The sequence below is a fragment of the Hydrotalea sp. AMD genome (assembly GCF_004100315.1).
Classification (GTDB): domain Bacteria; phylum Bacteroidota; class Bacteroidia; order Chitinophagales; family Chitinophagaceae; genus Hydrotalea; species Hydrotalea flava.
Genome location: NZ_SCKY01000001.1, coordinates 173,014 through 230,684, shown reverse-complemented (window position 1 = coordinate 230,684; position 57,671 = coordinate 173,014). Strand labels below are relative to the sequence as shown.

Below are 57,671 nucleotides of genomic sequence, written 5' to 3'. Positions count from 1 at the left end.
CCTGCTTGATTTTGCCGAACAATTTCCGCTGCCTTTACAAAATACCATCATTATGGAAACAGGGGGAATGAAGGGTCGAAGAAAGGAAATAACCCGTGAAGCACTGCATCAGCAATTAAAAAAAGCTTTTGGTATATCCCATGTGCATGCTGAGTATGGTATGACAGAGTTACTATCACAGGCCTATTCATCCGGGAATGGCAGGTTTTACTGCCCATCTTGGATGCAGGTTTTGGTGCGAAATGAGGATGATCCGTTGGATGTACAGTTACAAGGGGAAGGTATTTTGAATATTATTGATTTAGCAAATCTGTATAGCTGCAGTTTTATTGCTACGGATGATGTGGGAAAAGTTTATGCAGATGGTAGTTTTGAGGTGTGGGGTCGGTTAGATAATAGTGATATTCGGGGTTGCAGTTTGTTGGTTACATAAATGCAATTATATTTGCAGCCCAGAAACAGATGCCCAGGTGGCGAAATTGGTAGACGCACTGTGTTCAGGTCGCAGCGTTCGCAAGGATGTGCTGGTTCGAATCCAGTCCTGGGCACTATATTATCTTGGCGGTTAGAATAACTGCCTTTTTCATCAATAATTTAATGTTCGTATATATATACGAATTATTTAAAAATTCGTTTTTTTAAACGAATTATTGAAAAGTTTGTATATTTATGAAAACGAACTTTTTATGGCAATGCACGCTGTACTTACTTGCGATATTGTAAACTCTACCCGGCTTCCTGCCTTGAAAGCTAAAAAATTAATGCAGGCAATACAGCAAATTTTTTCCGGTTGTATAATGGAATTTTATCGTGGAGATAGTTTTCAGGTATATCTCTCGCATCCTAAAGATGCATTAAAACTGGCCTTACAGGCACGATTGGCTGCCATTCAACTATCTTTTGGCGATAAAAATAAGGTAGCATCAGATATTAAAATCAGTATCGGCTTAGGAACAGTAGAAATACCGGTGAAAAATTTAAAAACAGCACGTGGAGAAGCTTTTTTACTTTCAGGCCGGCTGTTTGATACAATGGCAGCATTGAATCAAAGACTTGTATTCGGAATACAGCATGCTTTGGCACAAGAGGCTTTGCAAATTTTATCTGCTTATGTGGATGCTATTTTTAATGAACTGACTGCAAAACAAGCTGCTGTTTTAATAGAGTTAATGAGGGGTGAAATGCAACAAACAATTGCCCTTAAAATGAAAAAAAGTAAAAGTACCATTCATCAGCATGTGGTATCGGCCCGCTGGCAGGAAATTGAAGCTTTGTTGCAGCATTACGAAAATATGATTCAATTGATTATGGTATGAATACAGCACTGATTTGGTTCATCAAATTGATTTTATCACACCTGTTAACCGATTTTATTCTTCAGCCCACAAGCTGGATAAAAGCGCGTTACAGCCGTCATTTTCTATCGTTGTATTTATACCTTCATGTTTTTATTACTGCATTGGTGGTTTGGTGTATGCTGGGTTTTCAATACCATTGGGTGGTTATAGTAATTTTTATTACGCATTTGTGCATTGATGGGTGGAAATCTTACCAAAAGCCAACAGTACAATATTTTATTATCGACCAGGTATTGCACTTTCTGGTAATTGTTGCTTGTTGGTATTTTACTTTTTTTAACCTGGGTTCTTTGTTGGCTATCCTTCAGCCATATTATGAAAATGTTGAGGTTTGGAAAATAGTAACAGGATTTGTATTCATTACAACCCCGGCAGCAATTTTTATAGGCAAGTTTACCTGCCAGTGGCGCGATAAAATTGAATTTGCAGAAAACCTTGCCAATGCCGGAAAATGGATCGGTATTGCAGAACGGATCATTGTACTGATATTTATTTTATATGCACAATATGCAGCTATTGGTTTATTGGTAGCTGCAAAAGCACTGATTCGTTTTAATGAAAAAGATCGTCAGGAAATAAAAACAGAATATCTGGTAGTGGGTACATTATTGAGCTTAGCCATTGCAGTAGTGGTAGGTGTGCTGATTAAATTATAATAAACAGCGTTAAAGCAACAATATTAAAATGAACCCTAATAAATGCGCTTTCATCATTAAGAGGAGTAATGAATGCCCGATATACTTTGATGAATTTCAAAACAATAAATATCTGCCATTTTAATATTACTCCATTGTTGTGCATCATAATGAAAAGGATTGCATTGGTCCAAATGTGTTTGGATTTCCAATAAAATTCGCTTCATTTTTTCTTCATCTGTTCCCATTTGCTGCAATAAATCCATAAATTCATCAATTTGATTCTTTACTTCATCCTGATTGCCGGCAACAAGAATTTTTTCAAGAAGTTCCTGATAATGGGGTTGAATAGCGGGTAGCATAAATGATTTATTTAGTAGGAGGAATTTAAAGGTATCACTTTTCCGTTGTTTAATTGATAAATACCTCCAATTACTTGTACACCTTTATCTTTTACTGCTTGTTGAATGTAAGTAGATTGTGTTAATAACTGATGTATGCCATGCATAACATTCGCTTTGATGAGTGGAAGGGTGTGCAGTTGATCCATCTCACCGACCTTTGCTATTTCCGGTTCTTTGGCAAGGCTGTCAATAATTACCTGCAAAAATCCCTCATTTTTAGAATGATCGGCCAAGGCCTGAATAGCCCCACAATGTTCATGGCCAACAATCATAATAAGGTGTACATTCAAATGTTCCACCGCATATTCAATACTACCTATTTCAAAATTACCTAAAACATTTCCGGCAGTTCTAATTACAAATAAATCGCCAATACCCTGATCGAAGAATAGTTCCGGCGCTACTCTGCTGTCTGAGCAGCAAACCACTACTGCAATAGGGTGTTGGTTAACTGCCGTTTCCTCGAAGCGATGCCTGTTTTGGTCGGGGTGTAATGGGTGCATGTGAACATATCGGTTATTACCGGCCATTAATTGCTGAAAAGCAGTACTGCCATTTAAAGGCTGTAATGATTTTTTGGGCGGCTGAGCAGGCAGAACGCCTGCTGAAAAAAATAGTAAAATAAGAATTAATTTTATATAACCGGAATAGGGCTGCATGAAGCTATATTTGTGATGATTGTATGCAAATGATGAAAACCATTTTTGTATCAACTTATATTTTTATCCAGCACTTTAACAAATTATCCATTCGGGCATCTACCAGCGTATAATTACGGGGTACCTCATTTTCTAAACTATGAAAAGTAACCAGCTTTGTGCCGGCAGGTTTTGTTTCTAATTGCTTATAGAGGTAGCGGTTGTAATAATTATAGAGTTCTAATGAATAGTCAATACTCTCATCTATTTTATCTGTTCCGGCAATATTTTCAAAAAATGCATTGTAAAAATAAAAGTGATGATAGTCGTTAAAATTCAATTGTGTAAAATTGCCTTCTATAAAAAACGCATTGGTGATGCCTAATTTTAATTTAGCGGCCTCCGCTACTTCAATTAAACTTTTTCTTTGTTCTACACCATAAAAAAAAGCATCAGGTTTATAGTAACCTGCAACTATACAAAATTTACCTGCACCGCTGCCAATGTCTAATATTTTTTCATTTTTCTGGCTCACTAAAAAATCGGCTGCAATTCGGGCAACTTCAATGGGTGTCCAATGTTTTTTGGCCAGTAATTGTATTTCTTTTGGATAAAGCTGATGAAATGCGGCATCATTTTCCATCCATTTTTCTCTGGCATTTTTAATATATATCTTATCCATAGCGGCTCTTTTGGTGCATTCATTTCTTCAAAATGCAGGTTAACACATTTATTAGGTCAAAGTTAGGAACAGATTCAGGTCATAAACGTGAAAGTTCTCATTCAGAAAAGTAATATTTCTCAACTTTAAACAAATAACTTTGAAGCAGTATGAGCATTCATCAAAAATTTCCGATAGATCAATGGGATTTTAAAAGTGAATCTATTCTGGCCGATTTGCCAGATGAGGATAAGGCCATTTTGCTTGCAAACCAAACAGAACAGGAATATGATAAAGGAGAAATTATTTTTCGCGAAAACAGTTATCCATCGGGTATTTTTTATATTGTGAAGGGCAAAGTAAAAAAATATAAAATTGATAAAAACCGGAAAGAGCACATTATTTATGTAGCTAATACCGGTGAATTGATTGGATACCATGCCATTATTTCCGGTGATCGGTTCCCCGATTCTGCTGCTGCATTAGAAAAAAGTATTATTGCTTTTATTCCTAAAGAAGATTTTTTGCAAACCCTTGCTGTTTCTGCTTTTTTGGGTACACGTTTATTAAAAACACTCAGCCATGAATTTGCCGTACTGGCCAACAGTTTAAACATTATTGCCCAAAAATCAGTTCGGGAACGCCTGGCTTTGCAATTAGTAGTATTGCGTGAAAAATATAAAGACCATTTTATGGAGGGCAATGCAGTTGAAATAAACATGAGCAGGGATGATTTGGCCAGTCTGGTAGGCACTGCCAGAGAAAATGTAGTAAGAATTTTATCTGAATTTAAAGACGAAGGATGGTTAATGACCAAAGGCAGAAAAATTATTATTTTAGATGTAGATGCTTTGATAAAAGTTGCCAATATGTAATGCACTGAATAGAAATTTTACAGTCCATATTCCATTTTTTATTCCAATATTATTAATTTTGCAGTAATATTTTTCTAAATATTGTTTTGAGTTTTCACCATTTCCCAACAGCTATTGTAAAACTCAAAATTTTGTTAGCATGGAAATGTTTGTAAAGCCTGCCAAACCCGTTTTTAGAAAATTAAAAGATGAAGTTTTATTTCAATCTTTAAGAACCAGGGTAAATGCCACCATTTCAACATTGCAACCCTCTGTAAAAAATCAGGCTACTTTAAAAGCATGGTTGTTTCCGTTCATTTATTTTGCGGCCTGGATATTTGCTTTAGTTTTTGGGGAGAATCATACTATTTTATGGTTAATGTATGCTGCAATGGGCTTTATGTTGGTAGTAAATTATCTTACTTTAATTCATGAAGCCGTACATGGTACTATTTTTAAATCAAAGCGATTGAACCGATTGTATGTATACCTGTTTGATTTAATGGGTGCTAACAGTTTTATTTTCCGTATCAGACATGTTCGATTGCACCATAATTATCCCAATGTTATGGGTTGGGATAGTGATTTTGAACAAAGTCCAATGGCTCGTGTGCTTCCGCATGGGCGGTACGAAAAATGGCATCAATACCAACATATTTATTTGCCGTTCTTATATCCATTGTATTTATTAAACTGGTTGCTGGTGCGTGACTTTAAAGATTATTTCAACAAAAAAAAGTTAGTATGGAAAGTAGCTAATATTCCTGCTATTGAATATATAAAACTATTCTTATTTAAATTGTTTTTTTTTGGCTATATCATCATCATTCCAAAATACATATTGGGTTTTAAATGGCTAACCATACTTGCTGCTTTTTTAATCATGATGTTTACTGCCAGTATTATTTCGCTGATTGTATTATTGCCACCACATGCCAATTTGGATAATGCATTTCCATTACCTGACGAGAAAGGTGACATGCCTGATAGTTGGTTAATGCATCAATTATCCTGCACGAATGATATTGTGGAAGATAATTGGTTTACCAGATTTTTTATGGGATGTTTTAACTATCACATCGCCCATCACTTATTTCCGTGTGTACACCATGTGTATTATCCAGCAATAACAAAGGTAATTGAGCAATTTGCAGCGAAGCATGGGTTACCCTATCGAAAAGTTAGTTTATGGCAGGCATTATACCGGCATTACCAACTTTTAAAAAGCAATGCATATCATGATAATATTTTTGAAGAAACCATGTAAAGCAATGGTGTTCAATAAAAATTGGATGGGTAACAATTTTCCCTGAAAAAATTAGCTCCTTTATGCAGTCAAATGGGGCTGTAGCTGCTGCATGATTACATTTTTAGGCACTACACCACTTTGGCGCCACAATATTTTTCCTGCTTTGAATAAAATTAAAGTGGGCACGCCCTGAATTTGGTATTTAGCAGCCAGCGCAGGGTTTTTATCAACGTCAATTTTAATGACTCTTGCTGCATTTCCTGTAGTTCTTGCCACTTCCTGAAGGGTTGGGACCATCATTTTGCAGGGGCCGCACCATTCTGCAAAAAAATCTACCAAAACGGGTTTGGTATCAGCTATAATTTGATTGAAATTTCCTGTCATAAAATTATATTTTATTTTTATTGTATTTTATTTAAGCAGCATTTTTAGCCTCATTCAGTAAACTTTTTTGTTTTGCTGAAAGTTTTGTTGGTATTAATGCATGCAGGGTTACATATAAATCTCCAAATGTGCCGGGCTGGTTATATAACGGCATTCCTTTACCTTTTAAACGCATGGTTTTACCATTGGCACAGCATTCTGGTAATGTTAAGTTTATTTTTCCACCCAATGTAATTACTTCCTGTTTACCACCTAAAAGCATGGTAAATACATCTACCTGCAAATCCATATACAAATCATTTTCCTTGCGTGTAAAAACAGTATTTGGTTGTACATGAACATTAATGTATAAATCGCCGGCTTTTCCGGAACTGTTTTTTATTCCTTTTCCCTTTGCCTTTAACTGAAGTCCTTCATAGGCGCCGGGTTTGATATTCAGTTTTATTTTTTCAGTGCCTGTGCTGATCAATCTTTCAGTACCGGTATAGGCTTCCTGAAGTGATATGGTAACCTCTCCGGTAAGATCCGATGGCCTCGATTCAAATTGGCTGCTACTACCAAACGGGGTGCGTGATTTTGTTTTAGTGTTACTTCTCATTCCGCCAAAAAAAGCCTCAAAGAAGTCAGAAAATCCACTTCCGGCGCCGCCAAAAAATTCAGAGGGATCACCCTGGAACTGGTAATATTGTCCGCCACCATTATTACCACCTTGCCCGCCAAACGGATTACCTGAAAATCCGCTTTGTTCATATTGCTTCCAGTTGGCGCCAAGTGTATCGTATTTTTTTCTTTTTTCCGGGTCGCCTAATACTTCATAGGCTTCATTTATCTGCTTAAATTTATCTTCTGCCTCTTTGTTATTGGGGTTTTTATCGGGATGATATTTTACAGCCAGCTTCCGATACGCTTTTTTAATTTCATCGGCTGTGGCAGATTTAGCAATGCCCAATAAGCTATAATAATCCTGATATTGCATAAATTGTTGTTTACAGATAAAGTTATACTTGTTTTGATATTTTACAACTGATCAACATCACATTTACCTGTTTGCAGTTGCGCATTTTAACAAGCCAAATGCATACAAATGAAATGGGTTGTGCTTATACTGTTGCAGCCGCACAACCCATTGCGTTTCTTTCTTCAACTTCGGTTTAATTAATAGCAATGGTTTTAGCTGGTTTGGGTTTTGCTTCTTCTTTTTTGGGGATGCAAATGTTTAAGATGCCATCCTTGTACTGAGCAGAAATTTTTTCATCATCAGTAGTTTCAGGCAAACTAAAACTGCGTTGAAAACTTTGATAATTGAATTCCTTCCTGCTGTAATTGGCCTTTTTCTCTTCTTTTTCCTCTTTTGCTTCAGCACTAATGGTCAGCACTTGTTTGTTTAGCTTTACATTAAAATCCTCTTTTTTCATGCCCGGAGCTGCCATTTCAACGGTATAGCCGTTGTCATCCTCTTTAATGTTTACCTTGGGTAAGGTGCTGCCTTCCCCTGAAAAATTCCGAAGGCCCCAATCAGCCCAATCATTGTTAAAGAAATCATCAAATAACCTGTTGAAAACAGGTGTCATGTTGTTACTTTTTACGAGTGTCATAGTTGTATCATTTTAGTAGTTAACAATCCATTTTTTTTGCTGAAGGTTATTTTATTTTTTTCAGCATTTTGCAAACTCAATCCTCAAATCCTGTGCAACTGTATTTGTTGCATACTTTTTGGCAGACAAGGTGTATAAATTAAGAAAAAATGACATTTTAATTGTGGGGTTGCTGTATTTCTGTCAGAATTGAATTGGGAATATGGGGAGGAATACTGCCTGAATACATCTTCGTAACTTGCGGCATAACTTTTATGTCAAAAAAAATTTCATATTGCTTAGTTAGTGTCCGGGCAAATGTTTGCAATTGCTGCACTCATTGCACTCACGCCATATTTTGAATGGAATTTTTTGGGAATTGTGCTTGTGTTGCTTTCATTGCAGTTATTGGGTTGGGCAATAGTGTTTATGCGCCAATCAAAATTGTGTATTGTACCATAGCTGCCGGCAACAAAAGCAAAATTGGTTGAAGTGAGTCATTATTGTTTTATCCGGCATCCCATGTACCAGCCGTATTGCTTTTTACAGTAGCCATGTTTTTGTTTTGTTTTACATGGAGGCGATTAGCAATTTTACTGGTATTGCTAAAAAAGCTTTTACTAAAAATGCAAATAGTAGAAAGGCAATGGATATTAAAAAATCCGGCTTATCAGCAATACATGCTATGACCCTAATAATTAATTCCTTTTTGATATTAGGTTAATGAGGGTTTCCATCCTATTAAGAGAATACCTGCAATAACCAAAGCAGTTCCGGCTAATTGTAAAAAAAAGATGGGCTCATCTAAAAAGAAATGGGCTTGTATAATGGTGGAAACAGGGCCAATACTAGTAGTGATTGCCACATTGTTACTGCCAATTTTATTCATACTAATATTCATTAAAAAAGAAGGTAGCACTGTTGCAATGATTGCCAGTGCAATGCCATAGATGAGCAAATTGGGTTGTAGTAGTTGGCCAAAATTTTGATGGTTGGTTATTAAAAAATGCGTAAAAACACCCATAGTTGCAAATAGCATTACATAGGCGGTATATCTTGTTGAGCCTGTGATAGGCACTAATTTTCCGGTACCTGCTAAATATATTGAATAAGTTACGGCACATAAAAAAATCATGAATGTGCCCAAAAAGAAATGGATATTTCCGGCATCTAATTTTACTTCTCCTAAAAAGGCAATGCCAATACCAATGTAGGTTAAGAGCAGAGCGGCAACTTGAGTACGTTTCAGTTTTGTTTTAAAATAAAAAGTATTGATCAGTACGGTAAACGTTGGATACAAGAACAGTATCAGTCTTTCTAAACCTGCAGAAACAAATTGCAAACCCATAAAATCGAACAAGCTGCTCAGGTAGTATCCTAAAATACCCATCAAGGCTAATAAAACCCATTGTTTGCGGGTTAGCTTTTTGGTACTGGTTTTACGGGCATAAGTTGCTGCAATCAGGTAAAATGGCAATGAAAACAACATACGCAATACCAGCAAATGGATGGCTGATACCTGCGTATGTTGAAATGCCAGCTTCACAAAAATGGCTTTGGTTGAAAAAAGCAAGGCGCTTAAAATGGCAATGATAAACCCTCCTGCCATTCCCGTTCTTATTTTTGTAGGCATTATTCAACAATTCAGGCAAAAAAACTTACTGCCTTAGGCAGTATTTTAAATTTCAATTATACTGATACATTAAAATCGCGCAGTGCATCATTCAAACTGGTTTTTAAATCAGTACTTGGTTTTCTTTGCCCAATAATTAAAGCACAGCTAACCTGGTATTCACCGGCAGGAAATTGTTTAGGATAGGTACCCGGAATTACTACACTTCTTGCCGGTACATAGCCTCTGTATTCTTTTGGCGTGCTGCCACTCACATCAATTATTTTTGTGGATTGTGTTAATACCACATTGGCTCCTAAAACTGCTTCTTTTTCAACACGAACGCCTTCTACAACAATACTGCGGCTGCCCAGAAAGCAACCATCTTCAATAATAACAGGACTGGCCTGTAACGGTTCCAGTACACCACCAATACCCACACCGCCACTCAGGTGAACGTGTTTGCCAATTTGTGCACAACTGCCAACTGTGGCCCAGGTATCTACCATGGTGCCTTCATCTACATAAGCACCAATATTCACATAACTTGGCATTAATACCACATTTTTGGCTAAATAGGCACCATAACGTGCTACTGCATGGGGTACTGCACGTACGCCTAATGCTGCATAATTTTTCTTTAGCAACATTTTGTCGTAAAATTCAAATGGGGGCAGTTGGTAGGTTTCCATGGGTTGTATGGCAAAATACAATAGAATGGCTTGTTTTACCCATTCATTTACCTGCCACCCTTGCGCTGTGGGGGCAGCAGTTCTTAGTTGGCCTTTATCAATGGCTTCTATCACTTCGCGAACGGCGTCACTGTATTGTTTGTCCTGTAATAAATTTCTGTCATTCCAGGCGGCGATGATGCGTGTTTGTAATTCCATTAAAAAAAATTTTTGCAAACATAATTATAAACGGTTACAGAAAGTTGGCTGATGGTTATAAAAAAAAGGATATTACATTCATTTAAATAAATTAAATGCAATTCTGTTAGTTTTGAAAAATGAAATTGTTTGAACCAGATATTATTCATGCATTAAAGGTTTTGGAGGCAGGTGGTACCTTGCTGTATCCTACCGATACCATTTGGGGTATTGGCTGCGATGCTACGAATGCGGCAGCGGTTGATAAAGTTTTTCAAATCAAAAATCGTCCGCCTCAAAAAAGTTTAGTTGTATTGGTAGCAGATGAAAAGCAAGTATTACAGCATGTGGCTGCCATAGACTTGTGTGTATTTGATTTTTTAGCAAAGCAACAAAAGCCCACTACCGTTATTTATCCTGCAGCCATTGGATTTGCAAATAATGTAATTGCCGAAAATGGCTCCATTGCTATTCGTATTTGCCAAGACCCATTTTGTAAACAACTCATTAAAAGATTTAAAAAGCCCATCGTTAGCACTTCGGCTAATCTGAGTGGAGAACCATCTCCGGCTAATTTTGCATCTATTTCAGAAACAATTCGCTCTTCGGTAGATTATGTGGTTCAATACCGGCAAGATGATAAACAGCCCTCAGTGCCTTCTACCATTATAGAATGGCGACAGGATGGCTCCATCCATGTTTTACGCCCGTAATTTCTGTTTTGGATCATGTGTCAAAAATATTTTGACAGTGTTTCAAAGTAAATCGTACTGAAATAGCTTGGTTTTACTTAAAAAATAATTGGTAAAAAATTTAATATTTTTTTGCGCAGGTTCTGATTGTCAGCTTCTTATCGTCATAAAATTTTTATTTTCATAAATTCTCTGTTAAAAGCTTCATTTTATAACAAAAATTATTTAGTTTAGAAGAAGCAATTAAAATGGTATGGCAAGAGTTATTGTAGATGTTCCTTCCGAAAAAGTGCAGCCTTTCATTGAATTAATTCTTCAAATGGGGCTGGATAAGCATACCATTGCTTCTGATTTAACCGAAATACAAAACGATACCGAAGCTACACTGGTTCCTAAACCCCTTTGTCTTTTTAAAGAAAAATATCTGTTGTTCGATTGGGAATTTTTCAGCAATGAACTGGAATTTGAATAATGCTGCCTATTATGCATTTATTTTGCAGATATGGAAAAAGTGCTGCTCATACAAACCGCATTTATTGGTGATGTTGTTCTGGCAACCGGATTGTTGGAAAAAATACATGCTCAATACCCTGAAACTTTACTACATGTTTTGGTTCGTAAAGGGAATGAGTTGCTGTTTGAAGCACATCCTTATATAAAAAATGTACTAATCTGGGATAAGAAAAAGCAGAAATATCGGCATCTTATTCAATTATTATTTCAAATTCGAAAAGAAAAGTATACCAGGGTAATCAATGTGCAGCGTTATGCTGCAACCGGTTTATTAACTGCTTTTTCAGGTGCTGCTGAAACAATTGGTTTTCGAACCAATCCATTCAGTTGTTTTTTCACAAAATCTATTACGCATCATTTCGGCGAAAATGGTACACCGTTGCATGAAATTGAACGCAATCAACAACTGATTGCACATTTTACAAATGGAAAGGCAGCTTTGCCTAAATTGTATTATAATGCATCCATCGCAGCTTCAGTACAATATTTGCAGAATAAAAAATATATCTGTATTGCTCCGGCTTCTGTATGGTTTACCAAGCAATACCCGGTTGAAAAATGGATAGAATTGATTCATCAAATACTAGATTCATTAACAATTTATTTGTTGGGTGCAGCTTCAGATTATGCTTTGTGTGCAAATATAGCCGCTGCCTGTTCCGGTAAACAAGTGGAAAATTTAGCAGGTAAATTAAGTTTTTTACAGTCGGCCGCTTTAATGGAGGCTGCATTCATGAACTATGTGAACGATTCGGCCCCTATGCATTTTGCCTCAGCAGTCAATGCACCGGTTACTGTTGTGTACTGTTCCACCATTCCTGCTTTTGGATATGGGCCGCTTAGCCATGAACAATATATTGTAGAGGTACAGGAGCTATTAAATTGCAGGCCCTGTGGTATACATGGCAGGGCTGCTTGTCCCCAAGGGCATTTTCATTGTGCCTTGCATATACAAGCCCATCAATTGCTGCAACCCTTGCAAATTAAAATGCAGCAACCGGGTTACGTTATTTGACAGCATATCGTTAAATACAGGATATATGCAATAAAAAATTCGGTTGTTAAATGCCTTTTTCAATTTGTACCTTTGCCGCAATGCAGATTACTTTATCAAATACAGAAGAAAAAATTATTGCAACCATTGCCAAAGCAGCGCAGCAAATGCAAATGCCTGCATTTTTAATTGGTGGATTTGTTCGGGATAAAATTCTGGGCAGGCCAACTAAAGATGCAGATATTGTATGTTTAGGGGATGGTATAAAACTGGCACATGCCGTTGCAGAATTGTTTCAGCCCAAACCCAACGTTGCTTACTTTAAAAATTTTGGAACTGCTCAAATTAAATTACCATTGCCCGATGGCAGTTTTTTTGAAGTAGAATTTGTGGGTGCAAGAAAAGAAAGTTATACCGAGCAAAGCAGAAAACCAAAAGTAATGGCAGGAACACTGGCAGAAGATCAGTTACGGCGCGATTTTACCATTAATGCCATGGGTATCAGTTTAAATGCGGATGATTATGGTATGCTGTTAGATCCGTTTACTGGCATACACGATCTGAAAGCAAAAATCATTCAAACCCCATTAGATCCCCTACAAACCTTTAGTGATGATCCTTTACGTATGATGCGGGCCATTCGTTTTGCTACCCAATTAAATTTCTCTATTGCACCAAAAACTTTTGATGCCATACAACAAGATGCACATCGTATTAAAATTGTTTCACAGGAAAGAATTACAGATGAGTTTAATAAAATTTTACTGGCAACTAAACCCGGCATTGGGTTAGAAATGTTAAGTAAATCAGGACTTCTTTCTATTATTTTTCCACAAATGATGGCCTTGCATGGTGTTGAAAATATTGATGGGATGGGACATAAAGATAATTTTTACCATACCCTTCAGGTAATAGATAATATTGCTGAAGTTACGGATGATTTATGGTTACGATGGGCGGCTTTATTGCATGATATTGGAAAACCTGCAACAAAACGTTTTGAGCCGGGCCATGGCTTTACATTTCATGGTCATGAAGTGGTGGGCGCCCGTATGGTACCAAAAATATTTGCGCAGTTTAAACTACCCCTTAATGAAAAAATGCGCCAGATAAAAAAATTAGTTGAGCTGCATTTAAGACCTATTTCGCTTACCAAAGAAAATATAACCGATAGCGCCATTCGCAGATTGTTGTTTGATGCAGGAAATGATATTGACGCACTTATGTTATTATGCAATGCAGATATTACCAGCAAAAACAAACAAAAAGTGCAGCGGTATCTGCAAAATTTTGAAATGGTAAAAGAACGGATGAAAGAAGTTGAGGAAAAAGATCATTTACGCAACTGGCAACCGCCACTTTCAGGCGAAGACATTATGCGCATTTTCGGCTTGCCACCCGGCAGAAAAGTAGGGATGATTAAAGATGCCATTCGGGAAGCGATTCTTGACGGGGTTATTCCCAATACCTACCAGGCTGCCTATGCATTTATGCTGCAAAAAGCAGCTTCATTAAACCTGCAGCCCATTTAAAATGTTTTTCGTTTCTTTGAAGCATTAACAAAAGCTAAATATTGAAAGGCAGCAAAATATAAACAAAAGCAGTTATTTTTATTGAATAGCTGTTTGTCTGGATATATACATAAAATTATACACCATGGCCATTTTAAAATTCAGGGTTTATTTAGAAGAAGATGATGCAGTTTACAGAGATATCGCCATCAAACATACCCAGCATTTTCTCGATTTGCATTTAACTATATTGAAAGCTTATGAATTCGATAATAAGCATCAGGCTACTTTTTACAGAAGTAATGATGCCTGGCAACGGGGTCGTGAAATTTCGCTGGCGGTATATGAAAAACCTTATGTGGTTGCCCCTTTATTAATGGCCGAAACCACCATTGGTAGTGAAATTAAAGATCCCAATCAGAAATTCATTTATGTGTATGATTTTGATAAAAATTGGGTTTTTCTGGTAGCATTGATTCAGGTAAGTAAGGATGAAAATACCAAATTAAATTATCCTGTAATTACCCGTATTGAAGGAATAGGGACTCAACAATATGGCACCAAATCATTATTGGGTGAAAAATTTGCTGATATAGAAGAGAAATACGATTTAACTGAAGCCGGTGATGGTTTTGGTGAAGAAAGCGACGCAGCGGAAAACACAGACGAGGAAGAGGAAAATGCAGAAGATGCTGAAGGTCAGGGGCTGGATGATTTTTAAAAAATAGCCTGAGTTATTCTTAATCGGCATTCATAAAAAATATTACTTGTGTATTCATTGAATCCTTTGATGATTTTAGTGATAGGGCCTACTGCTGTAGGTAAAACGGCACTGGCTTTGCGTATTGCACAATTGTTGAATACCGAAATTATTTCTGCCGATTCACGACAATGTTATCGGGAACTCAATATTGGCGTTGCCAAGCCTACGCTTGCAGAACTGGAGTTGGTACCACATTATTTTATTAATTCTCATTCTGTATATGATGATGTAAATGCAGCTGTTTTTGAACAATATGCCTTGCAGGCAGCAGCAAACATTTTTTCCAAACATTCTGTTGCAGTAATGGTTGGTGGCAGTGGTTTATATGTAGATGCATTTTGCAATGGGTTAGATAACATTCCGCCGGTACCACCTGATTTAAGAAACAGCATTATTCAAAATTATCATCAAAAAGGATTGGTATGGCTGCAGGAACAGATTAAAAAATCAGACCCCGTTTTTTGGGAACAGGCCGAACAACAAAATCCGCAACGCTTAATGCGGGCTTTAGAGGTGATGGAAGCAACCGGGAAATCGGTTATACATTTTCGTTCCAAAAAAAATGTGCCACGCCCCTTCAGAATACTAAAAATAGGTTTAGAATTACCACGCCAGGAATTATACCAAAGAATTAATGAACGGGTATGTACAATGATAGAAGCAGGATTAGTAGAAGAAGTAAAATCGCTGCAACCATTACAACAACTCAATGCATTGCAAACAGTAGGTTATAAAGAAGTGTTTGATTATTTAAATGGCTTTGTTTCATTAAACAGGGCTATTGAGTTAATTCAGTTAAACACAAGGCATTATGCCAAGCGGCAAATTACCTGGTTTAAAAAAGATTCCAGCATTCAATGGACGCATCCTGATACAATATCCAATCAGTTTTTATTGGAATGGATAAAACAATAAAATATTTTTTTTGGATATATTTTTTTCTATAAATTGCTAAAAATTTCTATTAATGCAATTACACGTATTGTTGTAATTCATTCAATGTAACCCGTGCTGCTCCAGATATTTTTTTCAATTATTCATCTGCAGTATGCTAAAATGTTTACATTTTAAAAAATAAATTCCTTGCAAATGAAAAAAGTTTTTTTTGTTGCGGCAACCTTTTGCTTGCTAAGTCAACTAGTGCAGGCACAAGCCCGAAAAATTGAATTTGATGAGTACACACTACCTAACGGATTAACCGTTATTTTACACCGCGATAAAACAGCGCCGGTGGTAGCAGTAGGTGTGTTGTATCACGTAGGTTCTAAAAACGAACTACCCGGCCGTACCGGTTTTGCACATTTTTTTGAGCACCTGATGTTTGAGGGTAGCAACAATATTAAGCGGGGCGAATTTATGAAATATGTTAGTAATGCCGGTGGCACCAACAACGCCAATACCACTCAGGATAGAACTTACTACTATGAAGTATTACCAGCTAATCAATTACAATTGGGCTTATGGTTAGAAAGCGAACGAATGATGCATGCTAAAATAGAGCAGGTGGGTGTAAATACCCAACGTGAAGTAGTTAAGGAAGAAAAGCGCACCAGAATAGATAACCAGCCTTATGGCAGCATTATTGGCGAAATATTTAAACGTGCTTTTAAAGTACATCCCTATAAATACCAACCCATTGGTAGTATGGAAGATTTAAATTCTGCCAAATTAGATGAGTTTATACAGTTTTATAAAACATTTTATGTACCCAATAATGCCGTACTTTCTATTGCCGGAGATATTGATATTCCGGAAACAAAAAAACTAATTGCAACTTATTTTGGCCCCATACCCAAAGGAACTTTGCCCATACCACGCCCCAACGTAACGGAACCCCCTTTGGGTGGCGAAGTGAGGGATGTGATTGAAGATAATATTCAATTGCCCGCTGTAATAGAAGCTTACCGGGCACCCAAACAGGGAACGAATGAATACTATGCATTTAATGTTTTAAGTACCATTTTATCGGGCGGTAATTCTGCACAACTCAATAAAGTAATGGTTGACCAAAAACAATTAGCGGTTGCCACTGGAGCTTTTAACTATGCATTGGAAGATGCAAGCCTCTTTATTATATACAGTATTGCCAACTCAGGCGTGCAACCACAGGTGTTGGAAAAAAATATGGACTCGGTAGTTAATACACTAAAAAACGGATTGGTAAGTGAACATGAATTTCAAAAAGTGAAAAATCAAATAAATACACAATTTGTTACCCGAAATTCCACAATGCAAGGTATAGCTGAATCTCTTGCTAATTACCAGGTTTACTTTGGTGATGCTGATTTAATTAATACAGAAATAAAAAAATTAGATGCAGTTACACGGGAAGATGTTTGGGATGTTGCAAAAAAATATTTCAAAAAAGATAACCGTGTAATTCTTTATTATGTTCCCAAAGGAACAAAGGATCAATACAAAAAATAAACAGCGCTTTTAAAAATGGATTGCTATTCTTAAAAAGTTAAACGATCATCATAATTCTGAAAAGCTATGCACCAGCTTCTATTCAAGCGCTTGGGCAATTTTCAGTACAATACAATTATAAAAAATAAACTTATGAAACGTTTCATTCTAACATTATTATTACTGGCTCCCATAGCAATTTGGGCACAGGAAAACATAAACAGGGCAGTACCACCACCGCCGGGTCCGGCCAAAGCCGTAGAATTAGGCAAAACTGAAAAATTTACTTTGCCCAACGGATTAGAAGTAATTGTAGTTCGTAATACCAAATTACCCAGAGTTTCGGTTTCTTTAACCGTAAATAGAGATCCGGTACTGGAAGGAAATAAAGCGGGATTAACCAGTATGGCTGGGCAATTGTTGCGCAGTGGTACTGCCACTATGAATAAAGTAGCATTGGATGATGCCATCGATTTTTTAGGAGGTAATATTTATGCCAGTGCTACCAGTATTAGCGGTTCAGCCCTTTCCACAAACTTCAAAAAGTTGTTTGCAATTATGGCCGATATTACTTTCCATCCTTCATTCCCTGCTGATCAGTTAGAAAAAATTCGTAGGCAGGAGCTTTCAGGACTGGCACAAAGTAAAGATGATCCCAATTCTATTGCAGGAAATGTAGTGAGTAAATTGTTGTATGGCTCTAATCATCCTTATGGTGAAATTGAAACCGACAGTACCGTTAAAAGTGTAACTGTTGCCGATATCAAAAACTATTTTGCAACCTATTGGAAACCCAATATCAGTTATCTGGTTTTTGTGGGCGATATTACCAAAGAAGAAGCGAAAGAATTAGCTGAAACCTATTATGGAAAATGGGAGCGTGGTGATGTTCCAAAGCCACAATATCCTGTGCCTGCTAATCCTTTAAAACCAATCATCGCTATTGTTGACAGACCGGTATCTGTGCAAAGTGTTATTAATTTTGTGCAAACTGAACCTTTAAAACCCGGCGATGCAGATGTAATCCCTGTCAGGGTAATGAATAATATTTTGGGTGGTGGGGCATCTTCCCGTTTATTCATGAATCTTCGCGAAAAACATGGGTTTACTTATGGAGCTTACAGTGCTGTTAATCCCGATAAATTAATTGGCAGCTTCAATGCTGAAGCATCCGTACGGAATGAAAAAACCGATAGTGCTGTAGGCGAGTTCTTGAAAGAGTTTGAATTAATCAGAACTACACCGGTAAGTGATACAGAGGTAGAACTTTCTAAAAATACACTCAGTGGTGCGTTTGCCAGAAGTTTAGAAAACCCTGCCACTGTTGCAAATTTTGCTTTAAATGAAGCCATTTACCACTTGCCATCCGATTATTATCAAAACTATTTAAAAAATATTGCTGCTGTTAGTGCCGATACCGTTATGGAGATGGCAAAAAAATACATTCAGCCCGAACATATGTATACCGTTATTGTAGGCAATGCCAAACAAGTAGTATCCGGGCTTGATAAGTATGGAACCATTCAATACTACAATGTAGAAGGAAATCCTGTTGTTGCTCCTGTTGCTAAAAAAGCAGATGCCGGTGTTTCCGGTAAAAGCATTATTGAAAAAGCCGCAGCCGCAATGGGTAATGCGGCTTTAAAAGATATTAAAGATTTAGAAATAAGCGGAACCGCCGGTGCAATGGGGCAAACTTTAGTATTCGATCAAAAATATTTGTTGCCCGGTTATTTTGAACAAACTTTAACCATTCAAGGCATGCTGTTGCAAAAGCAACTGACTAAAGAAGGTACTTATTCTTTTTCTGTGCAAGGGCAGGAACAGCCATTGAAAGATGATGACAAAGAAGCATTGGCAGAAAGTGCTTCCATGCTGCCTGAAGCGTATTATTTATCAAAAGATGGTTATACTTATACAGTAAAAGATATTGAATCCATTGAAGGCAATGATGCTTATGCTGTTGAAATTAAATCGCCCAAGGGCAGAACTTTTACCAATTACTATGATGTAAAAACCGGATTAAAATTAAAATCTGTAACTGAAAAAGATGGTAGCCCTGCAGGAAAAATGGTTATTCAAACTTTTTATCATGATTATAAATCATACAACGGTTTGCAGGTGCCTATGAAAACAATTGTTGATCAGGGCAGACTGAAAATTGAATTAGATGTGAAAGATGTAAAAGTAAATAAAGGACTAAAATCGACAGATTTCAAATAATACCAATTCGGACTTTCTTATCTCCACTATACAGATGGGTAGTATGGAAAAAACAGTACTACCCATTTCCTGTTTTCCGTACTTTTTTAAAACGTCCTCTCAAAGTATTTGTATACTTCAATTGAATGATAGAGCTATTGCGGCATTTCAATTCCAATATGGTACGATTAAAAGAGTTTATTTGCCTGCGAAAGCATTATTAATTAAAAAATTTCAATTCCAATATGGTACGATTAAAAGCGCCTTTGCGTGAAATGATTTGTTTGAGGCGGCGATATTTCAATTCCAATATGGTACGATTAAAAGTTTTAAAATCAAAGAATTACAGAGTTGAAGAGCGGATTTCAATTCCAATATGGTACGATTAAAAGTCAGATATGTGATGCACTGAAATGCGCAGAGGTCAAATTTCAATTCCAATATGGTACGATTAAAAGAAGATTAAGAATGATAAATTTAGGGCGACAGTGTTATTTCAATTCCAATATGGTACGATTAAAAGGCTGGTTCGATGAAAAATCGTGCAGTAATTACGCAATTTCAATTCCAATATGGTACGATTAAAAGTAGCCGTCCGCAACTTTGTAACCTTAATCAATATTAATTTCAATTCCAATATGGTACGATTAAAAGAATTCATCATCTATTAATATCTCTAATCCTGATTGATTTCAATTCCAATATGGTACGATTAAAAGTTGAAACGTGGCAGGATGTATTAGATGTTGTAAATGAATTTCAATTCCAATATGGTACGATTAAAAGGAAAATCTACTTTCGGTAAACTGCTTAAACTCATTTTATTTCAATTCCAATATGGTACGATTAAAAGTAATACGATGTACACCGTTATCGAAATCTAATAACACATTTCAATTCCAATATGGTACGATTAAAAGTTTTAGATGCCGAAACAGCAAATGAGGTTATTGAAATTTCAATTCCAATATGGTACGATTAAAAGTCAGCGCTAATTGATTGATTAATGTTTCCTTGATAATTTCAATTCCAATATGGTACGATTAAAAGAGGTGTGTGTACATTTTCTATTTTTTGAAGTACCAAATTTCAATTCCAATATGGTACGATTAAAAGGTATTTAATTTTTACTAACCCATAAATTTTAAACAAATTTCAATTCCAATATGGTACGATTAAAAGAAAACAACGCTGACAACGTAAACTGTCGCTTTTAATTTCAATTCCAATATGGTACGATTAAAAGACACCGGCAATTAATGGTGCAGCTGCTTTAATCGTATTTCAATTCCAATATGGTACGATTAAAAGTATTCTTTGCCGTTAATTTCTGAAACTATAAAAACAATTTCAATTCCAATATGGTACGATTAAAAGTGGTTCATGAATAATTTTTGCATCTAATGTTTTACCATTTCAATTCCAATATGGTACGATTAAAAGAATAAAGGTGCAGCAAATGGATACACACCTTTAGAATTTCAATTCCAATATGGTACGATTAAAAGAATACCCCAAATTTTTACGCGCTCTCATTAAGCAAATTTCAATTCCAATATGGTACGATTAAAAGCTATCATTCAATAATTTCTGCAAAAGTGTAACCTGATTTCAATTCCAATATGGTACGATTAAAAGTCGGCTTTGTAGCTGTTTTTGCCCATGCATATATTGTATTTCAATTCCAATATGGTACGATTAAAAGGGCATCACGCATTTCTTTTAGAGTGCTTTTGTTATATTTCAATTCCAATATGGTACGATTAAAAGTAACGACAATACAAAATGGTCAATAGGTTCAAATGTATTTCAATTCCAATATGGTACGATTAAAAGTAACCAGTGCAGCCGATTCTTTTAACATTAGCTAATTTCAATTCCAATATGGTACGATTAAAAGCTGTATCATCATCATTAGTGCCGGCTTGATGTTCATTTCAATTCCAATATGGTACGATTAAAAGGCACTAACCCATTGCTTAATGAGAGTGACGAAAAACTATTTCAATTCCAATATGGTACGATTAAAAGCCGCTTATCAGCAAATGATAAACAGTTGATTTACAATGTAATTTAATAAGGTAAAACTAAGGTTTTTGCACTAAAAAGTAGTCGATCTGTGATAATATTATTGCAGCCTTTGTTCGACGATGCGATGAAAGTATGATTGGTGCTATTTTATGATAAAAACTTACATGTTTTTGTAGTTGCCTTAAAGCTACATACAGGGTGGTAGACGATGTTAAATAAAATTATCTACCTCATTTTTTTCTTTACCAATTACCTGTTTCTCTAACCATTTTTCCTGTCGGCTTTTAAAAATGATTAAACTGTCGGTTTTAATATCCATCATTATTTTGGCTTTGACTATCAGTTCTTTTAGTTTTACCTCTGTAATCTCCCCTTCAAAAACACTATTCTGTATCCAGTTTAAATATATTCTGCATAGTTTTAACATTTTACCTACCCGTTTTTGCTCTATATCGTATACTAAAATAATATACATTTTTTATATTAATTTATATTTAATTTTAAATATCTCCATTTTTACCACCACGCTTTAAATGGCTTGTATGTTTCCATGCCCAAAATATGTTTTACTAATTTGTAACATTCTAATTTTACCAGATGTTTGTAGCTAACCTGTCGGTTTAATGAACGGTGTTGTATGGTTTCATTTAATTTTTCATCCCAGGCTTTGGTAATAATTTTACGACCACTTTCTTTTAACAGACAACTATTGAGCTGTTTATCAAAATCATGTGCCTGAATTTGCTTTCTATTTAGTAAAGTAAAAATTAATCTGTCGGCCAATATCGGTTTAAAAATTTCTGCTATATCTAATGCTAAAGAATATCTTCGTTCGCCGGGCTGATGCAGGAAACTGATGGTAGGATTGAGTTGTGTATGATAAATCATATCTAAACACAAACTGTAACACATGCTGTTTAAAAAGGAAATCATGGTATTTACTTCATTCGATGGGGGTTGTTTGGTTCTGTTCCCCATTTCGAAATGGGTAATAATACTATCAAAGGCCTCATAATAGGCTATGCGTATATTTCCTTCTATACCCATCAGCATTTCAATATGGGTAGTTTCAGGAATGGCACGCATCAGCGCATCAATTTTTTCAATAGAACTTTCAATGGTTTTACCCCTGTTGTAATAATAACGCAAATTTTTTTGCATATTGGCAGCACCGCCACTTACAAATTGTTGTGCAATGTGTAATCTTGCAGTTGTATTGCTGTATGCATTGGTTTGGGCAATGAGCATTTTGCCGGCCAGTAAATAGTCTTTAGGCATGAAAGAACCGGTATAATGTTCATAATAATCAAAAAAATGAATACTGATTTGTTCTTTACCCAAAAAATTATATAAAGCACTATTGGCATCTAAACTTCCAAATGCATATAAATTGTTAATCCCTTCAACTGGTATGTATTTAACCGGGCCTTCATTTCCATCTTCATCAACAGGTGTAAATTTTAGGGTATTATCTTTCCTGCTTAGCCGCCCCGGATTAAATAAATAGTACGATTTGCGCATGTCTTTTTTTTGTTTTGCATAATGTAGTTACAAATACCGGTGAGGCTATCATTATTTATTAGGTAATATTGTTTTGTGCAGCTATTGCAAAACATGCTTTACTAAAGGGTTACCTGTAATATTGATTCATGTAGTTTTTATAATATTACCATCAAACTAAAATGTGTTTGTATATCTTTTAAATTTTGTGAAAGTAAATGGCTTCATGCAGGATTATATTACAAATACGGTATTTTTTATTCATTTATTTTTCTTTTTCTTCTCTTTTTTCCATGGGTTGCATACGGAATGATGCTGCACTTTCTAATGCCTTCAATGCAATATTTTGAACCTGGTTACCTGCAGTATTTGCTTTTTCATTTAATGTTTCTATAAGCATAGTCTGTTCATTAATTTTATTTTCAAGTGACGAAATTTTTTGTTGCAACAATTTTATTTCGCCTTCCATTACTTTCGTATATATTTCTTTTTCATGTTTATATTGGGTAACTAATTCCTGCTCTTTTTGTTGTACGGCAAAGGTTACTTCATTGCGTATTTTTTCCGGCATATCAGCAACCTGTATGCGTAAGTGTTTTAACTCGTCTTCCTTTTCACTGATTAGCTTTTCTCTTTCTTCCAGATTTTTTTCTACTACCAGTCTTTTTTCTTCCAGTTCATTTTCCTGCTTTATTTTTTTTGACTGGTATTCATCTTCCTCTTTTTTGCGGGATACAGTTAATTGATATTTATATTCTTCGGCCTCCCGCTGCAATGCTTTTTTTCTAAGTTCATCTTCTTCTTTCCATTGTTGTATTCTTTCTTTTTGTTCTTTTTCCCAAGCCAGTTTTTTTTCCTCCATTTCTTTTTCGAATGCCTGTTTTTTTTCTTTATTGACTGCAATGATTACGGCAAGTGATTCAGCATTGGCCTTTATGCCATATAAATCTTCTAAGTAAGCAGATTCATACTGTATGGCTTTCTGTAATTTTTCTAATTTATTGTATTGATACAATAAAGCATTTTCAAGCGCATCTAATGATCCGGAAAGTTTTAATTTAACATCCGTTAATTCTCTTACAATACTCTGTGGGGTAAATTCCGCAGCCGATTTAATGATTTCGTCTTTTTGTTCCTGCAGTTTTTCATCTTTGGGAATTTTATCGTTTTCTGCAGATTTTTTTTTCAGTAAATCATTATAAGCGGCTAATATTTCGGCTTTTGTGCTGGAAAGACCTGGTTTTTTTTCCATATTTTTACTTTTTAAAGGTTTGATGAATATTGCAATGATTACTATTTAAATTTTTAAAAAATTACAATGACAGGGCAGATTTTAGTAGCAATAAATTTTAAATGTTCATACCGGTATTGAAAATTTTAATTAGAAAAAATGAAAGCAAATATTTTATTCAGTTACATAACAAAGTTCGTAATAAGCACATTTTTTACAAATTTTTTGTTGAATAACAGGCGGGCAGGTATTGGATGCTGCTATTTCTGAAATTTCTATACAAACTTTGTTTAATGTTTCAATATCGGTTAAGGTAAGCGCTGCTATATTTTTCGTTGTTTTTAATAATGGATATTCCAATATACCTGTTGTATTTTTAAATCCGTTTAGCTGCGTTAACCACATATAAAATTTTATCTGCCATACATGCCCATCTTCCATTGTATTGTTCTTTTTGATTTCGTGAATAACATTTTGTTGTACATCATAAAAGTCAATTTTACCCAATAGGGTAGTTGTGTTAAATGGGAATGATACTTCAATTTCCCTGTACCGTTCCGCTCTTTGCGGATAGCTGGTTTCATGTAATAATTTGCCCTCTTTTACATTTTCAGAAGTATGCTCCATACTAATGCCATTCGAAAACAGCCAAAGCTTTCTTTTGCAAACAAAATAGTAATTAATATGTGTAGCGGTAATTTGCATGTTGATGGGATAATATAAAAATTAAATCAGTTTCAAAAATGATGTTACTAACAATCAGCAGCGGTGTTAAATTAGTGCCCAGCAATTTTTTGAAGTACCTTATCATAATTAGCTGCTTACATATTTTATACAGGAGGAATATGCTTTAAAAATACAATCGTGTACATTTCCGCTACAAAAATCAAAACACATGAAACCACTGTTTTACAATATTGGTTTTCATAGTTAGTACATGAACAATGAAATTATAGGCAATGCCAACCCGTCGGTTTTTAGTTAAAACAAGGGGCGTATGGGGTTTAGAATTATTTGGTTTTGGTTTGGATTTCATTTTGAGATATTGAAATGAGGGTTTTGGGGATTTTGGTATGATGAAAGATAGGATCAAATTTGTATTAATATACTTCTGAAACCCAAACTTCCTGTTCATCATATAATAAACCAATTTCCGGATCATATTTTTTAGTCAATACCCAATATGGAATGGAGATTAATTTACCTTTTTCTGTTTCAAAATAATAAGAGGTCTTGTATAAGTTCTGATCTTTTTCCGCTATAAGTTGAGCAAATTTATTTTTCCTGATTTGTACTTTTAAACGTTCTGCTCCAATGAAATCATATTTAGATAAATAATCCTCAAACCGTTCCTTTAATCTAACTGGTAGCACTTTAATTCCATCAAATTGTTTGTAAAAATCTTCTTCTTTATTCTTTGAATGTATTAAAGGGATAAGTTGATTTTCCGTTGAATATTTCAAGAGGTGATAAATCTCGTGAAAAGATTTTTTTTCTTTTTCATTCCAATTTGGATAAACGAAATCAATATATCCTTGCAGTTTACGTTCTTCAATAATATTGTTTCCTCTTGACAAGATATTTTCAAAAACTTCAATAGTCCTTTCAATTAATGCCGGTCTATAAATGTATTTATCATTTTTATTGGCTTCTTTATAAACGACAACAGGACAAATTCCTTTTTTTCTTTTCCTATTCACTCGACCGAATCGCTGTATTAAAGCATCTATTGGCGCCGGTTCCGTATAAATAACGTCATAATCGATATCCAGACTTACCTCAATTGCCTGAGTTCCTACTAAAAGTTGAATCGGATTCTCAATGTCTTTTTCCCCTTTTTTTAGATCCTTCTCATGTGATGTCCTGTCTTCTCCTGTAAAAGCACCATGAAGCAAAAGAGCATTCATTGCATGCTCTTTTAATTTTCTGAAAACTTCCTGGGATTGAAGAACAGTATTGCAAACGACTAATACTTTCTTTCCTGCCTTTAAATCGTTTTCAATCAAATGAAGACTATCGGATAATAATCCATCCTTCAAAATTATCTGATGTCTATCGAATGCCCTATATAATTTTTCATCGGCTGATATAGAAGTAAATCCTCCAATTGAATTTTCTAATTCTGTTCTTAAAAAGGAAGGCATTGTTGCAGTCATAATAAAAACCTTTCCTTTAAGAATTGAAACAACGTATTCGACGAAAACTTTAATCTGGGCAAAAACTTCCGGACTGTAAGCATGAATTTCATCAAAAATAAAATACCCCCCGGTCCATTCGAACATGCCTTGTTCAAAACCTTTTAATCCAAACAGATTTTTTATCAACTGAAAAGGAGTAATAACTTTTAATGGTGTTGAAAGTGATTTAAATTTATCCCTAATTTTATTTATTGCTTCTTTTTTAGAAGTATTTACATATTGAACATTATCCAGATAATCATACAAGTAATCCTGTAATTTCGCATGCAACATTCCGACCTTTGAAGTGCCCAATCCTCCTTTATCAGACGACAATCGCTCATACATAGCATTAATAGAAGCCGTAAACGGCAGGACATAAAAAGTACGGCCTTGTCCAAATTCTTCCATTTGCTTTCGTAGCCATAGTATTGCGCTTTCTGTTTTACCAGATCCGGTAGGTGCAGTTAAAATAGCATTGCCAATCGTACCAGCACATTTTAGTTGATGTGCGTAAAAATTCTTTTCTTCACATAATAATTGAGATCTTTGTTTGTCCAAAAAGCTAAATGAATTATCATCTAATAATTCAATCTTTCCCATTCGAGCTGAGCCTAAATGATCGCAATGCTTCAAAGCTCCAAATAATAACAACAGCTTAAAATAGTCCGCATTTTTAATATTAACCTCACCCGAACTTGCTTTTCGTAGATAAGAGAGTATGAGTTTTTCCGGTGATTTTATACTGTAACTATTTAGTTTAATATGGAATTCATTATCTAATAAATTGTGTACACCTTCGACATTAACCTTAGCAAATTCTTCTTCATAAACTAACATTTCATCTTCGCGAAATTCATCATCTCTATTATTAGAAGTGTATGTGTTAGTGATATAATCTCTATTCAACCTTTCAAAATCTCTGTGATGACCTGCAACGGCTAACCTTAGCAATTGCTTTGTGGAATTATCAATTTCCAAACCATCTATAAATGGAATAGAAAAAAGTTCATGCCTTTGTCCAGTCCATTCATTTGCAAGTCCCATTAAAAGCTTTGTGAATTCAATATGAGCTTTCCCCAAATCATGAAAGATCACACCTAACCTGACAACATCCCAGAAATCAATATCATGCATTATTGATTCAGCCTTAGGAAAACAAATCTTTAAATATTCCAAAATTTTAAGGCAATCATCTATATGCTCTTTGAGACTTATTCGGGGTTGTGATTTTGCTAAAAGTTCCATGCTTAATTAATTCAAAAATTGATTTCACATATTCGCGAAATTTAAGTGATGCATATAAATATCTACTTCATTTTTTCCAATAACATCACGATAAGCTTTTAAATTACTCTTTACCTTGGAATGATGATTTAATATAGAATAAGATTCTGTCCCAATATTTTGTCTCGGTATTGTATCTGAAAAATATTTTGGTAATGCCTGAATAACACCCGGAAGATGATTGTTTGTAAAAGGGATAATCTGACCTCTTATTTTATCTGCGTTTTCTATTTCCTGCAATTCTTTTTTATGTATCCCTTTAACATCGACAGAAGCTAAATCGTTCATCCTGCCTAATACCAAAGGATATACCGGGTATTTTAGATAATTCACAATAGCCTCATCAGTAGTATAAATCCGTAAAAGGTTTTCAAACAAAAATTCTCTCTTTATAACATTTGATTTTGCTTCATTCTTTGGCTTGCCTTTATTATTATCTATCATATAAATGGTTTCTAAATCCATTTCCTTTCCCTGGTACTCAAAATAATAACCAATCGAAAGTTCTTTATAATTTATATAAAACCCTGCTGCAGCATTTATCAATCCAAGAATAGTACTAAGTGGCGGAACTTCCAAAGTTGGTTGAATTCCGCTAATCAAATTTGGATATCGGAAGCTGGCGGTCCAGCTTCTGATATCAATGGTGTATAGTTCCATTATACTAATTGTTGTTTCAATTGTTCGCAATAATTATCTATCGTTTCATTTATAGAAGCAACTTGAACTTTAGGGTATTCATCTCCCAAAGATTTCAATTCCTCCAATTCTCCACTGAACTCATCCAGAAAGCCACTTCTTTTTCCAATGAAAACATCTCCTATGAATTGGTCTTTGTAGTCTTTAAGGATTTCCTTTATCCCATTAATATTAATTTGAACATTATTCTCATTAATACTGTCAGGTTTAGCGATATGTGAAAAAGGATGATTTCCCGTTTTAAAAGTTGCTAAAACAATAAATTTAGGTGTAACATCATCCATATTATTGGTTTGCATTGCTCCTCCATTAATAAATTTTAATGCTGAAAGCGTTTCAATAACTCTTTTTCTTCGGATTTCTATAGGTAATCTAATTAATTGTTCAAACTCTCCTTTTTTATCCTTAACATATTTGTCCTGAAGAATGGACGCACCTTTTAATTCTTTTGCTTCATTAAATAGCTTTTCATTGATATTTTTAAAACCTGTTTTGTTATAAGAAGCAAATGTCCCCGCTTGTTCCAAATCCAAAGAAAACATCCCTTTCATTATTGCACTGTATTCATCTTTCCCATAGGGAACAGGCACATCATTTTGCCTTGATGCACTTGAAAAATGAGAAACCGGTCTTGTTGATGCCACCGATATAATTACAGAATTTTTCAAAGGTGATACTCTTGTTACTGTAACATCTTTCTCTTTATCCTTTCCGTTTTTGTTCTTTTTAGTTTCTCCTTTTTCATCTTTTTCAGTTTCTTTTTCAGCTCTCATATAACCAAATATATCATCATCATCATATTGAATTGGATTTGCAGCAGTATAAACCTGACTTTTACCATCCACTTTGATTATTGGCGACATATTCCAGTTAAATTCTTTTTGCAAAGCCTCCCTCCACCAATATCTCCAAGCTTGCCCAGACACATAAGTGTATATCAGTCCGTTTTTCGAAATTTTTTTTGTTACTGTTTTATTCTCAATGCCAGCTTGTTGGGTAGTTCCTGCATTGTTTAATGCAACTCCATTTACATCAATTAAAATTAATCCTTGGACATTCATATTGTTTAGTTTTAGTTGTTAATTAATTTATTGTTTCTGTTTCAAATTCATTAATATCCTCTTCCAATTCATCATCTTCCTCAATATCAAAAAATATTTTCCTTTCATGCATTTTCTGAAAAAGGCATATGAGTAGCAAATCACGAATTTCTCTCCAATTACCTCCTTCATAAAATAAATCTTGCACATATTCCTCCAAAGTTATAATTGGGTTTTCTGCGCCTGCTTTGTGATTTTGTCGTATGAGTTTAATTATAAATGAACGCAATGTTTCGTATCGTGAAGTAGAAATATTTTGATTGAGATTTTTCTTCAAATTACTTTCGTCTTTGAGTACTTCATCTGCTACTTTTTCGATAAGTGTTAATGTTGAACTTTTCATTTTTAAAATATTTAAAGTGTACAATTTTACAATTTTGAAATTAAAAGAGTTTGTTTTATGCCATTTTCTTAGATAGTTTGCAATATTTGGTAAAATGGATTCTTGCTTTAAAAGTTTTTCGTAAATTATGTTTACCCATTTTTTTGAACAATCTTCAATTTGATAATTAAGAATAAAATCACCTTTCTTTGTCTTAATAGGCGTTTCGTTTAAAAGAGATTTTACACTTGATTCTTTCTGCCAATTTGAATAATTTTTACTTTTCTGTTTCCAATTATCATAATCCCCTTTATTAAAGTGAGCAAATCCTTTATCTTCTCCTACCTTGGCAATATTGAAGTTTAAATCATTGTTTTGGGACAATAATTCATAGACATTGTTTTTCATTTCAATTATTTCATTCGCTTTCTCAATATAACTTTCTTTGTCTTGATTATAGTTTGGCTTATAACCTTGATATTTTATGTAATTATGCTTGATGAACAATCTCCAATCAGGTTGGTAATTTGGATTATTTGTGCACTTAGTGTAAAATTTAAACAATGATGCAGGCATTGTAAATAGTTGAATATTGGGGTCTGTACCATAATTTGAGAAGTAATACAAATTAAGGATAACACCTTCGCTTTCCGCTTCTTCTGTTTCCTGATCAAATGTTGCAATTTTCATATTGGAAATGCATTCATCTGCAAACGAGAATATCGCAATCGCAGGATTTGAATATGAACACCTTAGTACTCCTTTCGATGGTAATGAATTTGTGATTTTAGAAAGAATCCCATCAACACCCAATAATGCCTTTTTTACAAAATATTCTTGTACATCAATTCGATTACTTTGTATCAAACCAATATTTTTACCAATCAATATTACCCCCAATGGAACAAAAAACATCCTTATCATCATCTCTTTTGAAAGAAATAATCCTGATTCAAAGTTGTGATGAAAATTGACAAAAGTACCCGAACCTGACAAAATATGGTTATCTCTTCCAGCAGAAAACAATTTTGTTTTTCTTCCTGAAATCCTACAATAGCCTTTCTGGTGATATATTGATTCATCGATTAAACTCCTGTAATATTTTAATGTTTCATCAATCTTTCTTTGCCCTTTAAAAGCCGGTTGGGTAATAGTGGAATTCAAAAAGAAAGCATGCAATTTTCCACCCCATTTATTGACATAGATATTTGCAACATAATCTATCAACCCAATAATATCCTTGTCTTCTAAATAAGGTAATGACCATAAATATTTTATCACAAAGCCTCCGGTATCGGCAAAAGGATCACCGGTTGTTTTTGTTAACCAATCATTTTCTATGTTTTTACTTTCTCTCACAAGCTTTACTTTTATTATTATAAAATCATTATCATTTCGCTGTATCAATTTTTGCTATTTACGAAAATATTTCTTTCACTCTTCCCTCTTCATACCCCTTCCAACTCCTCCATCATTATCTTCCTTCATATTCACAAACAATGGTTTACTTTAAAACTTATTTTGTTTTAAAATGCTCCACCTCCGGCCATCTCACTCACAAATTTCATTTACTTAACTGCCAACTTCCGTCAGTTAAAATTTTTTTCTTTCCTTACTTAAAAATTCTATGAATTCCGGGCTACCCAATACTTCTATTTCGCCGGGCAGGCCCAGTACAAATCGCCCAATACCCTGAAATCCGGCTACAGCAATGGTTAAAAGATACGTATTTTTTTCTTTATCAATGTATTTTGCTGTGAGCGGAAATTCTTCTACCAATAAATTATACGCTTTTAAGCTGAGCCTTATAACTACTTTGCCCACCGGTTTTTTAGCCGAAATACGGAATGCATCGGTAAAATGAATGTGGTGTTTTTCTTCCTTTTCCCATGTATTAGGTAATATTGCTATACTTTGTATACGGGCTAATTTAAATTGTTTGCATTGCCGGCTTTGGTGTTCATAACACCAAACAGAACGGTAATCGGCTGTAAAATCGAATGGTTCTACTTTTCTGTCTGATATGATGTTACTATTGGATGAACGGTAATTTTTAAATAGTACCTGCTTTTTCTGCCGAATAGACTGGGCAATGCTTTGTATTTTCAACAAATCATCTGTTTGTTGTAATGATTGCAATACTTTATAATCGTACAGCATGTTTAATTTTCTGATTAGCTGTTCTTTAATGGCAGATGTTCCTTCAATTAAAGAAAGGGTATCAAATAATATGAGTAATTCTTCTTCGGTAAAATGCATTAAATTTTGAAGGGTTCTGGTGGCACTGTGTGCCTGTTGTAACCGATAATTGCCATTGTTGCGTTCTATCACAAAACCGGCTGTTTCAAAACTTTCTAAATACCGGTAAATGGTTCGTTCAGAAATTTCCATTCTGGATATAAGTTCCTGTAAATTATATCGCTTTTGTCCGGATAATAGCATTAACAGGCGAAGCAATCGTTGTATTTTTTGCTGATCCATATGCTTTGTTTATTCCAATGGTTTAATGCAACCCATGCCCATGGCATTATAAATACCCAGACCTGCGTTCATGGCGAATTCAATGATAGGAGCCGGGGATTTTATTTGTATTTTAAATTTTTCGTATCCTCTAATTTTGGTTTCCTCAGGTGTGTTTTCTTTTATAGTAATTAATCTGTGCCTTGGAGGCGTGGCATAATACGCTGTTTTTATTTGAATGGTTTCAAAAAGTTGTTGCTTTTCTTCTGTACTTAAAGGGTGAATGCTATTCCATTTTTCTACTAAATTATAACGGATACTATTTTCATAACCCTGATCAAGCGGCGACATATAATCATAATGCCCCCTGTTGTTTTTTAGTCCGGTTACTAACGGACTGGCAGGTACAAACCACAAAGTAGCTATGGCATCTAATTTCGGAGTTGGCAATAATTGTACTTCTTTAATCATGAAATGTGCCTTTGAACGGCTGTCGGCTATAGTAATTTGTTGATGTAGAAAAATACCTTTAATAAAATGGGTGGCCGCATCCGGCATGTGAAAACAAGTTAACAAGGTGGCACGATTGGTTGTACATATCATTCTATCTCCCTTTATTTCAAAAGGAATATTGAGGTTGGAAAAGGTAAACAATTTAAAGGATTTGAAGCCGGATGTATAGCCGGCATTGTGCAGAAAGCGGGCATAAACTTCGTCAGACTGTTGTATAATTTTATAAATAGCGGCCGATAAAGGATACTGGTAATTTAAACCAATGATAGCAGGCGTATTTGATTCTAATATAAGTTGAAATTGCATATTGAATGGATAATAGTTTGCTGTATTTAAAATGAATATTCTTACAAACAGGTTGATTCAAAATTTTTTTAAATGAATTTTCTATTTCATTCAAACTTTTTTGTTGAATGAAAAAAATTATTGCTGCCTGTAATCATTACACAAAATAGAATATCTTATTAAAATATGAAAATAATCTAACCTTTTGTTATGCACAATCGTTAAAAAAATGCGTTATGAAAACAAAATTATTATTCTTTGCCTTTGCAGCAATTCTTTTGCCGGGTTCGTTTTCGGTACAAGCGCAGAAAACAGTTTTAGCCATTGCTGCCGTTAAAACAGCAGGATTGGCGCAGGCTTTAGAAGGGAAGGGGCACTTTACGGTTTTTGCTCTTACCAATGCAGCATTTAATTAATTGCCGGATGGTACCATTGCCAATTTATTGAAGCCTGAAAACAAGGCTTTGATCATTAAAATTTTAACTTACAATATTGTACCGGGTAAATTAACCGCCAAATATGTAAAGGCTGCCATTCAAAAAGTACACGGTACTGCCCAAATATAAACTTGCAAGAGGAATGTTGAAGGCAAGGTTACATGATGTAAAGGTTTTGCTGACTGATGCTAAAGGTGGCACAGCAATGGTTACTGCTACTGCTATAATGGCAAGTAACGGAGTAATACATGTAATTAATGCCTGAATAAATTTTTATATATCCCTTCAAATGTAAAAAGCAGCCCTGGCATAAGAATGGGCTGCTTTTTGTGTTTTATTTATTGTATTCTTGTTATGACTCCTGCATAAAGGTATAACCGTAATCAACGGGAGGGTTAAATGTTTCTTTAATAGTTCTGGCACTTAACCAGCGGTACAGGTTTAAAATACTTCCTGCTTTGTCGTTGGTACCACTGGCTCTGGCCCCACCAAAGGGTTGTTGCCCAACTACCGCTCCGGTAGGTTTATCATTAATATAAAAATTACCGGCAGCATTGCGTAGTTTGTGTGTAGCCAAAACAATGGCTTCACGGTCTTTTGCTATGATAGAACCTGTTAATGCATAAGGTGATGTACCGTCAACCAAATCTAATACAGCTTCAAATTCGTTGGCAGGATATACATACAGGGTAAGTACAGGCCCAAATATTTCTTCACAAAGTGTTACATATTTCGGATCTTCTGCTATAATAATGGTAGGCTGTATAAAGTAGCCTTCTTTTTTGCTGCATTCACCACCCACTAAAATGGAAGCTTTTTTAGAGCGCTTGGCTCCGTCAATATAACTTTTAATTTTGTCAAAACTTTTTTCATCAATTACGGCATTCATAAAATTACTGAAATCTTCTACGGTTCCCATTTTAAAACTATTCACACCTGCCACTAATTTTTTCTTGATCTTTTCAGAAAGATTAGAAGGAATATATGCCCGGGATGCCGCAGAACATTTTTGTCCCTGATATTCAAAAGCACCACGTAACAATGCAGTAACGGTTACATCAACGTCGGCTGATTTGTGTACTACTACAAAATCTTTTCCTCCGGTTTCGCCAACAATACGGGGGTATGACTTGTATATGGCCATATTTTTTCCAATGGTTTCCCACATGGTATTGAATACGCCGGTTGAACCGGTAAAATGCACACCGGCAAAATCCCGGTGATTAAAACAAACTTTTCCCAAAGTCGGCCCATCCACATAAATTAAATTAATTACCCCTTGTGGCAAACCTGCTTCCAGCAATATTTTCATAAACAACTGTGCCGCAAATACCTGCGTATTGGCTGGTTTCCAAACTACTACATTACCGCACATGGCAGCCGAAGTAGGTAAATTACCACTAATGGCAGTAAAGTTAAATGGGGTTATTGCAACTACAAAACCTTCTAAAGGTCGGTATTCCATACGGTTGTGCATACCTGGGGCACTATTGGGTTGTTGCCGGTATATTTCACTTAAATAATGAACATTAAATCGTAAAAAATCTATTAATTCACAGGCGCTGTCAATTTCTGCCTGAAAAGCATTTTTACTTTGCCCCAACATGGTGGCTGCATTCAAATAGGGTCGGTATTTCGTAGCCAGCAAATCGGCAGCTTTTAAGAAAATCCCTGCTCTGTCTTCCCAAGGCATATCAGCCCATGCTTCTCTGGCCGTTAATGCTGCATCAATGGCTTGCTGTACATGCTTTTCATCTCCTGCATGAAAATAACCTAAAGTGTGTTTTATTTCATGTGGCGGATGCAGTGCTATTTTTTTATTGGTTTTCACTTCTTTAGAGCCAATATACATGGGTATATCTGCTGTAGCTGCTTTTAATTCGGCTAATGCTTTTTTGAGCAATTCCCGTTCTTTACTTCCGGGTGCATACTGTAAAACCGGCTCATTGGCCGGCATGGGATAAGAAAATGTGCCTAAACTCATGGTGCAATGATTTGTTGAATAAAACTGCAAGTTACTAAACTTGTTTTGTTTGGCATGTAACAAAAAGCATGGTTCTGATTCTATGAAAATGATATGCTAAATAATAGTTTCTTTGTAATCTGTGGAAACTTTAAAGAAATACATACTGGCCATTCCGGTCGTTTTCAAACTTTTGTTGCATTTTATTATAAGCAGGCGGCAATCGAAGCGTTTTGCACAGGAACTGATTGCAGCTATTGAAACAAAACATGGAGTTTTAATAGCTGATGCGGTAAAACAAAAATCCATTATTAGTTATGCCATTTATACCCCCATTGTTTGCGATGCTTTTACGCAATTGCATGGACGTTATACTACTATTGCTGAAAAAACCCGATTGGTAAATTATTTTGTAATGGCATCGATGTACGATGATTTTTTTGATACCCATGCATTAACTGTTGCTGAAATTGAAGCCCTTACTTTTTCGGGTGATGATTATACGCCTAAGTCGGATGATGAATATCTCATCAGAGCCATTCACCGGTATTTATTGCAGGAAGTAAAACAGAAGGAAGCATATCTTGCTTTGTTTCATGATATGTTTACGGCCCAGAAAGATTCTTTACAACAATTCAATCTATCTATTTCAGCAGAAACATTATTGTCTGTAACCCATCGTAAAGGCGGCTTTGCAGTGCTGATGTGTTATTTTTATATGGATGTGGAAGGTACCGGGGCAGAAAAAAAATGCTGGTATTTGTTAGGTACTATTATTCAAATGATCAATGATTTGTTTGATACTTACAAAGACAGCAGGGCGGGAATTTATACGTTTGCCAACCATTCTTCTTCTGTTGCTGCTATACAGCATGCTTATAAGCAACAAGTTCTATTGTTAAAAAACGAAATCAATACCCTGAATGCACCTGACAAACAAAAACGTTTGTTTAATTATACCATGGCTGCGGTATATTGTTTGGGATTTCTGGCCATTGAACAATTACAACAAATTGAAAGCCGATTGGGTACTTTGCCGGATTTTGCTACACTGTCCAGAAAAGATTTAATTATTGATATGGAAAAATACAGCAACAGAAAACGCTGGATACAACTATTTGTTGAGCATGGAAATGATTGGTTATGAAATATAAATTTTCATTTTAAAAAGTTGCTATATGCTACCTATTGTATTGTACGATAATGCCGATTGGCGGAATGATTTTTATCCCTTTTCAGTGAACCGGTCGGTAGCTGATTTGCGTTTTGGCATTTTTACGCAAAAAGAACGTTGGGAAAAATTTTCCGGCACTACGGTGTATATTGCTACAATAGATTATTTATGCAATTTATACCCATCGGTACCTGAAAATGAAGCAATTTATGTTGCCGCCAATATTTTACCCAATATTGAGTTGTTGAATACATTGGTTGCTTTACGGCCCGGACAATCTGTTATTTATCAAAACCGGATGATTGCTTTTTGTGGCAATTATGTAATGGCTCTAAATTTTTTTCGAAATGAAACAAATAATATTGTTGTTCCCAATTCATTTCAACATTCCCTTCAAATGCTGCAATCTGTTACCGATTTGTTTCGGTTCAATGCAGCCATCATTCAGGAAGATATTACATTAGTTCGTTCTTTACAACAACCGGGTACAATGGATGCATCCAATCGTATTGAAAATCCTAATGCAGTATGGATAGCACCTGATGCCATAGTAAAACACGTTACCATCAATGCAAACGATGGCCCTGTATACATTGGCGAAAATGCTTTGGTGATGGAAGGTGCTTTGTTACGTGGCCCCATTGCCGTTGGTGCAAATGCTGTAGTAAAAATGGGAGCTGCTATTTATGGAGGCACTTCAATTGGCAGGTATAGCGTGGCGGGTGGTGAAATTAAAAACAGTATTATCATGGATTATAGCAACAAAGCGCATCATGGTTATTTAGGTGATAGTGTGGTTGGGAACTGGTGTAATATAGGTGCAGGAACCAGCAATAGCAACATAAAAAATAGCGGAGCCCCGGTTTCGGTGTGGAATGATGCTACAAAAACCTATGGTAATCTTCTGCAAAAATGTGGCGTTTTAATGGGCGATTATACCCGTGTAGCCATCAATTCCTCCATCAACACGGCTACTGTAATGGGTATTTGTTGTAATGTTTTTGGAGCGGGTTTGTTGCCCAGACACCTGCCGCATTTTTCATGGGGGTTAGAAAAAAAATACAACTTGAAGCAGGCAATAGCGGATATTTCACATTGGATGGAATTTAAAAAATGCAGGCTATCAAATCATGAAATTAAAATACTGCAGCATATCTTTGAGCAATTGAGTGAGTAAACACTTTATTTTTAAATTGAATTAAATTATCAACAACATGCGCAAACAAATTGCAGCCGCCAACTGGAAAATGAATTTAAACCTGGAAGAAGGTACCACTTTATTAACCAATATATTGCAGGCGCCGTTGGCGCTATTGCCCGGTCGGGAAGTAATTTTTGCTGTTCCATTTCCTTATATACCCATGGCTGTAGAAAAATGTGGTGGAAAAGAAAATATTTTTATTGCCGCACAAAATTGTTCCCATAAAAAATCAGGTGCATATACAGGTGAAACGGCTGCTTTCATGTTGCAATCGGTAGGTGTACAATATGTTATAATAGGCCATAGTGAAAGGAGAGAATATTTTAATGAAACCAATGCCATGCTGGCAGAAAAAATTGACCTATGCTTAGCGCACCAATTGCAACCTTTGTTTTGTTGTGGTGAACCATTGGTTGTAAGAGAAGCAGGTAAAGAAACCGAGTATGTTGCCAATCAATTGGTTGAATCCATTTTTCATTTAACCACTGAACAAATACAGCAGATAGTTATTGCTTATGAACCTATATGGGCTATTGGAACCGGCAAAACAGCCACAACAGCTCAGGCACAGCAAATGCATGCTTTTATTCGTCAGCAATTAGAACAAAAATATGGCCATCATATTGCACAATCTGTTTCCATTTTATATGGCGGTAGTGTAAAAGCTGCCAATGCAAAAGAGTTGTTTTCGCAACCCGATGTTGATGGCGGATTGGTAGGTGGGGCATCTTTACAGGCGGCAGAATTTATTACCATCATACAATCATTAGATTAAATGCCCATTAAACGAACAGAAGCCATGCAGCCACTGTCAAGGCAGCATCACAATGGCTTATTATTTTGCCTGTTGTTGAAAAAGGGGATTGCCAAAAATGCAGCTATAAAAATTATCTGCGATTTTTCCATTCATTTTTGGGAAACCGATTTGCAACACCATTTTCAGTTAGAAGAAATTTGCCTGCGTAATTTAGGGAATACTTATCCTGTATTAAACAGCGGCATTCAACAAATGTTAACTGAGCATCGTTTATTGCAGCAATATTTTAAACAAATGGCCATTCATGTTACCTGCAATGATATTACACAATTGAGTGAATTGCTGGAAAAACATATACGTTTTGAAGAGCGAATTTTGTTCCCGCATATTGAAACTACCATTAATAGTGAGGCGCTGCAACGCATTGGGAAAGTATTGCAGGGAGAAGAAGATCATAATTGTATGCAATATCCCATTCGTTTTTGGGAATAATGTTACATGGAAACAGGAAGGGGGGCGGGTTCATACGCATTTAGTTTATCTAAATACAAAATGGTAGTGGAACCATCTTCCGAAGGATGATACATGGGAACGAACTTGGCGCCATAAATAAATTCACGATAGGTATACGAAGTTCTTGAAACAACGGTTGATGAAAAACTTTCATCAAATCCTTCTAAAAACACCAGCAATTCAGTTTCTGCTGTAGCTATATCTGCTTTTGTGAGGCCATAAAGCGGACTATCTTGTTGAATGGGATGCACCAGCGTCCAGTTCGACATTAAGGTAGAAGCTTTTGAAATATCCAATGCGGCACTGAAAAATCTATTTTTCATCACACCATCTTCCATAATTTTTAAAGAAATAGTAAAACGGGCTTCTACATTTACCAAATAATTTTTTGTATAAGGCACCAATCTAACCATCAAAGCCACGCCATCTTTGAAAGGAACAAACAAAGCATTTTTACTGTATTGAATGTAAGCTTTGGGCCTGGCAAATCGACCATACATTAACCCGGTTGCTATGGCAAAACTCAAAAGCCCGAATAAGGCTTCTAATGAAGCAACAAAACTGGCCATAAAGCCAATGGGGCTTATTCTTCCATACCCAACTGTTGTAAATGTTTGGGCACTGAAAAAGAAGGCCTCTCCAAACTTTTCTGCTGCCGTAGTGGTTTCAATACCTCCTAAATGATCTAAACCTATCCCTAAATAAATACCCGCAAATAAAATATTTATAGTAATAAAAAACAATACAATAATCAGTAAAAACTTCCATATAGACATCGATAGGAGTGCATGATATACATTTAACCTTTCAAAAAAACGCATTCCTTTTACCTGAATGTTTGGGGTGCCATCGCGATTCAATAACCGACCGCCCACCAAACTACTTACAGTGCTTAAACCGGTTTCTGTTTCGTTTTTTGCTTTTTTATTAATGTGCTTGATAAAAGGCATATATCATTGGTTGCTGCATCGAAAATAAAGTATTTTAATTGTATTGTTGATGGTTGATAGACCCATATTATATTTGATTGCAGGTTTGCAGCTGCTATTTTTAATTAGCCTAAAAATGTTTGCTTTGATAAGTTTAAAAAAGAATGTACAACAACAAATTTTGGCAAGAAGCATCTATGTGCTAAGTGCTTTATTGGTAAATGTTGCCATTGCCAGTTTTACCAATGCCGCTGCCACTGGAATGCTTTTGTACGCTTCGGCTATTTTTGCACTGATTGTTTTAATAGGAGGGATGAGTTTAGAAAGTGCTTTGGGTTATTATTATGCAGGAGAAAAATTAGGAGCTAAACACGCTATAACAATGGCTTTGTTCCAAATTATTGTGCTTTTAATGGTATTGTTGATGGTTCAGTTATTGTTTCCAACTTTCTTTGCAAGGCTCACCAATGGTTTTAATACAGGTTTGTATCTGTTTGTTTCCGGCACATTGCTTACCAACTTTTTTTTAGCCACATTGTATGCCGGAAAGCAATATCTGAAACCCAATTTAGTACAGGCTATACTGAACGTTTTGTTAGTGTTTATTTTGTGGGTTGAATATCGAAAAAACTTTGCTATAGCAATTCTATTTAAAACATATTTTTATTTTATTTTTTTGAATGGAGTGGTTGTTTTGCTGGTGTTTATGCAACAAGTAAAATGGAAAACGGAAAACGGTTCCATGCATTCATCTTTTAAGCAGGTGTACCAATATGCGATGAAAGCATTGTGGGCCAATGTGTTGTTTTTTATAGTGTATCGGTTAGACTATTGGTTTGTGCATCAATACACCACCGCTAATGATGCAGGCAATTACATTCAGGCAGCCAGATTAGCACAAATGTTTATCCTGCTTCCACAATTCATTGCTCCGGTAATTTTTAATACAACAGCCAATGGCGGCGCTACCCAACAAATGAATGAATGGTTAGCCGCATTCATGAAGTTTTTTTTCTTAATGTTTTCGATACTGTTTATTGTAGTGGCAGCGGGCGGACAATTTATTTTTACGCATCTTTTTGGTTCCAGCTTCAATAATATGCACAAAGTATTGTTGCTGTTCATTCCGGGTTTATTTTTTCTATCTTGTTTAAACTTGCTTTCTGCTTATTTTGGTGGAATGAATCGCGTTCGCATCAATATAGTAGGAGCAGCTTTGGCTGCTGTAACTACTATTGCAGGAAATATTTTGATTATACCTTTTTATACTATTTTTTGGGCAGCGTTGGTAAGTACCTTGTCTTACATAGTGGCTGCTTTATGGGCATTGTATCAGTACAAAAAAATGCCGCCATCGCTTTCTATTGATTTGTTTTCCTTGAAAAAATCAGATTGTCGTTTTATTCAGGCATTATTCCATTCAAAATAAGAATAATATGAAGGTATTGTGGTTGGCCAGTTGGTATCCTGATGAATTAGAACCTAAAAATGGCGATTTTATTCAACGCAATGCCAAAGCCGTTGCTGCTTTTATGCCTTTGGTAGTGATTCATGTGGTGCAGGCAGGCAGCAGGTTTAAAACACATGCTAAATGGGAACGTACAAAAATTGATGACCTGGAAGAATGGATTGTTTATTTTAACTATACACCAACCCGATTCAAAAAACTCAATACCCTTTTATATCATTTTGCCTACTTACATTGTTACAAGGCCATACTTAAAAAATATGTTGCAGCGTTTGGATTGCCCGATTTACTTCATGTACATGCACCCATCAGGGCAGGAATGGTAGCACGTAGCTGGTGCAAAAAAAATGACATACTTTATATTGTTTCTGAACATGCTTCCATGTATGCCGCCACTGCAATGGATGCTTTTCAAAACAGGCCTTTCTGGTTCAGAAAAGCTGTACAATCTGTTTTAAAAGAAGCAGCCTTGGTTACCAATGTTTCACAAACTATTGCTTTTCGTTTAAAAAAATTTTTCCATTTACAGCGGGTAAGCGTTATTCCTAATTTAGCCGATACTGAAAAGTTTTATTATCAACCCGATATTGCTAATCATGTGTTTACTTTTTTACATGTATCTTCTTTTCTGTCACAAAAAAACATTCACGGATTGCTAAACGCATTTCAGCAATTGATACAATACCATGCGCAATGGAAATTAGTGTTGGTAGGGCCGGTAACGCCTGAAATTGAAAGACTGATTGTAGAAAAAAAATTATCTGAATACATAGAATTTACAGGAGAATTGCAACATGAGGATGTGGCTGCTGTTATGCAACAAGCATCTGCAATGGTATTGTTCAGTTGGCAGGAAAATGCACCCTGTGTAATTGCCGAAGCACTGTGTTGCGGTTTACCGGTTATTACTTCCAATGCCGGTGGCGCTGCAGAACCCATTCATGCAGGCAATGGAATCGTTGTTGCACCCGGTGATGAGCAGGCACTGGTTGCAGCCTGTATCAGGATGATGCAGCAATACCATCAATACAACCGGGCCGAAATTGCACAGGCTGCTGCTAAAGTATTTGCTGCTCCCGTCATTGCCCGGCTTATTCTGAATCTATACCCCCCTTTACTGCTACACAAAAATGGATAAATTATTCTCAAAAATTCCCCACCACAGTCTACTTGACAGCTATCCTTATATCTTTGCATTTGTATGAAAAATATTAGAAACTTTTGCATTATAGCACATATTGACCACGGAAAAAGTACGCTGGCGGATCGATTATTGGAAGAAACCAAGACCATCGGCTCCAGAGATATGATGGATCAGGTATTGGATGATATGGATTTGGAACGCGAAAAAGGCATTACCATTAAAAGTCATGCCATTCAAATTAATTATCCGTACAAAGGAGAGGAATACATTTTAAACCTGATTGATACACCCGGCCACGTTGATTTTAGTTATGAAGTAAGCCGTGCATTGGCAGCCTGTGAAGGTGCTTTATTGTTGGTAGATGCATCACAAGGCATACAGGCTCAAACCATCAGTAACCTGTATCTGGCCATTGATAATGATTTGGAAATTATTCCTGTTATCAATAAAATTGATATGGATGGGGCCATGATTCCGGAAGTAACTGATCAGATTGTAGATTTAATTGGCTGTAAGCCCGAAGAAATTTTATTGGCCAGCGGCAAATCGGGCATTGGCATTACTGAAATTCTTCAGGCCATTATTGAGCGTATTCCTGCTCCGAAAGGAGATGTGGATGCACCATTGCAGGCGCTGATTTTTGATAGTGTTTTCAATAGTTTCAGAGGCATTATTGTGTACTTCAGAATTATGAATGGTACACTGCGAAAAGGTGATAAAATTCAGTTCGTATCAACCGGTCAGGATTATTTTGCAGATGAGGTGGGTGTACTGAAATTAACCATGACACCTAAAGAGGAGCTCCGTGCCGGAGATGTGGGTTATATTATTACCGGAATTAAAAATGCTAAAGAAGTGAAAGTGGGTGATACCATTACCTTAGCCGCTAATCCCGGAACCATGATTCAGGGTTTTGAAGAAGTGAAGCCAATGGTATTTGCCGGCATTTATCCTGTAAATACAGATGATTTTGAAGAATTGCGGGAATGTATGGATAAGTTACAACTGAATGATGCATCCCTTACATTTGAATTAGAAACTTCTAAAGCCTTAGGTTTTGGGTTTAGATGCGGATTTTTAGGTTTGCTGCACATGGAAATTATTCAGGAGCGCTTAGAAAGAGAATTTAATCAAACCGTTATTACCACAGTTCCCAACGTTAGTTTTCATGCCTATACTTCAAAAGGCGATAAAATTATAGTGAATAATCCTTATGAAATGCCCGATCCTACGCGTTTAGACAGGATTGAAGAACCATTTATCAAAGCACAAATTATTACACTGCCGGATTATATTGGCAATATTATGACACTTTGTTTGGGCAAACGGGGTATTCTCATTAATCAGTCGTATTTAACCCCAACAAGGGTAGAATTAATTTTTGAAATGCCACTTACAGAAATTGTATTTGATTTTTACGACAAATTAAAAAGCAGTACCCGTGGGTATGCCTCTTTCGATTATTCGCCTATCGGGTATAGAGAAGCTGATATTGTGAAGATGGATATTTTGTTGAATAATGACAAAGTGGATGCTTTAAGTGCTTTGATTCATAGAAGCAGAGCGCAGGATTTTGGCCGTAAATTGTGTGAAAAGTTAAAAGAATTACTGCCCCGTCAACAATTTCAAATTGCCATACAGGCTGCTATTGGCGCTAAAGTAATTGCACGTGAAACCATTTCGGCCATGCGAAAAGATGTTACTGCAAAATGCTATGGTGGCGATATTAGCCGTAAACGTAAATTATTGGAAAAACAAAAGGAAGGGAAAAAACGTATGCGACAAATAGGTAATGTGGAAGTGCCTCAGGAAGCCTTTTTAGCCGTTTTGAAATTAGATTAAATTATTTTTTAAACATATATCATCAAAAAGCCTGCTCAATTCAATTTTGAGCAGGCTTTTTAAAATTAATTACTTCCATCTTTTTTAATACGGAGCTGATACACCGGTATAATTATGCGGTGTAATAGCTTTCAGTTCTTTTTTTAGGGTTGCACTAATTTTTAAACCATCAATAAAATGATGCAACGTATTTTTTGTAATACCTTCTTTGCCTCTGGTAAGTTCTTTAAGTGATTCATACGGATTGGGATAATTCTCTCGGCGCAAAATAGTTTGAATGGCTTCAGCAACTACCGCCCAGTTATTGTCTAAATCTGATTGTATTTTGGCTTCATTTAATACCAATTTGCTGATGCCTTTCAGAATGGATTGGAAAGCAATGCAGGTATGGGCTGCAGGAATGCCTAAATTGCGTAATACAGTAGAGTCGGTTAAATCGCGTTGCAGCCTTGAAACCGGCAGTTTGGCTGCTATATGTGCCGCTAATGCGTTGGCTATTCCTAAATTACCTTCTGCATTTTCAAAATCAATCGGGTTTACTTTATGTGGCATGGCCGATGAGCCTACTTCTCCCTGCTTTGTTTTTTGCTTAAAATAATCCTGACTAATGTAAGTCCATATATCCCTACATAAATCAATCAATATGGTATTAATGCGTTGCATAGCATCTAAATGTGCTGCCAAATCATCATAATGTTCAATTTGTGTGGTAAACTGTTGCCTTTGTAAACCCAATTTTTTTTCCACAAATTCATTCCCCAATTGTATCCAGTTCTTCTTCGGAAAGGCTACTACGTGGGCATTAAAATTCCCGGTAGCACCGCCAAATTTTGCAGTAAACGGAATGGTAGCAAGCGAGGCAACTTGATGTTCTAAACGCTCGGCAAAAACCATGAATTCTTTTCCTAAAATTGTAGGCGAAGCAGGCTGGCCGTGTGTACGTGCTAGCATGGGTACTTTTTTCCATTGTTTAGCCAGCACAACTATTTGTTGTTTCAGGTGAATTAATTCGGGCAAATATTCCTGTTCAATATATTCTTTCCAACTCAATGGAATGGCAGTATTATTAATATCCTGTGAGGTTAAACCAAAATGTACCCATTCTTTAATGGCTGCTCCACCTGCTTTTTCAATATATTCTTTTAAAAAATATTCTATCGCTTTTACATCGTGGTTGGTAATGGCCTCCATTTCTTTAATATGATGGGCATCGGCCAGACTAAGATTATCCGCTATTTCCAATAATTTTTTTTGTAATGCAGCCGGTAGTTTAAAAAATCGTTTTTCTGCCAAAAAAATAAAATAAGCAACTTCAACCCTTACCCTGTACTTCATTAAAGCGTATTCCGAAAAATAGATATCTAAATGAGCCGTTTGTTTTCTATAACGGCCATCAATGGGCGAGAGAGCTGTCAAAGTGTTTAATTCCATTACAATTTGGTTTCATTACATGAATAAAATTTGGTTTCAATTGCTGCCATACTGTGTTGAAAGAAATCACTAAAAAATCAATCCATCACTTACATAAACAAATGAAACCGCCGAATTTTCTTTTCTTTGCATGCAAAAGTAAAAGAATTGGACAAGAGAATACGCGTTGGCGCTGTAAGTTATTTAAATACAAAGCCTTTATTATTTGGAGTGAAGCAAAATGCTACATTATTACAACAAATTGATTTAATAGAAGATTATCCCGCCCATATTGCAGAAATGTTATTGAATGATACGATTGATGTGGGTTTAATTCCCGTAGCAGTATTGCCCAAAATGAAAAAATCGTACATTATTACTGATTATTGCATTGGTGCTGAGCATGAGGTAGCTTCTGTTTGTATTTTCAGCGAGCAGCCTATTGAATCAGTTACGCATATACTGTTAGACTATCAAAGCCGCACTTCGGTGAACTTAGCCAAAGTATTGCTGAAGCATTATTGGAAGAAGGAAGTCGTTTTTATAGATGGCAGTATTGATTTCAGAGAACAGATTAAAGGCAATACCGCCGGCGTAGTAATTGGCGACCGGGCATTGGAACAACGCAATATTTCTCCATATGTATACGATTTAGCAGCAGCATGGAAATCAATGACAGGTTTGCCCTTTGTTTTTGCAGCCTGGATTGCCAATAAACCTTTGAATGCAGCATTTATAGAAGCATTCAATAAAGCCAATGGTTATGGGGTTTTGCATATTCATGAAGTGTTAGAAGGAATGGATTATCCGGTGTATGATTTACACAAGTATTATACCGCAAACATTAGTTATTTGCTTACTAATGAGAAGAGAAAAGGATTAGCGCAATTTTTATCTTTACTTCACACAATATAAGCATTGCATCAATGGCAGCCATCACCATTATAACCATTTGTTACAATAACTTAACGGCTTTGCAAAAAACCTGTGCGGCTGTTGATGTGCAGACCTGTAAACCGGTTGCACATTGGATTATTAATGGTTCCACTACACCGGATATACAAGACTGGTTATTACAAACAACGCAGCCCGCTTACCGAAAATGGATCAATGAACCCGATAAAGGCATTGCCGATGCATTCAATAAAGGCATTAGCCGGGTGCACAATGGTTTTATTCATTTGCTGAATTCAGGTGATGTGTATGCCCATGAAAATGTATTAATGGAGGTAAACCGTTTTTTGGATGCGCATCCCGAAATACAATGGATGAGTGGCAAAATAACTTTAAAACGTGCACAACAATGGGTAACCGTTGGTAATCCTTTTGATGCGAGCCAGTTATACAAAGGCATGCGTAGTATATCGCATCCCACCTGGTTGGTAAAAAAAGAAGTGTATGAACGATACGGTCTGTATGATATCAACTACAAAATTGGTATGGATTATGATATGCTTTGCCGTATAAAAAGCGAACCCTATGCATTTTATGATGGGGTTATTACTTTGTTTGATGATACGGGTATTAGTTCCACCCAATATTTAGCATCACTCAATGAAAACACAGTTATTTATGAAAAATACTTTGGCTATTCAGTGTGCTGCCGATTGTGGCAGTTTCGTTTGAAAGTATTGTATTTGTTACTGCAAACTCCATTTGGGCGATGGCTATTTCAATTAAAGAAGCATTTGGGAATGGAAAATAAGTAAAGTTACTATGCATTTTTAATTGCAATTCTACCGGTATCATCCATACGGTTGAGTAAAATTTGAATTTTATTTTCTTGTATATATTCATCTACTGCCTGTCTTGAACCTTTCCAGAAACCGTAGTCATCTATAATTAATACGCCAAGATGAATGAGTTTAGGATACAAATGAATCATTTCATGTTTTGTGGAAACATACCAATCAGTATCTAAACGTAAAAGCGCAATTTGTTGCGGTATGATTGCAGGAACTGTTTGCAAAATATCACCTTCAATAAAATGTATATTTTCAGATGGATATTGAATGCTGGCAATATTATTTTTTACTTCTTCTAAAGTAGAATATGCCCAAACAACACTTTCGGTTTTGTTAGCAGCTTCTTGCTTTAATTGGGTGGCAGCATCTCGGTTCAATGAGTCCAGATCTTCTTTAGTGGGTGCAGTCATACCTGTAAAAGTATCATACAAATATAATTGCCGGTTAGTAATTCCCAATTGTACTAATGTTTCAGCTATCGCCATCATGCTGCCTCCTTTCCATACGCCACATTCTACAAAATCGCCGGGTATATTATTATGTATTATATATTTTACAGCTTCAATTAATCCATATAAGCGTTCATTGCTGGTCATTGTATAGGGTCTTACTTTAGCAACGATGTTTTGATGAAATGATTCAAAATCTAAGGGATAAGCCTGCTTTTGTTCTTCAATACCAAAAAATACTTTTAAAGCTTTGATGGGTTTTATTTTCATTTTTTTAAATTAAAAATATATTATTTATATTTGGTTGGTTTCGAAAATAAATTAAGTTGCTATAAATATTTTTTTATAGTTGTAATCATTTTTAATACCGTAACACTGGCATACGGAATGTTTACCACATATTCGTATTTCAATAAATCATTTTCATTTCCTTTCGCCACTGCGTCATCAATTATATCCGGATAAACGGCAATAATATTATTGGCAATTTCTTTTGGATAAGGTGCAAACCGGCCATATTGTGAACCGTTAAAAATTCCAAATACCGTGCAATTTACTAAAGCCGCTAAATGAATGGAGCCGGTATCTACTGACAATAAACATTTGGCTTGTTTCAATACCAGCAATAAATCGGGCAGAGTGGTTTTATTGGTTAAATTTTTTACCGGATGTTGGTATTCTTCTATAAATGCTTTGCAATAAGGTTGGTCTGCCCCTGAGCCGCAAACAACGGCCACCCATTTGTATTTTTCGTATAGATAATTACTTACTTCAACAAAATTTTCAGTAGGCCATATACGCTGTGCGCTTCTGGAACCGGGAAAAACTACAAAATAGTCATGAAATAGTTTTGACGGAATATCAGAGTGAATGTTTTCAATAGAAAATTCAGGTTTGTTGATGAGGCTTTTTGTTGCTGTTACAAATTCCGTAAATGCTTTGTTTCTGTAAAATTCAAAAACAGGCTTGTCCATTTCCGGCATTAATTGTTTATACAATTTAAAATCGTAAATATTTTCATACCCTGCATAATTTTCTTTATTGCGGAACATGCCAATGGTTACACGGGCTTTTGAAGCTTTTACAATACTGTCATCAATTCTTTTTGAACGGGAATAAATAGGATTAATAACGATATCATATCGTTCCAAATAAATATTGCGTAAAAATTGAAAACGATAATACATATTGGTTTTAAATGCATGCTTATGCAGCCATACCGATTTCGAAAAAAATTTTTTTCCCTGTAAATTAAAAAGCGTTCTAAACGAAGTATTGCCCACAAATTCAACGGTATAGCCTTTTAGTAAGTGACACTGTGTTAATTCAGGTATAAACGATTGCCATAATATAAAATCGCCAATTTCATCAGTACGTATAATCAATGCTTTGGGGGTATCTGACTTTTTTCTCCTGCCTGCCAATGCAAGTAGTAAAATCAAATCATATATCAATCCTTTTAAAAAATTAAGCATCTTAAAAAATATATTTTATATCATGATGATTTTTTTTGAAACCATTTTTCATATAACTGCATGGCATCCGGTGTTAAATTCATAATAAAGATACCAACTAAGAAAATAATAGAAAACAATGCGGAACGAAGTATAATTCCTGTCCAGCCATTAATGGGATGAAACAGTAAATAACTTACCATAAATGCAGCAACACCCAATACTATGGCCAAAATGGTTTTGCTGTTAAAAGGTTGCATGTTGAATTTTCTTCGTAAAAATTCAAACCGTATAAAATTGTAAATAGTGTAAGAAGCTAACTCGCCCACAGCCGAGCCAATAATGCCGTAATGTTTAATTAAAAACCAGGTTAAAGGTAAACGTAAGGTTAATAAAATCACCCCACTGTTAAAATCAAACTTCCAGTAAGTTGATGTATTAATAACTACATTATTTACACCTGTGCCGGCATCTACAATTCTGGCCATACCCAAAATAAACAAAACACCCAGGCCTGATTTGTATTTATCCTGCACATGCAACACCTCCATGCCCTGTGCCACATTCAGCCAAATGTTACCAAATATAAAAAGGGCTAACAGCAATAAATTGATACAGGAACGAACGTAAATTCGGTTAATTTCCTTAAAATTTTTATCCTTCCAGGCTTTGGCTAAATAACCGGTGGCTATGGCCTGAATGCTGCGTTGCGGTACCTGCACCAAATTGGCTGCATATTGCGATAACCCAAAAATACCCACCGATACCAGATCTTGAAAATGCGCAATAAAAACACTATCAATGGTTGCGGCAATGGAGCTAATGAGGGTACCTCCAAAAATAAATGCCTGCATGCCCATCATTTTTTTCCAAAATTTTTTGGTTACCCGGCTCATTTGCAAGGGCAAATACAATTGTTTTATTTTTCGCAAATACAACACCAACACCACAAAAATAAACGCATATAAAAAAGTAAATAACCAAATAAAAGTTTCGAAACGGATAATTTTAAAATAAAACAGCAAAATGAACACAGTGGTAACCATGCGCATGACCGTTTCTTTCAAAAAATTAGCAATAATGGTTTGATGAATGGCCCAGCAATAGGCTTCTAATACAGAAAACAATAACATGCCCAAAGCAAATGGAAACATTAAATAATAAAAATCTACAATTAAAGGCGATTTTTGCTGATAGGCATGTACAATAACCGGCTGAAAATAAAAACCCACAATTAATAAAATAAAAAATCCGGCTAATGCAGTTCCCATTGCCCAGGTAACAATATCAATTTTTTGTGCTGGAAGATTGTCTTTGTAATAAGGATAAAATTTATAGATAACCGGAATGATACCTAAGCTGGAAAAAATGTACATGTTTTGCCCAAAATCAAAAAAAATACGGGTTAATCCAAACTGCTCGGGGGTAAATGAACCATTAGTTACATAAAAATAGGTATTCAGTGCACCTACTAAAAAACCTATGTACACTAAAAGGCTCGAAATAATGGTTTGATGCCGGATACTACCCATAATTGTGGTTGCCGATTGATGAATGCAACATAATGCGTCAAATTTATGTATTCAAAATACAAAGAAGGCGAAATAGACAGAATATATTTATGCAAAACAGTTTATCTTGCCGCAGTTACTTTATTGGTATGAACTATGGTTTCAAATGATTTTAACCCCACATTTCGGCATCCTTTGTATTGCATTAGAAAGGGATTGTACAACAAAATAAAGGTGTACAGTAAGGAACTGACCGGAAAATTATTAGATTTTGGATGTGGGGCAAAACCCTACGAGTCGTTATTTAACCATGTTGAAACCTATACCGGGGTAGATTATAATAGTGACGGGCATACCCATCAAAACGAATCAATTGATTTTTTTTATGATGGGAAAACACTACCATTTGAAACACACCAGTTTAACAGTTTATTCAGTTCAGAAGTGTTTGAGCATGTTTTTAATTTAGAAACTATTTTGCCGGAACTTAATCGGGTATTAAAGCCCGGTGGTAAAATGCTAATAACCTGTCCGTTTGCATGGGAAGAACATGAAATTCCGGTAGATTATGCCCGATATACCCAATTTGCGCTTCGGGCATTATTAGAAAAAAACGGATTCAAAATAATCATCATCGATAAAAACGGCCACGCTTTATCTACCATTCACCAAATGCTGATGGTGTATTTACACGACGATTGGTTAAATAGAGTTTATGTAGTTTCCCGATTTAAATTGTTTAAAAAAATAGTACGACAAATACTGGTACCTTTTTTAAATCTATTATTTATTTGCACGGAGCCCATTTGGCCAAAAAACCAACGGTTATATTTAAACACCATTGTTTTGGCTGAAAAAATAGGCGATAGCCTGTAAATATTATATGTAAATGATGCTGACTAAAACAAAAATAGCTTATACGGTTTGTTCGGCCAACCATTTGGCATATGCTAAAACTATGGCCGATAGTTTGTTATCGGTTGCTCCCGAATACACTGTAATTATTGGTTTGGTGGATAGAATAAATGGTCGTTTTTCTGTTGCTGAATTTTTACCTCATGAAGTAATGGAAGTGGAACAAATTGCTGTTCCAGAATTTGATAACATGAGCCGGCAGTACACTTTAATTGAATTGAATTGTGCCATGAAACCATTTCTGGCGCAGTATATATTTGCTTCAAAAAAACCGGATATTTTATTATACATAGATGCGGATATTTTTTTCTATCATTCTATATCAATCATTGAAGAAGTTTTAGAACAGTTGCCCATTATTATTACGCCCCATTTTTTTACGCCTATTAACGATGAGGCATTGCCGATGGAACGGGATGTATTAAGATCAGGAATTTATAATGCCGGTTTTATTGCCTTAAAAAATAATGCTATTACCCATTCATTTTTACAATGGTGGGCCGAACGGCTGAAAAATCAATGTTATTATAATTTTGCAGAAGGCATGGCGGTGGATCAAAACTGGTTAAACTTAGTACCGTTGTTTTTTGATAAAGTGGCTGTTTTGCAGCATAAAGGTTACAATGTGGCCTATTGGAATTTACATGAAAGAAAGCTTTCTATTCGAAACAATACAGTATGGGTTAATGATACAGAACCACTTATTTTTTTGCATATCAGTGGTTATAAGTTTGAAACACCCGAAATTTTATCGAAACATCAAACCCGTTTTCAATTGGGCAACTTACCCGTTCTTAAAAATTTGTTAGCTGATTATCGCCAATTGGTTTATCAAAATGGCTATTCACAATTCATTCAAATGCCTTGTTATTTTGCTAAACCCGTTAAAAAATCAACGGGCATAATGGCATTCGTTAATAAAATATTACTACCATTGCGCATTAAAATTACGAACGCTTAAAGTTTGTGTATTTGCAGCACCATTACCACATTGTAATCAATTTCGCAATTGCTGCTGAATAATAATTTGGTTTGAATATTGGGAATGCGTTTTAATTGTTGCAGCATATTTTTTTACTTTATCGCCACCAAAACCAATATCACAACCTTTCCCAACACAATAAGGCAATACCCAATTACGCACTTTAGCTGTTTCAGAAGGGTATTGAAATTGTATGCCGAACCATCTGGATAAGGTACCTTTAATTTTACGGTTAACGAAGGTTTGAAAATTCATTAGTATTTATTTAATTAATAATCCTTTTAATGCATCTATTCTGAATTGGATAACGGGCCATGCCTTTGCGGGATTACCCTGCAGCGTATATTGAATGGCTAAAATAAAGGCTGCGCCTAACTTAAAACAATATTCTATCAGTTTTTTAACATAAGCCCAACGGCTAATAGCCAAAACCCTTCTTCTTTCACCACGGCCAATTCCACTGGCCACTCTATACATGTATTTTTTTGTTAATTTATTTACTTCTACCACATGATGCACAATAATGCCGGGATGATAATAAATTTTTTTTCCAAGCGCCTGCAGCCGATAAAAAAAATCTTTACCTTCTCCACCAATACGCATAGTACCCACAACACCGGGCAGGTTTTTATTGAACCCACCAATGGCTTTAAAATCGGCGGTTCTAATAATCATATTTGATTCTAATGGATATTTTCCCTGCTGAAAAACGCAAATGTTATTGCTATAATCAAAATTTCCTACCAATGAAGCCACATAATAACTCATCCATTTGGGTTCAGCAGGAATATACTTGGGAATGATTCTTCCCCCTAGGCCACCAGCATCAGAATGTATTTCAAAAAAATCAACAATTTTTTCCAGATAATCCGGATCAGCAATGGCGTCATCATCCATAAAACAAAGTAAACTACCCTTTGCTAAATTGGCACCTGTATTGCGTGCAAATGAAGCCCCCTGTTGCGTTTCATTTAAAAAATAAAAAGCATATTGCGAATGGTCAGCAATAAATTTTTTACAAATCTGCTCAGTATTATCGGTTGAATTGTTATTCACCACAATTACTTCAAACCAATTTTTATTGAAAGTTTGTTGCACCAGACTTTCTAATGCTGCAGCAATGTATGCAGCACGGTTATAGGTACAAATTACTACAGATATTTTAATGATAGGTTCCATGTAAGTTTTCTAAAACAGTATGTGCCTGTTGTGCAATATTACCCCAATAAAATTCATTATAAAAAGAATTGGGGGTATTATCTGTTGAATGGTTGTATTGTAAAACCCTGTTCGCAAACGCAACCGGATCATGATCGAGTACCAAAATCAATTTTGTTTGCGCAAAGTTTTGCGGAATACCTTTGGCACCGCTATGTGTAGTAATAACAGTGGTATTTTGAGCCAGGGCTTCTACCAATTTGGTTTTAATACCCGTTGCCATTGATCCGGGTAGAATCAATGCATCTACACCGGCATTGATGGCTGTTATATTTTCCACAAATCCTAAGTAGCGGATTTCGGGGTATAGCATAAATTTTTGCAACCATGCATCGGGCAGCATTTTACCGCAAATGAAAATACAAAAATTAAATTTATTTTTTCTTAATATCGGTATAATGGTATCCGTAATTTCTATTAAAACTTCAACATTTGGTGCATAGTTTAATGTTCCGTTGAAAAGCAATAAACAGGTAGATGCAGGAAGATTCAATTGTTGTAGTAATTGGTTTCTTGCTGCCTTTTTTTCTGTGTCAGTTGGCGGTGTCTGCACATCAGTGCCATAACGAATGAGCGTTATTTTGTATGGATGTAAATTCCAGTTTTGTACGGCATAAGCTGCATCTTCTTCGCATTTAAAAAAATTATGGTTACACAATTGATGCACCCATTTTTCGTATCGGGCATATATTTTCCAATATTTACGATGTTGTATTTTAAACCTTTCTGCTTCAATATTGTGTGAATGAATAATGAAAGGCTTATGTGTTAATAAATGCAACAAATAGCCATACCAGCCCCAATAAGAATGTTCTATAATAATTACATCAATATTCTCCCTGCGAATCAACTTTACAACAAAAAACAGTTTTAAAATATTCAGCAAACCTTTGCCTTGCGGAAACAGGTTATTGTATTTTTTAGGAAAAGGAATATCGGATAATTGATTGTTTTTTGATGCTGCAATAACAACATTATCTAATTGAGAAAGGTATTCATAAAACTGCGCAATACCTTTCTGGCCACCCATTTGGGCGGGAAATACTTTATAAGAAATAAGCGCTAAAACGTTCATGCTTAGGCAGCATCATTTTGTTTGCCCTGTTTGAAGGAACCTACAATGGCACCTATTAATAACAGCCACACCAATGCAGATGCCCCAATGGCAATTTTAATATTGTTGTAATAAGAAGCAGGTTTAAACTCAAACACAATATCATGTTTCCCGGCAGGAATGGAGAGACCTCTTAATACATAATTGGTTTGTATAATTGGTGTTTCTTTCCCATCAATATAAGCTTTCCATCCACGGTTATAATATATTTCACTAAACACTGCAAATCCATTAGTGTTACTGTTAGAAGTATAATGAAGGATATCATTATCATTTTTTACTAAGTGAATAGTTGCAGTAGAATCGGCTGTGCCGGTATAGGTTACCAGTGATTGATCTGCAAGCTCTACAATGGCTGTATCTTTTGGCGTAAAATGATCTAAAGCTTTCATTACAGCTGCAGGCCCGTTTACAAATTGTACCGTTTTTATAAACCAGCAGGGCCCCAGTGCATTGGGATTAAGTTGCACTTCCGGTTTATTGGTTGCAGGATTGTTAACGATAATATACTTTGTATTGAGCATATTCAATACCTGCATATTCATGGGTTGTTTCCTTAATTGAAAGTTGAGTAGGTCTTCAACAATACTAAGTTTAGCAGGATGATAACCTCCAACAGAATGAAAATGATAGGAGGTAAGTGCATCATTAAAAACATCCTGCGTTAAATTTAAAACCCTGTAATAAGAAGTATCCTTCATAATTTGCAGATCGGCAGCAGTGGACTTAAAATAGGTGTCATCAATGGTGTCTTCATCCTGAAAATTTTTATCACTGAAATAACGCCTGTCAATACTAATATTATCTGCTGCAATTAACACCACAAAGGCAGCAATAGCATAGGTTGCTTTCAATTTATTTTTTAAGTAGAAGAATATACTTGCTGCCGCCAGTATTACAAAAATGATGGAACGTATTAAATCGGTTGCAAATAAACTTCTTCTGTCGGCTATTAGTGCATTGTAAATACTATTTGATTCAATAGCATTGCCTTGGGTTAATTGGTTGAAATAGGTTTTTAAATTGGCGTCTGCCGGTGCAGCATAATCAAAACTAAAATACAATAGAATGGCTAATACAAAAAAAGCACCGGTAATAATCAGTGTTTTCTTTAAAGCCAAAATGGCCAATAATTTATCTTTTGTATCAAAAAACAATTGTTGCAATACCATTACAGCTACCAGTGGAAAAGTGAACTGAGGAATCACCAGCGTCATGGTTGGCACTCTGAATTTATTGTAGAGTGGAAGATGGTTGAATAAAAATTCATTGAAGAACATTAAGTTTTTTCCCCAGCTCATCAGCAAGGCAACTATCGTTAATGCCAGAATCCACCACTTATGTGGTGTTTTTAAATATACCATTCCAAAAATAAATAGTAAACAAAGTACTGCACCCAAATACACGGGGCCACTGGTAAAAGGCTGACTGCCCCAATAAGAGGGCATACTTTCGGCAAATTGTGCAGCCTGGTCATCTGGCACGCCTTTTTGTTGTAAAATTTTTGCAATGTGTGAATCGCCGTTTAACTCACCATTAGATGCACCGCCATATACATCGGGTATTAAAAGGGTAAAACTTTCGGCACGACCATAGCTCCAGTTAAATGCATAATCAATGGGTAATCCGGAATTTTTTCTGGTAGTATTGGCATGGTTGGTGGTATCTAAATTCAGGGTGCCATTGCGCATGGTAGCTTTAGAATAATCGTTGGTGGTGGCCAAACTTACCAAATTGCAGGTTGCACCAATAGCTCCGGCTATCAATGTTAAAACCAGCGCTTTTACAAGATGTTGATAATCTTTTGCTTTGAGCCATTGAATGATAAATCCAATGGTCATAAATCCGGCAATAATGATAAAATAATAGGCTATTTGTAAATGATTTTGTGCAATCAGTAAAGCACTGAACAAAGCTGTAAGCGCAGTACCCCACCAATATTTTTTTTGATAAATTAGCCATATTGCACCCATTAATGCGGGTACATAACCTAATGCCAGCATTTGTGTATCATGCCCTGCGGCAACAATAATGGCTGAAAAAGAGGCATAAGCATAACCAATACTTCCGCCAATGCCTATCCACGGATTGATGCGTAGCACCTGACTCAGGAAATAAAACGAAATGCACAATAAAAAGAAAAAACCAATGGGTTTGGGTAAAAACAACATAAAAAGCGGATGTGCATATACTACAGAAACCGGATTGGCTGCTGTGAGAATAATTTGATAAGCCGGCATTCCTCCAAAAAGGTTGTTATTCCACAAAGGGTATTTGCCGTGGGTATCTTTATATTGAATTAAATCCTGTGCCATGCCTCTCCAGTGAATTACATCGCTTTGCTGCAATACTTTTCCTTCTAAAGTGGGTTTGGCAAACAGAACCGCAATAATTACAAAAATTACAATTGCTATTACATGAGGCAATAGCTGTTTCCAATGAACATTTTTCATGTGTTTCTATTTTTTTTGGTACCTGCAACTGCCTGAATTATTTTTCAGTAAATAAGCCTTTCCGCTCA

The 57,671-nt window shown here is 35.7% G+C and carries 54 protein-coding genes, 1 tRNA gene and 1 CRISPR repeat array (1 of these 56 running past the window's edge); of the genes, 27 read left to right on the top strand and 28 right to left on the bottom strand.

The window, feature by feature from the left end; all coding sequences use genetic code 11:
• The 4 genes from EO766_RS01050 to EO766_RS01035 all read left to right on the top strand — a co-directional run.
• Window positions 1–433, top strand: the end of a protein-coding gene (locus EO766_RS01050) for a LuxE/PaaK family acyltransferase (RefSeq protein ID WP_074419190.1). 536 nt of this gene lie to the left of the window's left edge; only the last 433 of its 969 coding nucleotides appear in the window; its start codon lies beyond the left edge, outside the window; the stop codon is at window positions 431–433.
• 31 nt (window positions 434–464) lie between these two features.
• Window positions 465–548, top strand: a tRNA-Leu gene (locus EO766_RS01045).
• A 138-nt stretch (window positions 549–686) separates the two neighbouring features.
• Window positions 687–1,316, top strand: coding sequence for a hypothetical protein (locus EO766_RS01040; protein WP_074417797.1), 630 nt, complete (start codon window positions 687–689; stop codon window positions 1,314–1,316).
• The gene (locus EO766_RS01035; protein WP_081298645.1) at window positions 1,313–2,014 is read left to right on the top strand and encodes a DUF3307 domain-containing protein; all 702 of its coding nucleotides are present in this window, start codon (window positions 1,313–1,315) and stop codon (window positions 2,012–2,014) included. The genes EO766_RS01040 and EO766_RS01035 overlap by 4 nt, the downstream gene beginning before the upstream one ends.
• Window positions 2,015–2,070: 56 nt before the next feature.
• On the opposite strand, the gene EO766_RS01030 is transcribed toward EO766_RS01035, so the two are convergent.
• From EO766_RS01030 to EO766_RS01020, 3 genes are read right to left on the bottom strand one after another with little or no spacing between them, the layout of a single operon-like run.
• Window positions 2,071–2,355 carry a hypothetical protein gene (locus EO766_RS01030; protein WP_074417796.1) on the bottom strand — a complete coding sequence of 95 codons (285 nt, stop codon included), beginning with the start codon at window positions 2,353–2,355 and terminating at the stop codon, window positions 2,071–2,073.
• Between the two features lie 11 nt (window positions 2,356–2,366).
• A complete protein-coding gene (locus tag EO766_RS01025; RefSeq protein WP_074417795.1) occupies window positions 2,367–3,056 on the bottom strand; it encodes a carbonic anhydrase in 690 nt (229 codons plus the stop codon).
• Between the two features lie 55 nt (window positions 3,057–3,111).
• Entirely contained in the window at window positions 3,112–3,717 is a 606-nt protein-coding gene (locus tag EO766_RS01020; protein ID WP_074417794.1) for a methyltransferase domain-containing protein, read from the bottom strand.
• Window positions 3,718–3,866: 149 nt separating this feature from the next.
• Here EO766_RS01020 and EO766_RS01015 point away from each other — a divergent pair, with 149 nt between their 5' ends.
• Both EO766_RS01015 and EO766_RS01010 read left to right on the top strand, forming a co-directional pair.
• Window positions 3,867–4,571 (top strand): Crp/Fnr family transcriptional regulator, encoded by a 705-nt coding sequence (locus EO766_RS01015; RefSeq protein WP_074417793.1) that lies wholly within the window; start codon window positions 3,867–3,869, stop codon window positions 4,569–4,571.
• A 139-nt stretch (window positions 4,572–4,710) separates the two neighbouring features.
• The gene (locus tag EO766_RS01010; protein WP_074417792.1) at window positions 4,711–5,817 is read left to right on the top strand and encodes a fatty acid desaturase family protein; all 1,107 of its coding nucleotides are present in this window, start codon (window positions 4,711–4,713) and stop codon (window positions 5,815–5,817) included.
• 60 nt (window positions 5,818–5,877) lie between these two features.
• On the opposite strand, the gene trxA is transcribed toward EO766_RS01010, so the two are convergent.
• The 5 genes from trxA to EO766_RS00985 form a co-directional block, all read right to left on the bottom strand.
• A complete protein-coding gene (gene trxA / locus EO766_RS01005) occupies window positions 5,878–6,183 on the bottom strand; it encodes a thioredoxin (protein ID WP_074417791.1) in 306 nt (101 codons plus the stop codon).
• Between the two features lie 31 nt (window positions 6,184–6,214).
• On the bottom strand, window positions 6,215–7,159 hold the full coding sequence (locus EO766_RS01000) for a DnaJ C-terminal domain-containing protein (RefSeq protein ID WP_074419191.1): 945 nt from the start codon (window positions 7,157–7,159) through the stop codon (window positions 6,215–6,217).
• 175 nt (window positions 7,160–7,334) lie between these two features.
• The gene (locus tag EO766_RS00995) at window positions 7,335–7,754 is read right to left on the bottom strand and encodes an Hsp20/alpha crystallin family protein (protein WP_287100610.1); all 420 of its coding nucleotides are present in this window, start codon (window positions 7,752–7,754) and stop codon (window positions 7,335–7,337) included.
• 718 nt (window positions 7,755–8,472) lie between these two features.
• A complete protein-coding gene (locus tag EO766_RS00990; RefSeq protein WP_074418617.1) occupies window positions 8,473–9,390 on the bottom strand; it encodes a DMT family transporter in 918 nt (305 codons plus the stop codon).
• Window positions 9,391–9,446: 56 nt separating this feature from the next.
• Entirely contained in the window at window positions 9,447–10,259 is an 813-nt protein-coding gene (locus tag EO766_RS00985) for a 2,3,4,5-tetrahydropyridine-2,6-dicarboxylate N-succinyltransferase (RefSeq protein WP_074418616.1), read from the bottom strand.
• 119 nt (window positions 10,260–10,378) lie between these two features.
• Between EO766_RS00985 and EO766_RS00980 the strand changes: the two genes are divergently transcribed.
• From EO766_RS00980 to EO766_RS00945, 8 genes are all read left to right on the top strand, one after another.
• A complete protein-coding gene (locus EO766_RS00980; protein ID WP_074419192.1) occupies window positions 10,379–10,951 on the top strand; it encodes an L-threonylcarbamoyladenylate synthase in 573 nt (190 codons plus the stop codon).
• A 232-nt stretch (window positions 10,952–11,183) separates the two neighbouring features.
• A complete protein-coding gene (locus tag EO766_RS00975; protein WP_074419193.1) occupies window positions 11,184–11,402 on the top strand; it encodes a hypothetical protein in 219 nt (72 codons plus the stop codon).
• A 30-nt stretch (window positions 11,403–11,432) separates the two neighbouring features.
• Window positions 11,433–12,458, top strand: a complete 1,026-nt coding sequence (locus EO766_RS00970; protein ID WP_074419194.1) for a glycosyltransferase family 9 protein — start codon at window positions 11,433–11,435, stop codon at window positions 12,456–12,458.
• Window positions 12,459–12,538: 80 nt separating this feature from the next.
• Window positions 12,539–13,969, top strand: coding sequence for a CCA tRNA nucleotidyltransferase (locus tag EO766_RS00965; RefSeq protein ID WP_074419204.1), 1,431 nt, complete (start codon window positions 12,539–12,541; stop codon window positions 13,967–13,969).
• A 124-nt stretch (window positions 13,970–14,093) separates the two neighbouring features.
• Entirely contained in the window at window positions 14,094–14,669 is a 576-nt protein-coding gene (locus EO766_RS00960) for an IS1096 element passenger TnpR family protein (protein WP_074419195.1), read from the top strand.
• 48 nt (window positions 14,670–14,717) lie between these two features.
• Window positions 14,718–15,626 carry a tRNA (adenosine(37)-N6)-dimethylallyltransferase MiaA gene (miaA, locus tag EO766_RS00955; RefSeq protein ID WP_245634886.1) on the top strand — a complete coding sequence of 303 codons (909 nt, stop codon included), beginning with the start codon at window positions 14,718–14,720 and terminating at the stop codon, window positions 15,624–15,626.
• Window positions 15,627–15,800: 174 nt separating this feature from the next.
• Window positions 15,801–17,138: a M16 family metallopeptidase gene (locus EO766_RS00950; RefSeq protein ID WP_074418587.1), complete on the top strand. Its 1,338-nt coding sequence runs from the start codon at window positions 15,801–15,803 to the stop codon at window positions 17,136–17,138.
• A gap of 132 nt (window positions 17,139–17,270) precedes the next feature.
• Window positions 17,271–19,340: an insulinase family protein gene (locus EO766_RS00945; RefSeq protein WP_074419197.1), complete on the top strand. Its 2,070-nt coding sequence runs from the start codon at window positions 17,271–17,273 to the stop codon at window positions 19,338–19,340.
• A 144-nt stretch (window positions 19,341–19,484) separates the two neighbouring features.
• A CRISPR array of direct repeats spans window positions 19,485–21,350; the repeat unit is 30 nt; unit sequence ATTTCAATTCCAATATGGTACGATTAAAAG.
• Between the two features lie 211 nt (window positions 21,351–21,561).
• Here EO766_RS00945 and cas2 read toward each other — a convergent pair.
• The 10 genes from cas2 to cas6 form a co-directional block, all read right to left on the bottom strand.
• Window positions 21,562–21,825, bottom strand: coding sequence for a CRISPR-associated endonuclease Cas2 (gene cas2, locus EO766_RS00940; protein ID WP_074419198.1), 264 nt, complete (start codon window positions 21,823–21,825; stop codon window positions 21,562–21,564).
• A gap of 41 nt (window positions 21,826–21,866) precedes the next feature.
• Entirely contained in the window at window positions 21,867–22,871 is a 1,005-nt protein-coding gene (gene cas1b, locus EO766_RS00935) for a type I-B CRISPR-associated endonuclease Cas1b (RefSeq protein WP_074419199.1), read from the bottom strand.
• Window positions 22,872–23,115: 244 nt separating this feature from the next.
• On the bottom strand, window positions 23,116–24,102 hold the full coding sequence (locus EO766_RS00930) for a hypothetical protein (protein WP_143439653.1): 987 nt from the start codon (window positions 24,100–24,102) through the stop codon (window positions 23,116–23,118).
• 153 nt (window positions 24,103–24,255) lie between these two features.
• The gene (gene cas4 / locus EO766_RS00925) at window positions 24,256–24,786 is read right to left on the bottom strand and encodes a CRISPR-associated protein Cas4 (protein WP_074418435.1); all 531 of its coding nucleotides are present in this window, start codon (window positions 24,784–24,786) and stop codon (window positions 24,256–24,258) included.
• 395 nt (window positions 24,787–25,181) lie between these two features.
• Complete coding sequence (locus EO766_RS00920; protein WP_074419200.1) at window positions 25,182–27,506, bottom strand: CRISPR-associated helicase/endonuclease Cas3; 2,325 nt, start codon at window positions 27,504–27,506, stop codon at window positions 25,182–25,184.
• A gap of 24 nt (window positions 27,507–27,530) precedes the next feature.
• Window positions 27,531–28,205 carry a type I-B CRISPR-associated protein Cas5b gene (gene cas5b, locus EO766_RS00915; protein ID WP_074418437.1) on the bottom strand — a complete coding sequence of 225 codons (675 nt, stop codon included), beginning with the start codon at window positions 28,203–28,205 and terminating at the stop codon, window positions 27,531–27,533.
• Window positions 28,205–29,305: a type I-B CRISPR-associated protein Cas7/Cst2/DevR gene (gene cas7i, locus EO766_RS00910; RefSeq protein WP_074419201.1), complete on the bottom strand. Its 1,101-nt coding sequence runs from the start codon at window positions 29,303–29,305 to the stop codon at window positions 28,205–28,207. The genes cas5b and cas7i overlap by 1 nt, the downstream gene beginning before the upstream one ends.
• A gap of 22 nt (window positions 29,306–29,327) precedes the next feature.
• Entirely contained in the window at window positions 29,328–31,073 is a 1,746-nt protein-coding gene (locus tag EO766_RS00905; protein WP_074420043.1) for a hypothetical protein, read from the bottom strand.
• Between the two features lie 186 nt (window positions 31,074–31,259).
• Window positions 31,260–32,147 (bottom strand): helix-turn-helix transcriptional regulator, encoded by an 888-nt coding sequence (locus EO766_RS00900; protein WP_074420042.1) that lies wholly within the window; start codon window positions 32,145–32,147, stop codon window positions 31,260–31,262.
• A 9-nt stretch (window positions 32,148–32,156) separates the two neighbouring features.
• Window positions 32,157–32,945 carry a CRISPR-associated endoribonuclease Cas6 gene (cas6, locus tag EO766_RS00895; protein WP_074420041.1) on the bottom strand — a complete coding sequence of 263 codons (789 nt, stop codon included), beginning with the start codon at window positions 32,943–32,945 and terminating at the stop codon, window positions 32,157–32,159.
• Between the two features lie 215 nt (window positions 32,946–33,160).
• On the opposite strand from cas6, the gene EO766_RS00890 reads away from it, so the two are divergent.
• Together EO766_RS00890 and EO766_RS00885 are read left to right on the top strand one after the other, a co-directional pair.
• Entirely contained in the window at window positions 33,161–33,340 is a 180-nt protein-coding gene (locus EO766_RS00890; RefSeq protein WP_218331333.1) for a fasciclin domain-containing protein, read from the top strand.
• A 163-nt stretch (window positions 33,341–33,503) separates the two neighbouring features.
• Window positions 33,504–33,626, top strand: a complete 123-nt coding sequence (locus EO766_RS00885) for a fasciclin domain-containing protein (RefSeq protein ID WP_218331332.1) — start codon at window positions 33,504–33,506, stop codon at window positions 33,624–33,626.
• A gap of 87 nt (window positions 33,627–33,713) precedes the next feature.
• Here EO766_RS00885 and pruA read toward each other — a convergent pair whose 3' ends face one another.
• Complete coding sequence (pruA, locus tag EO766_RS00880; protein ID WP_074420040.1) at window positions 33,714–35,345, bottom strand: L-glutamate gamma-semialdehyde dehydrogenase; 1,632 nt, start codon at window positions 35,343–35,345, stop codon at window positions 33,714–33,716.
• A gap of 121 nt (window positions 35,346–35,466) precedes the next feature.
• Between pruA and EO766_RS00875 the strand changes: the two genes are divergently transcribed.
• From EO766_RS00875 to EO766_RS00860, 4 genes are read left to right on the top strand one after another with little or no spacing between them, the layout of a single operon-like run.
• Window positions 35,467–36,471, top strand: a complete 1,005-nt coding sequence (locus tag EO766_RS00875; RefSeq protein WP_074420039.1) for a class 1 isoprenoid biosynthesis enzyme — start codon at window positions 35,467–35,469, stop codon at window positions 36,469–36,471.
• A 31-nt stretch (window positions 36,472–36,502) separates the two neighbouring features.
• Window positions 36,503–37,675 carry a putative sugar nucleotidyl transferase gene (locus tag EO766_RS00870; RefSeq protein WP_074417733.1) on the top strand — a complete coding sequence of 391 codons (1,173 nt, stop codon included), beginning with the start codon at window positions 36,503–36,505 and terminating at the stop codon, window positions 37,673–37,675.
• 37 nt (window positions 37,676–37,712) lie between these two features.
• On the top strand, window positions 37,713–38,474 hold the full coding sequence (gene tpiA / locus EO766_RS00865; RefSeq protein WP_074417732.1) for a triose-phosphate isomerase: 762 nt from the start codon (window positions 37,713–37,715) through the stop codon (window positions 38,472–38,474).
• The gene (locus tag EO766_RS00860; protein WP_074417731.1) at window positions 38,475–38,948 is read left to right on the top strand and encodes a hemerythrin domain-containing protein; all 474 of its coding nucleotides are present in this window, start codon (window positions 38,475–38,477) and stop codon (window positions 38,946–38,948) included.
• A gap of 2 nt (window positions 38,949–38,950) precedes the next feature.
• Here the strand turns inward: EO766_RS00860 and EO766_RS00855 are convergent, their stop codons facing one another.
• Complete coding sequence (locus EO766_RS00855) at window positions 38,951–39,919, bottom strand: ion channel (protein ID WP_074417730.1); 969 nt, start codon at window positions 39,917–39,919, stop codon at window positions 38,951–38,953.
• A 124-nt stretch (window positions 39,920–40,043) separates the two neighbouring features.
• Between EO766_RS00855 and EO766_RS00850 the strand changes: the two genes are divergently transcribed.
• The 3 genes from EO766_RS00850 (at window position 40,044) to lepA (ending at window position 44,352) form a co-directional block, all read left to right on the top strand.
• On the top strand, window positions 40,044–41,327 hold the full coding sequence (locus EO766_RS00850) for a lipopolysaccharide biosynthesis protein (RefSeq protein WP_287100608.1): 1,284 nt from the start codon (window positions 40,044–40,046) through the stop codon (window positions 41,325–41,327).
• Window positions 41,328–41,334: 7 nt separating this feature from the next.
• Complete coding sequence (locus EO766_RS00845) at window positions 41,335–42,504, top strand: glycosyltransferase (RefSeq protein ID WP_074420037.1); 1,170 nt, start codon at window positions 41,335–41,337, stop codon at window positions 42,502–42,504.
• 63 nt (window positions 42,505–42,567) lie between these two features.
• Entirely contained in the window at window positions 42,568–44,352 is a 1,785-nt protein-coding gene (lepA, locus tag EO766_RS00840) for a translation elongation factor 4 (RefSeq protein ID WP_074420036.1), read from the top strand.
• Window positions 44,353–44,436: 84 nt separating this feature from the next.
• On the opposite strand, the gene purB is transcribed toward lepA, so the two are convergent.
• The gene (gene purB, locus EO766_RS00835; RefSeq protein ID WP_074420035.1) at window positions 44,437–45,783 is read right to left on the bottom strand and encodes an adenylosuccinate lyase; all 1,347 of its coding nucleotides are present in this window, start codon (window positions 45,781–45,783) and stop codon (window positions 44,437–44,439) included.
• 147 nt (window positions 45,784–45,930) lie between these two features.
• Here purB and EO766_RS00830 point away from each other — a divergent pair, with 147 nt between their 5' ends.
• Window positions 45,931–46,677, top strand: coding sequence for a menaquinone biosynthetic enzyme MqnA/MqnD family protein (locus tag EO766_RS00830; RefSeq protein ID WP_074420045.1), 747 nt, complete (start codon window positions 45,931–45,933; stop codon window positions 46,675–46,677).
• Between the two features lie 11 nt (window positions 46,678–46,688).
• Window positions 46,689–47,471, top strand: coding sequence for a glycosyltransferase (locus EO766_RS00825; RefSeq protein WP_074420034.1), 783 nt, complete (start codon window positions 46,689–46,691; stop codon window positions 47,469–47,471).
• A 5-nt stretch (window positions 47,472–47,476) separates the two neighbouring features.
• Here the strand turns inward: EO766_RS00825 and EO766_RS00820 are convergent, their stop codons facing one another.
• From EO766_RS00820 to EO766_RS00810, 3 genes are read right to left on the bottom strand one after another with little or no spacing between them, the layout of a single operon-like run.
• Window positions 47,477–48,226, bottom strand: coding sequence for a TylF/MycF/NovP-related O-methyltransferase (locus tag EO766_RS00820; protein WP_074420033.1), 750 nt, complete (start codon window positions 48,224–48,226; stop codon window positions 47,477–47,479).
• A 59-nt stretch (window positions 48,227–48,285) separates the two neighbouring features.
• Complete coding sequence (locus EO766_RS00815) at window positions 48,286–49,431, bottom strand: glycosyltransferase family 9 protein (protein WP_074420032.1); 1,146 nt, start codon at window positions 49,429–49,431, stop codon at window positions 48,286–48,288.
• Window positions 49,432–49,451: 20 nt separating this feature from the next.
• Complete coding sequence (locus tag EO766_RS00810; protein WP_074420031.1) at window positions 49,452–50,942, bottom strand: lipopolysaccharide biosynthesis protein; 1,491 nt, start codon at window positions 50,940–50,942, stop codon at window positions 49,452–49,454.
• Between the two features lie 135 nt (window positions 50,943–51,077).
• Between EO766_RS00810 and EO766_RS00805 the strand changes: the two genes are divergently transcribed.
• Together EO766_RS00805 and EO766_RS00800 are read left to right on the top strand one after the other, a co-directional pair.
• Entirely contained in the window at window positions 51,078–51,797 is a 720-nt protein-coding gene (locus tag EO766_RS00805; protein ID WP_074420030.1) for a class I SAM-dependent methyltransferase, read from the top strand.
• A 13-nt stretch (window positions 51,798–51,810) separates the two neighbouring features.
• Window positions 51,811–52,797 carry a glycosyltransferase family protein gene (locus EO766_RS00800; RefSeq protein ID WP_074420029.1) on the top strand — a complete coding sequence of 329 codons (987 nt, stop codon included), beginning with the start codon at window positions 51,811–51,813 and terminating at the stop codon, window positions 52,795–52,797.
• A gap of 36 nt (window positions 52,798–52,833) precedes the next feature.
• On the opposite strand, the gene EO766_RS00795 is transcribed toward EO766_RS00800, so the two are convergent.
• The 4 genes from EO766_RS00795 to EO766_RS00780 are packed head-to-tail and all read right to left on the bottom strand — an operon-like array spanning window position 52,834 to window position 57,603.
• The gene (locus EO766_RS00795) at window positions 52,834–53,073 is read right to left on the bottom strand and encodes a hypothetical protein (RefSeq protein WP_074417719.1); all 240 of its coding nucleotides are present in this window, start codon (window positions 53,071–53,073) and stop codon (window positions 52,834–52,836) included.
• A 6-nt stretch (window positions 53,074–53,079) separates the two neighbouring features.
• The gene (locus tag EO766_RS00790; protein ID WP_081300452.1) at window positions 53,080–53,997 is read right to left on the bottom strand and encodes a glycosyltransferase family 2 protein; all 918 of its coding nucleotides are present in this window, start codon (window positions 53,995–53,997) and stop codon (window positions 53,080–53,082) included.
• A complete protein-coding gene (locus EO766_RS00785) occupies window positions 53,981–55,111 on the bottom strand; it encodes a glycosyltransferase family 4 protein (protein WP_074417718.1) in 1,131 nt (376 codons plus the stop codon). The genes EO766_RS00790 and EO766_RS00785 overlap by 17 nt, the downstream gene beginning before the upstream one ends.
• A gap of 2 nt (window positions 55,112–55,113) precedes the next feature.
• Window positions 55,114–57,603, bottom strand: coding sequence for a YfhO family protein (locus EO766_RS00780; protein WP_074420027.1), 2,490 nt, complete (start codon window positions 57,601–57,603; stop codon window positions 55,114–55,116).
• Window positions 57,604–57,671: the final 68 nt, after the last annotated feature.

Coding starts and splice junctions, on each gene's coding strand:
- EO766_RS01040 (WP_074417797.1), top strand. CDS start 687: ATGGCAATGCACGCTGTACTTACTTGCGATATTGTAAACTCTACCCGG.
- EO766_RS01035 (WP_081298645.1), top strand. CDS start 1,313: ATGAATACAGCACTGATTTGGTTCATCAAATTGATTTTATCACACCTG.
- EO766_RS01030 (WP_074417796.1), bottom strand. CDS start 2,355: ATGCTACCCGCTATTCAACCCCATTATCAGGAACTTCTTGAAAAAATT.
- EO766_RS01025 (WP_074417795.1), bottom strand. CDS start 3,056: ATGCAGCCCTATTCCGGTTATATAAAATTAATTCTTATTTTACTATTT.
- EO766_RS01020 (WP_074417794.1), bottom strand. CDS start 3,717: ATGGATAAGATATATATTAAAAATGCCAGAGAAAAATGGATGGAAAAT.
- EO766_RS01015 (WP_074417793.1), top strand. CDS start 3,867: ATGAGCATTCATCAAAAATTTCCGATAGATCAATGGGATTTTAAAAGT.
- EO766_RS01010 (WP_074417792.1), top strand. CDS start 4,711: ATGGAAATGTTTGTAAAGCCTGCCAAACCCGTTTTTAGAAAATTAAAA.
- trxA (WP_074417791.1), bottom strand. CDS start 6,183: ATGACAGGAAATTTCAATCAAATTATAGCTGATACCAAACCCGTTTTG.
- EO766_RS01000 (WP_074419191.1), bottom strand. CDS start 7,159: ATGCAATATCAGGATTATTATAGCTTATTGGGCATTGCTAAATCTGCC.
- EO766_RS00995 (WP_287100610.1), bottom strand. CDS start 7,754: ATGACACCTGTTTTCAACAGGTTATTTGATGATTTCTTTAACAATGAT.
- EO766_RS00990 (WP_074418617.1), bottom strand. CDS start 9,390: ATGCCTACAAAAATAAGAACGGGAATGGCAGGAGGGTTTATCATTGCC.
- EO766_RS00985 (WP_074418616.1), bottom strand. CDS start 10,259: ATGGAATTACAAACACGCATCATCGCCGCCTGGAATGACAGAAATTTA.
- EO766_RS00980 (WP_074419192.1), top strand. CDS start 10,379: ATGAAATTGTTTGAACCAGATATTATTCATGCATTAAAGGTTTTGGAG.
- EO766_RS00975 (WP_074419193.1), top strand. CDS start 11,184: ATGGCAAGAGTTATTGTAGATGTTCCTTCCGAAAAAGTGCAGCCTTTC.
- EO766_RS00970 (WP_074419194.1), top strand. CDS start 11,433: ATGGAAAAAGTGCTGCTCATACAAACCGCATTTATTGGTGATGTTGTT.
- EO766_RS00965 (WP_074419204.1), top strand. CDS start 12,539: ATGCAGATTACTTTATCAAATACAGAAGAAAAAATTATTGCAACCATT.
- EO766_RS00960 (WP_074419195.1), top strand. CDS start 14,094: ATGGCCATTTTAAAATTCAGGGTTTATTTAGAAGAAGATGATGCAGTT.
- EO766_RS00950 (WP_074418587.1), top strand. CDS start 15,801: ATGAAAAAAGTTTTTTTTGTTGCGGCAACCTTTTGCTTGCTAAGTCAA.
- EO766_RS00945 (WP_074419197.1), top strand. CDS start 17,271: ATGAAACGTTTCATTCTAACATTATTATTACTGGCTCCCATAGCAATT.
- cas2 (WP_074419198.1), bottom strand. CDS start 21,825: ATGTATATTATTTTAGTATACGATATAGAGCAAAAACGGGTAGGTAAA.
- cas1b (WP_074419199.1), bottom strand. CDS start 22,871: ATGCGCAAATCGTACTATTTATTTAATCCGGGGCGGCTAAGCAGGAAA.
- EO766_RS00930 (WP_143439653.1), bottom strand. CDS start 24,102: ATGGAAAAAAAACCAGGTCTTTCCAGCACAAAAGCCGAAATATTAGCC.
- cas4 (WP_074418435.1), bottom strand. CDS start 24,786: ATGCAAATTACCGCTACACATATTAATTACTATTTTGTTTGCAAAAGA.
- EO766_RS00920 (WP_074419200.1), bottom strand. CDS start 27,506: ATGGAACTTTTAGCAAAATCACAACCCCGAATAAGTCTCAAAGAGCAT.
- cas5b (WP_074418437.1), bottom strand. CDS start 28,205: ATGGAACTATACACCATTGATATCAGAAGCTGGACCGCCAGCTTCCGA.
- cas7i (WP_074419201.1), bottom strand. CDS start 29,305: ATGAATGTCCAAGGATTAATTTTAATTGATGTAAATGGAGTTGCATTA.
- EO766_RS00900 (WP_074420042.1), bottom strand. CDS start 32,147: ATGGATCAGCAAAAAATACAACGATTGCTTCGCCTGTTAATGCTATTA.
- cas6 (WP_074420041.1), bottom strand. CDS start 32,945: ATGCAATTTCAACTTATATTAGAATCAAATACGCCTGCTATCATTGGT.
- EO766_RS00890 (WP_218331333.1), top strand. CDS start 33,161: ATGAAAACAAAATTATTATTCTTTGCCTTTGCAGCAATTCTTTTGCCG.
- EO766_RS00885 (WP_218331332.1), top strand. CDS start 33,504: ATGTTGAAGGCAAGGTTACATGATGTAAAGGTTTTGCTGACTGATGCT.
- pruA (WP_074420040.1), bottom strand. CDS start 35,345: ATGAGTTTAGGCACATTTTCTTATCCCATGCCGGCCAATGAGCCGGTT.
- EO766_RS00870 (WP_074417733.1), top strand. CDS start 36,503: ATGCTACCTATTGTATTGTACGATAATGCCGATTGGCGGAATGATTTT.
- tpiA (WP_074417732.1), top strand. CDS start 37,713: ATGCGCAAACAAATTGCAGCCGCCAACTGGAAAATGAATTTAAACCTG.
- EO766_RS00860 (WP_074417731.1), top strand. CDS start 38,475: ATGCCCATTAAACGAACAGAAGCCATGCAGCCACTGTCAAGGCAGCAT.
- EO766_RS00855 (WP_074417730.1), bottom strand. CDS start 39,919: ATGCCTTTTATCAAGCACATTAATAAAAAAGCAAAAAACGAAACAGAA.
- EO766_RS00845 (WP_074420037.1), top strand. CDS start 41,335: ATGAAGGTATTGTGGTTGGCCAGTTGGTATCCTGATGAATTAGAACCT.
- lepA (WP_074420036.1), top strand. CDS start 42,568: ATGAAAAATATTAGAAACTTTTGCATTATAGCACATATTGACCACGGA.
- purB (WP_074420035.1), bottom strand. CDS start 45,783: ATGGAATTAAACACTTTGACAGCTCTCTCGCCCATTGATGGCCGTTAT.
- EO766_RS00825 (WP_074420034.1), top strand. CDS start 46,689: ATGGCAGCCATCACCATTATAACCATTTGTTACAATAACTTAACGGCT.
- EO766_RS00820 (WP_074420033.1), bottom strand. CDS start 48,226: ATGAAAATAAAACCCATCAAAGCTTTAAAAGTATTTTTTGGTATTGAA.
- EO766_RS00815 (WP_074420032.1), bottom strand. CDS start 49,431: ATGCTTAATTTTTTAAAAGGATTGATATATGATTTGATTTTACTACTT.
- EO766_RS00810 (WP_074420031.1), bottom strand. CDS start 50,942: ATGGGTAGTATCCGGCATCAAACCATTATTTCGAGCCTTTTAGTGTAC.
- EO766_RS00805 (WP_074420030.1), top strand. CDS start 51,078: ATGGTTTCAAATGATTTTAACCCCACATTTCGGCATCCTTTGTATTGC.
- EO766_RS00800 (WP_074420029.1), top strand. CDS start 51,811: ATGATGCTGACTAAAACAAAAATAGCTTATACGGTTTGTTCGGCCAAC.
- EO766_RS00795 (WP_074417719.1), bottom strand. CDS start 53,073: ATGAATTTTCAAACCTTCGTTAACCGTAAAATTAAAGGTACCTTATCC.
- EO766_RS00790 (WP_081300452.1), bottom strand. CDS start 53,997: ATGGAACCTATCATTAAAATATCTGTAGTAATTTGTACCTATAACCGT.
- EO766_RS00785 (WP_074417718.1), bottom strand. CDS start 55,111: ATGAACGTTTTAGCGCTTATTTCTTATAAAGTATTTCCCGCCCAAATG.
- EO766_RS00780 (WP_074420027.1), bottom strand. CDS start 57,603: ATGAAAAATGTTCATTGGAAACAGCTATTGCCTCATGTAATAGCAATT.